Origin of the sequence: Streptomyces boetiae (assembly GCF_031845405.1) — a bacterium.
Lineage (GTDB): Bacteria > Actinomycetota > Actinomycetes > Streptomycetales > Streptomycetaceae > Streptomyces > Streptomyces boetiae.
The window spans coordinates 1-55,861 of the sequence record NZ_JAVREN010000028.1 but is presented as its reverse complement, the minus strand read 5'-3'; the positions used below and the strand labels follow the sequence as shown (position 1 = coordinate 55,861).

The following is a 55,861-nucleotide window of genomic DNA, read 5'->3' as shown; positions in this document are numbered from 1 at the left end:
AAGTACGCCGTGCGCTGCGGCGGCGGCGTCAACCACCGCATGTCCCTCTCGGACGCCGCGCTGATCAAGGACAACCACGTGCTGGCGGCCGGCGGCGTGGCCGAGGCGTTCCGCCGGGTCCGCGAGGAGTTCCCCGGCGTGCCCGTGGAGGTCGAGGTGGACCGGCTCGACCAGCTCGAAGCGGTGCTCGCCGAGGGCGCCGACCTGGTCCTGCTGGACAACTTCACCCCGGAGCTGACCCGGCAGGCCGTCGCCCTGGCCGCCGGCCGCGCCACCCTGGAGTCCTCCGGCGGCCTCACCCTCGACACCGCCCGCGCCTACGCCGAGGCCGGGGTCGACTACGTGGCGGTCGGCGCGCTCACCCACTCCGCCCCGATCCTCGACATCGGGCTCGACCTCCGCCCCGAGAGGCGCGACTGACCATGCTGCTCACTATCGACGTCGGCAACACCCACACCGTCCTCGGCCTCTTCGACGGCGAGGAGATCGTGGAGCACTGGCGGATCTCCACGGAGGCCCGCCGCACCGCCGACGAGCTGGCCGTCCTGCTCCAGGGCCTGATGGGCATGCACCCGCTGCTCGGCGACGAGCTGGGCGACGGCATCGACGGCATCGCCATCTGCTCGACGGTGCCCTCGGTCCTGCACGAGCTGCGCGAGGTCACCCGCCGCTACTACGGGGACATCCCGGCCGTGCTGGTCGAGCCGGGCGTCAAGACGGGCGTTCCGATCCTGACCGACAACCCCAAGGAGGTCGGCGCGGACCGGATCATCAACGCCGTCGCCGCCGTGGAGCTGTACGGCGGGCCGTGCATCGTGGTCGACTTCGGCACCGCGACGACCTACGACGCGGTCTCCGCGCGGGGCGAGTACGCGGGCGGGGCCATCGCCCCCGGCATCGAGATCTCCGTCGAGGCCCTGGGCCTGCGCGGGGCGCAGCTCCGGAAGGTCGAGCTGGCCCGGCCGCGCCACGTCATCGGCAAGAACACGGTGGAGTCGATGCAGTCCGGCATCCTCTACGGCTTCGCCGGGCAGGTGGACGGCATGGTCGAGCGGATGTCGCGCGAGCTGGCCGACGACCCGGACGACGTGACGGTGATCGCGACGGGCGGCCTGGCGCCGATGGTGCTGCGCGAGTCCACGGTGATCGACGAGCACGAGCCGTGGCTGACGCTGGTGGGCCTGCGCCTGGTGTACGAGCGGAACATCTCGCGTTCTTGAGCGGGTCCTGGACACCATTCCTGAACACGCCGCACTCGGGCGAATAGCGGGTCAATTGTCGTCTTAGCACTTAATGTCGGCCCATGGTCACGTCGCACGCGTCCAACGGTTCCCAGGGCTCCCCGACCCCCGCAGGCGACGGGGAGGAGAACGCCGAGCAGCAGCGGCCCCCGCGCCCCGGCTCCGGCCCGCGCCCCGGCTCCGGCCCGCGCCCCGGCTCCGGCCCGCGCCCGGTCCCCACGCCGGCCGAGGTCTTCCCGCCGCACCGCAAGCGCCCGGCGGCGGCCCCGCGCCCGCCCGGGCGCCCCGGCGAGGGTGAGGGCGAGGGCACCGAGGGCGGTCGGTAGGCTGTCGGACGGTGCGGGGTCCGTTCCCCGCCCGCTTCCCCCAGGAGGCCGATCGCCGTGGACTACCTCGCCGCGCTGTTCCCCCCGCTCGTGATGGCCGTCGCCTTCACCTGGCTGATCGTGACGATCGTCCGCTCCCAGGGCGGCGCCAACAAGTACAAGGAAGACGCCGCAGTCGACGCGGCCCTGGCCGCCCGCGACCACGCGCCGACGCCGCGCAACGACTGACGCCTGCGCGGCCCTCCGGCCGCCTCTCGCGGGGCCGGGCCGGCCCCGGGCCCGCCCGGCGCGGCACTGCCCCTGCGGGGGCTGGACGTTCCCGGCGGCGCCGCCGGGCTGCCTCGCCTGCGGCGCGCCTCGGCCGGACCGCGCTCGGGCGACGCGGCAAGCCGGCCGAGGCCCGCAGGCCGCGCCCGCCTTGACGGTTTCCGGCCCCGCGCGGCCGGCCGGGTCGCGCACGGCACCACTCCGAGGGGCCCACCCCGGCCCCCGGCGCTCCCGGGCGCGGCGCCGGACCGACGCTCGCGGCCGGGCCGCGTGAGCCGGGACTGTCGGCCTCCGGCCCCAGGCCGGACGTTCCCCGGCGTGCGGCCGGGCCGCATCCGCTCGGGGTTCGGGCCGCTCCGAGGCCGTCGGCCTCGGCCCTCGGCCGGGCCGTGCGAGGCGTCGCCCCGGCGGAGCCCGCGGTCCGGGGTGCGCCGGGCCGGGCGTTCGCCGGAGGTGCCCGAAGGGGGCGCGGGTCCGGGCAGGGCCCGGGAACGGGGCGGCCGGGGCCGTCGAGGGGGTGCGGGCCCGGGCGGCGCGCGTCACTCGGGTGCGGCGTCCCACGCGTCCGGTTTGTCACTGCGCGGCTATTCTTCCTCGTGTGCCCCGGCCATTGGGAGACCTGGAAGACGCGGTGATGACCCGCGTATGGGAGTGGAACCGGCCCGTCACCGTTCGGGAAGTTCTCGAAGATCTGCGCCAGGAGCGTTCGATCGCCTATACCACGGTCATGACCGTACTTGACAACCTGCATCAGAAGGGCTGGGTCCGCCGCGAGCAGGAGGGCCGGGCCTATCGGTATGCGGCGGTCTCGACGCGGGCCGCGTACTCCGCCGCTTTGATGAATGACGCCTGGGACCGGAGCGACAACCCTGCCGCCGCCCTGGTCGCTTTCTTCGGCATGATGTCGCCCGAGCAGACCGAGGCATTGCGCGGCGCGCTGCGGGTGGTCGATGTCGCCGGCGTACAGGTCACCGCCCCCGAAGGCGAAGGCGAAGCCGCACAGCGATAGCCTCTCGGGTTGTGTCGGAAACCTCTACGGAAGTCACTGTCCGCCGCGCCAGGACTACGGATGTCGCGGCCGTCCGCCGGCTGATCGACGCCTACTCGCGGGACGGCATCCTGCTCGACAAGGCGACCGTGACGCTTTACGAGGACATTCAGGAGTTCTGGGTGGCCGAGCGGGATCACGACGCACGGGTCGTGGCCTGCGGCGCACTGCACGTGATGTGGGAGGACCTGGCCGAGGTGCGCACCCTTGCGGTGGACCCGCTGCTGAGGGGGCAGGGGGTGGGGCACAGGGTGCTGCGGAAGCTGCTCCAGACCGCCCGCTGGCTCGGCGTCCGGCGCATTTTCTGCCTGACCTTCGAAGTGGAGTTCTTCGCCCGGCACGGCTTCACCGAGATCGGTGACGCCCCCGTGGATGGCGATGTCTACAGCGAGCTGCTGCGTTCCTATGACGAGGGTGTGGCCGAGTTCCTGGGCCTGGAACGCGTGAAGCCCAACACTTTGGGTAACAGCCGCATGCTCCTCCATCTGTGATTGACGCGATAGCAGGGCGATATGTCCGAATCGTCCCACCGTGTCTTATCGGATGCCCAATAATCGGCCGCCCGGGGTTTGTGTTTTTCCGGCACTGGCGGTTTCATTGCATCCGCAGTACACAGTCATCGGTACACATCGGTATTCGGCACTATGAATGAGGAGCAGCTCGGTGGCACAGAAGGTTCAGGTCCTTCTCCTCGACGACCTCAGCGGCGGCGAGGCGGACGAGACCGTTACGTTCGCCCTCGACGGCAAGACTTACGAGATCGACCTCAACTCCGAAAACGCGGAGAAGCTCCGTACGGCTCTGGAGCCCTATGTGAAGGCCGGGCGCAGGGCCGGAGGCGCGCGGGCCGCCCGCGGGCGCGCCCGGACCGCCGCCCCGGCCGCCGGTTCCGCCGGCGGCACCCAGGACACCGCCAAAATCCGCGCCTGGGCGAAGGAAAACGGATACGAGGTGAACGACCGGGGCCGCGTTCCCGCGAACATTCGTGAGGCGTACGAGAAGGCAGGCGTCTGACGTCGCGGCCGGGTCCGGGGGCCCGGGACCAGCCGCGCTGCGCCTTCCGGGGGGCCGCCCGCCAGGGACGGCCCCCCGAGGCGTGTCCGGGCGGGCGCGGGGCGTGTCGGCGGCGGGGCGGCCAAGGGGCGGGCGTTCGCCTTCAGCGGATGTCCGCGGCCACACCCGCATGGAGTGACAGCCTGGAGGGGTAGGCACCTTCTAGACGGACTTCCAGACCGATGAACGGGTCACTCAGAGGATTGGGGGGCGGTAGCCGTTCGGTCCGGGTGTGTCGCCCTGGGGCGTTCGCCATCGGCGTAGCCCTCAGGGGCGCCAGTGCTTGGCCTGCGGGAACATCGTCTCGCACCATCGGGTTGGAACTGTTGTCGCCTGTTCGGGGCACGGTGCCGAGGACAGGAGCAGACAGTTGGAATGAGCGGTCCCCCGTTGCGGGACTAAGCTGCGGAAGGACAGGGAGGGGACCGACCCCTTTACTGCCTGACCGCTCTGAGGAGCGATAACGATGTTCGAGAGGTTCACCGACCGCGCGCGGCGGGTTGTCGTCCTGGCTCAGGAAGAAGCCCGGATGCTCAACCACAACTACATCGGCACCGAGCACATCCTCCTGGGCCTGATCCACGAGGGTGAGGGTGTCGCCGCTAAGGCACTGGAGAGCCTCGGGATCTCGCTTGAGGCGGTCCGCCAGCAGGTGGAGGAGATCATCGGCCAGGGCCAGCAGGCCCCCTCCGGCCACATCCCCTTCACTCCCCGGGCCAAGAAGGTGCTTGAGCTCTCGCTGCGCGAGGCTCTCCAGCTCGGCCACAACTACATCGGCACGGAGCACATCCTGCTCGGCCTGATCCGCGAGGGCGAGGGCGTCGCCGCCCAGGTCCTGGTGAAGCTCGGTGCCGACCTCAACCGGGTGCGGCAGCAGGTGATCCAGTTGCTCTCCGGGTACTCCGGCGGCAAGGAGGCGGCCACCGCGGGCGCCCCCGCCGAGGGCACGCCCTCGACCTCCCTGGTGCTCGACCAGTTCGGCCGGAATCTCACCCAGGCCGCCCGCGAGACCAAGCTCGACCCGGTCATCGGGCGCGAGAAGGAGATCGAGCGGGTCATGCAGGTGCTGTCCCGCCGCACCAAGAACAACCCCGTCCTCATCGGCGAGCCCGGCGTCGGCAAGACCGCCGTCGTGGAGGGGCTGGCCCAGGCCATCGTCAAGGGCGAGGTGCCCGAGACCCTCAAGGACAAGCACCTCTACACCCTGGACCTCGGCGCCCTGGTCGCCGGCTCCCGGTACCGCGGTGACTTCGAGGAGCGCCTGAAGAAGGTGCTCAAGGAGATCCGCACCCGCGGCGACATCATCCTGTTCATCGACGAGCTGCACACCCTGGTCGGCGCCGGCGCCGCCGAGGGCGCGATCGACGCCGCCAGCATCCTCAAGCCGATGCTGGCCCGCGGCGAGCTGCAGACCATCGGCGCCACGACGCTGGACGAGTACCGCAAGTACCTGGAGAAGGACGCGGCCCTGGAGCGCCGCTTCCAGCCGATCCAGGTCGCGGAGCCCTCCCTGCCGCACACCATCGAGATCCTCAAGGGCCTGCGGGACCGGTACGAGGCGCACCACCGCGTCTCCATCACCGACTCCGCGCTGGTGGCCGCGGCGCAGCTCGCCGACCGTTACATCTCGGACCGGTTCCTGCCGGACAAGGCGATCGACCTCATCGACGAGGCCGGCTCGCGGATGCGCATCCGCCGGATGACCGCGCCGCCGGACCTGCGCGAGTTCGACGAGAAGATCGCCGGCGTGCGGCGCGAGAAGGAGTCCGCGATCGACTCGCAGGACTTCGAGAAGGCCGCCTCCCTGCGCGACAACGAGAAGCAGCTCCTGGCCGCGAAGGCGCAGCGCGAGAAGGAGTGGAAGTCCGGCGACATGGACGTTGTCGCGGAGGTGGACGAGGAGCTGATCGCGGAGGTCCTGGCCGCGTCCACGGGCATCCCGGTCTTCAAGCTGACCGAGGAGGAGTCCTCGCGCCTGCTGCGCATGGAGGACGAGCTGCACAAGCGCGTCATCGGGCAGGAGGACGCCATCAAGGCGCTCTCGCAGGCCATCCGCCGCACGCGGGCCGGCCTGAAGGACCCGAAGCGCCCGGGCGGGTCGTTCATCTTCGCCGGGCCCTCGGGCGTCGGCAAGACCGAGCTGTCCAAGACCCTCGCCGAGTTCCTGTTCGGCGACGAGGACGCACTGATCTCCCTCGACATGTCGGAGTTCGGCGAGAAGCACACCGTCTCGCGGCTGTTCGGCTCCCCGCCCGGCTACGTCGGGTACGAGGAGGGCGGCCAGCTGACGGAGAAGGTGCGGCGCAAGCCGTTCTCCGTGGTCCTCTTCGACGAGGTCGAGAAGGCCCACCCGGACATCTTCAACTCGCTGCTGCAGATCCTGGAGGACGGCCGCCTGACCGACTCCCAGGGCCGGGTCGTGGACTTCAAGAACACGGTCATCATCATGACGACCAACCTCGGCACCCGGGACATCTCCAAGGGCTTCAACATGGGCTTCGCGGTCGCGGGCGACGTCGCCACCGGCTACGAGCGCATGAAGGCCAAGGTCAACGACGAGCTGAAGCAGCACTTCCGCCCCGAGTTCCTCAACCGCGTGGACGACACGGTCGTCTTCCACCAGCTGACGCAGGAAGACATCATCAAGATCGTCGACCTGATGATCGCGCAGGTGGACGACCGGCTGAAGGACCGGGACATGGGCATCGAGCTGTCGACGGAGGCCAAGCAGCTCCTGGCCAAGCGCGGCTACGACCCGGTGCTGGGCGCCCGCCCGCTGCGGCGGACGATCCAGCGGGACATCGAGGACGTGCTGTCCGAGAAGATCCTCTTCGGCGAGCTGCGGCCGGGCCACATCGTGGTCGTCGACACGGAGGGCGAGGGCACCGACAAGACCTTCACCTTCCGCGGCGAGGAGAAGTCCTCCCTCCCGGACGCCCCCCCGGTCGAACAGGCCGCGGGCGGCGGGCCGAACCTGGCGAAGGAGTAACCCGCGCCGGGCGCCGCCGGTGCCCTTGACGCGGGGAACGCCCTCGCGCCGCCGTCTCACGACGGGCGGTGCGGGGGCGTTCGCGTTGGGGCGGGTCAGTAGACGTGGAGGCGTTCCGGCCGGGGGAGCTGCGAGAGGGGGCCGATTCCTTCGGGGGCGCTGTCGAGGATCACCTCGCGCAGGCTGGGAAGAGCGGACACGAGCAGGCGCAGGATCCGTTCGCTCGGCTCGCCGCGCAGGTCCCTCTGCCCGACGCCGGGGAGCCGCAGCCCGGTGCTCAGCATGTCCCCAAGAGTGTGCGGGCTCGGAGTGATCGAGGTCAGGGCCGGGAGGGCGGCGATGGCCCGCCACTCCGACGGGCTCAGGGGGCGGCTGTCCGGGTTGATTCCCAGGTGGGTCAGCGTGGGCCACACGCCGATGTCCGTCAGCCTCGGAGGCAACGCGGGCAGGGAGAGCGAGGTCAGCGCCGCGCCGGTCGGCAGGTCCTCCAGCGAGTCGAGCTTCACCTCCCGTCCCAGCGACAGCCTCTCCAGGCCCGTCAGATGACGCAGGCCGCGCGGGTGTGGCTGGCCGCTGTCCCGGAAGGCGTGCGGCAGCGCCGCGATGCGTATCGGTTTGTCGACAAGTGCGGGCCCGGGGTCGTCCCGCTGGAAGAGCCGCTTGACGAGGGGGGCGACGAGGCCCGAGGCGATCCGTAATCCCGCACTGCCCGCATCCATGCGCCGAGCGTAGCGGCGCCGCATCCCCTACTGGATCACCTCGACGGCGCAACGTACCCCGGGCGCCCGCCGCAGCCGCGCATCCCCCGTCACGAGCGGAACGCCCAGCGTCTCGGCCAGGGCGACGTAGGACGCGTCGTAGGGCGTGAGGTTGTCGCGCAGCTCCCAGACGCGCGGCAGCAGGTCGAGGTGCTGCACGCGCCTGATGGGCAGCAGCGGAAGTGCGGTCATCGCCTCCCCGGCCGAGTCCTGGCCGATGCGCCCGCCCCGCAGGAGGCGGCGCAGGACGCTCGTGACCTCCAGGTCCAGCAGGGCCGGGGCAGCGAGGTCCTCCCCGGTGAGGCGGGAGGCACACGCCTTCCCCGCGGGCCCCTCGTCCACGAGGGACGCCACCAGGACGGAGGTGGCGACGACGATCACGCGCCGCGCTCTTCCCGCTCGGCCGCGAGGATGTCGGTCATGGTGATGGCGCCGGCGCCGCTCAGCTTCGGGCGGACCTCGCCCAGCACCTCGTCCACGGTCGGCCGCAGGGCTTCCTCCTCCAGACGGAGGCGCAAGTACTCCTGGAGGGAGCGGCCGGAGTCCGCCGCGCGTCGGCGCAATACCGCGTAGGCGCGGTCGTCCAGGTTGCGGATCTGCACGGTAGCCATGCATGCAGAGTAGCGCTGCTCCGGCGTCGATGCGGCGCTCGGCCTTCGGCGCGGTTCCGGTCGCGGGGGTGTGGGGGCGGCCCGAGGATGGGGGCGGGTGTTGTCGGGGGCGGGTGGAAGGAGTGGGTCGGATGGAGCACGAGATGCGGGCCGAGTACGCGGAGGGCGGGGGGACGGGGGAGGAGCGGCCGGTCAAGAACTGGCACATGGTGCGGGGGGAGGGGACCCGGGCGATGTGCGGGCGGGAGTTGGGGGAGGGGGCGCGGACGCGGAGTGAGGCGGACTGGGGGCGGACGGAGGAGCCGTTCTGCCACAGCTGCGGGGCGCTCTACCTGCGGGAAGTGCCCTGACCGTCCCGGGCCGGACGGAATTGTCAGACCCTGCGGGCACACTCGGGGGCATGGACGAGAAGACGGCCGTGGCGGGTGAGGACGGGCTGCTGCGCTGTCCCTGGGGCGCCACCCCCGAGGACTACCGGGCCTATCACGACGGGGAGTGGGGGCGCCCCGTGCGCGGGGACGACGCGCTGTTCGAGCGGCTGTGCCTGGAGGCGTTCCAGTCGGGGCTGTCGTGGCTGACGATCCTGCGCCGCCGCGAGGGGTTCCGGGCGGCGTTCGCGGGGTTCCGCATCCGGGAGGTGGCGGCGTTCACCGAGGAGGACGCCGCCCGCCTGCTGGCCGACCCGGGCATCATCAGGAACCGGCTGAAGATCGACGCGACGCTGGCGAACGCCCGGGTGCTGGCCGGCTGGGCGGACGGGGAGCTGACCGGGCTGATCTGGTCGCACGCCCCGGACCCGTCCTCCCGGCCCGTCCCCCGGGCCTTCGGGGACATACCCGCGACCACGCCCGAGTCGGTCGCCCTGGCCAAGGCGCTCAAGGGCCGCGGCCTGCGCTTCATCGGCCCCACGACGGCCTACGCGCTGATGCAGGCCTGCGGCCTGGTCGACGACCACCTGGCCGACTGCCACGCCCGCGGCGCCGGCGCCTCGCGGGAGGCGCGGTGACGAGGGCGGAGGATCCGGGCTGGCGGCGGCGGGTGGACGGGCTGTGGGCGGCCTTCGACAGCTACGGGGCCGAGGGGGAGGCCGGGGCGGCCCGGTTCCGGGAGGAGATGGAGGCGCTGGCCGGCGAGCTGCCCGCGGAGGATCCCGTGGGGCTTTTCGAACGGGCCTCGGCGCACGACTCGACCGGCTCCGAGGCGGTGGCCGCCGCCCTCTACCGGCGGGCGCTGGCCGGGGGACTGCCCGGGGACCTGCGGCGGCAGGCCGTGATCCAGCTCGCCAGCACGGTGCGCAACCTCGGGGACCCCGGGGAGAGCGTGGCGCTGCTGTCGGCCGAGCGCGGCTCAGGCGCGGGAGACGGGCCGGAAGACGGGCCGGAGCACGGGCTGGGGGACGCGGTGGACGCCTTCCTGGCGCTGGCCCTGACCGACCTGGGCCGGGAGCGCGAGGCCGTGGCCCTGCTGCTGCGCGCCCTGGCCCCGCACCTGCCGCGCTACCGCCGCTCGGTGGTGAACTACTCGCGCGACCTCGGCTGAGACCGCCGGGCCCGGGACCGGCGGGTGCGGGACCGGCGGGCGCGGGCGCGTTCCGTCAGCCAGGAGGCGGCCAGCCACAGCGGGAGGACCAGGGCCAGCAGCCGGGCCGTTCCGGTCAGCGCGTCCGCCAGGAAGTCGCCGCCCAGGCGGGCCACGCCGAAGTAGTAGCCGGTCACCACGGCCGCCAGCACCAGGTAGCCGCCGGCGGCCGTCGCGCCCACCCGCCGCAGAAGCGCGGCCCAGCCGTGCCCCGGCGCGGCCGGCCGCGGGCCGGGGCGGCGCGCCAGGCGCGTTCCCACCGCCAGGCAGCCCATGACGAGGAGGTAGCCGGTCGCCATGACCGCGACGATCGCCGGGACGCTCAGCCGCACCGCCGCCCCGCCCGCTCGCTCAGTGGCCGGGGTCGCGGAGCAGGAAGTGATAGCCCCGGACGAAGGAGTGCCAGCCGAACCACAGCCACAGCGCGAAGAGCGCCCACCGCCCCGCCGGGTAGCGCATCACCGCGTCCAGGGCGTCGCTCAGCGTCGGGAACCCGTCGCCCGCCCTGACCAGTCCGACGCCCTCCCAGACGAAGAGCGCCCCGAAGAGCGCGGCCCACACCAGATACCCGGCCGTCACCGCTCACCACCTCCCGTGCCCGCACGCCGATCGTCCACCACGGACCGGCCGCGGGCCCCGCAACGGCGCGCCGCGCGCCGGGGGCGCGCACGCGCCGTGCGGGTCAGTCCGTGCCGCGGCGGAAGCGGCCCGGGGCGATGCCGTACTCGCGCTTGAACGCCTTGGCGAAGGCGTACTCCGAGCTGTAGCCCACGCGTTGGGCTATGGCGCCCAGCGGGGAGTCCGATTCGCGCAGCAGCCGGCCGGCCAGGGTCATCCGCCACCAGGTCAGGTACGCCAGCGGCGAGGACCCGACCAGCGCGGTGAACCGCTGCGCGAAGACCGAGCGCGAGAGGCCGCCGCGCGCGCCCAGCTCCTCCACGGTCCACGGCCACCCCGGGTCCCCGTGGATGCCTTCGAGGGCCCGGCCGATCGCCGGGTCGCACAGCGCCACCGGCCAGCCCACCGGCTCCGAGCGGTCCTCGATCCAGGCCCGAAGGATGTACAGCAGCATGGCGTCCACCAGGGAGGGGACCACCCCGTCCCGGCCGGGGCGCGGCTCGTCCAGCTCCGCGCCCAGCAGATTCACCACGGCGTGGAGCTGCCCGTGCCGGCCCGGCCTGGCGGGCAGGTGCAGGACCTCCGGCAGCTCGGCCAGCAGCGGATGCGGCCGGGTCCCGCCCAGCCGGTACGCCCCGCACAGCAGCCGGGAGCGCGCGCCCGGACCGTCCAGCCGGAAGTGCCCGATGGGGGAGGTGGCGATCTCGCGGGCGGGCGCGAAGTCCACCGGCTCCGTGGCCGGGTCGTCCACCAGCGCGTGCGCGGCGCCGTTGCGCAGGAACACCACGTCTCCCGAGGCCAGCGGCAGCGGCTCGCGCCTCTCGCCGCCCTCGCCGACCAGCCAGCACGCCCCGTGCAGCACCACGTGGAACGAGGCCCCGACCGCCGCGGGGAACCGCAGCCCCCACGGCGCCCGCACGTCGGTGCGGGCGGAGACGGAACCCCCCACCCGCATCACGGCGAGGGCGTCGGCCAGGACATCCATGCGGCTCATCGTACGCTCGCTGGTCTCCCGAACCCGGAGGAACGGACATGTATTCAGGACTCGAAGACATTCATCGTCCTTCTCGGCCGGGTTAGCGTCGTGTCGTCGGGCGGCGAACTCGCCACGCTCGTGCAGGACTTGAAGGGAGACGATCATGACGGTGCTGGTGCTCGGGGCGACCGGGAAGACCGGGCGGCCCCTGGTGAACGCCCTTGCCGCGCGCGGCGCGACGGTGCGGGCCGCCTCCCGCGCGCCACGGGAGGGAGCGGGCCCGGAGGGTGTGCGGTTCGACTGGGCGGATCGGGACACGTGGGAGCCGGCCCTGGCCGGCGCCACCGCCCTCTACCTGGTGGGGCCGCAGGGCGTGCCGGACCCCGTGTCGCCGGTGCGCGAGCTGCTGGCCGCCGGGAAGGAGCTGCGGCGGGTGGTGCTGCTCTCCGCCGTCGGGGCGGAGCGGCTGCCCGCCGAGATCTTCCCGCTCACCGCGTGGGAGGAGGCGGTGCGGGAGTCCGGCGCGGAGTGGACCGTGCTGCGGCCCAACTGGTTCTTCCAGAACTTCACCGAGGGGGCCTTCGTCGCCGCTCTGGAGCAGGAGGGCAGGATCGCGCTGCCGGCGGCGGGAGCACGGGTCGGGTTCATCGACACGCGGGACATCGCCGAGGTCGCGGCGCTCGCGCTCACCCGGCCGGGGTACGGCGGCCGGGTCCACGAGCTCACCGGGCCCCAGGCCCTGGACCACGCCGAGCTCGCGGAGATCCTTGGCACGGCGGCCGGCCGCGCCGTGGCCTACGAGCCGGTGAGCCCGGAGGAGTACGAGAAGACGCTGCGCGGCGCGGGCCTGCCCGAGGAGTCCGTGACCTGGCTGCTGAACCTCTTCGCGCTGATGCGGACGGGCGGCTACGACGTCACCACCGACACGGTGGCCGCCCTCACCGGCCGTCAGCCCCGCTCCTTCACCTCCTTCGCGACGGAACACGCGGCCCGCTGGCGCACGCCCGCGCAGTAGCCCTTGCCGGGCGGGACGCGGCGGGACGCGGCGGGACGCGGCGGGGCGTGGCGCGGGCTGCGCCCTGCGCGCTCCCGTGCAGGTCCGGGGCCGTGCGGCCCGGCCCTGGCGCTCCGCGCCGTGTGCCCCGCGCCGGGCGGGCCCCCCGTGCCCGCCCGGCCGCGTCGCCCCCCGTGCCCGCCCGGCCGGCCCCCGGTCAGGGGCTAGTCGAACCAGGACGGGTCGCCCGTGCGTATCAGGTCGCGGAGGAGGCCGGGGTCGTGGAAGGCGTCGCGGAGGAGGGAGCCCAGGCGGCGCAGAGCCTCGGGGTCCTCGCCGTAGGCGACGAAGGTGCCCGCCTCCGGGTCGTAGCCGAAGCGGCCCTCCAGGTCCGGCGCCCGGGAGCGGACGGCCGATCTGGCGACGCCCGTCCACCCGTACCCGTGCCCGGACTGCCCGCACTCGGTGAAGATCCCGTCCGCCTCCACCATGTGCGCGTCGCTCAGCAGCAGGCAGTAACTCCCCGGCCGGTGCTCGTACTCGAAGAAGATCAGCGGGGCGAAGTCCTCACGTTCCGTCATGGCACCGACCGTAGCCGCCGCCACTGACAATCCCGCCCCCCGCACCGGGCCCTCACACGTCCCGCCGCAGCAGCACCGCCCCGCCCAAGGCCAGCGCCCCCGCCGCCCAGCAGGCCAGCACCCCCAGCCCCGCCCACGGCCCGACCGCCAGCCGTTCGAGCCCCACCGTCGCCTGCACCGCGAGCCCCGCCGGCATCGGCGCCACCTCCTCAAGCCGCTCCCGCCACGCCGGATCCGACACCACCTGCCCGACCACCGGCGCGCACAGCAGCACCCCCAGCCCCGCCGTCACCCCGCCCGCCGTGTCCCGCAGCGCCGCCCCCGCCCCCAGCCCCAGCAGCGCCACCAGCACCAGGTACAGCACGCTCCCCACCGCCGCCCGCAGCACCGCCCCGTCCGCCAGGGACAGCGCCGGATACCCGTGCTCGGGCGTGAACCCGTTCCCCGGCAGCACCACCCGCCCCACCCAGAGCGAGCCGGCCACCGCCGCCGCCCCCGCCGCCCCGACCGCGCCCGCCAGCACGAGAGCCTTCGCCGCCAGCACCCGCCCCCGGCGCGGCGTCACCACCAGCGTTGCCCCGATCAGGCCCGTGCCGTGCTCGCCGCCGAGCATCAGCACCCCCAGCACCACCGCCGCCACCTGCCCCAGCCGCACCCCGCCCAGCGCCAGCCGTGCGGTGTCCTCGTGGCAGGCGTCCGGCGCCGGGCACTGCCCCACGTCCACGGCCGCCACCGCCGCCGCGCCCGCCGCCAGCGTTCCCGCGACCAGGCCCAGCAGCAGCCACCACGGCCCCGCCACCGTCCGCAGCTTCGTCCACTCCGCCCGCAGCAGGCCCCTCACGCGTCCCGCCTCCGCAGCCGCCACCAGCCGGCCGCCAGCGCCAGCGCCGCGTACCCGCACAGCACCGCCAGCCCCGCCCACGGCGCGATCGCCGTGTCGTAGCGCCGCACCGTCTCCTGGATCGCGAACCCGGCCGCCGGAGTCACCCGTTCGAGCCACAGCGCGGCCGAGAGCGGCAGCCCCGTGGCCACGATCTGCGGCAGCAGCACCAGCACCAGCACCAGGCTGATCGCCGCCGCGCTGCCGCGCACCACCGCCGCCACGCCCAGGCTCAGCAGGGCAACGGCCGCCAGCAGCAGGCCCGTTCCCAGCACCGCCCGCAGCGCGGGCCCCTCCGTCAGCTCCGGCGCCGGCACCCCGCTGCCCGCCAGCCGGGGCGCCGCCAGCAGGAACGTCCCCGCCCCCGTGACCACCCCGGCCAGGCCCGCCGCGCCGCCGAGCACCACGGCCTTGGCCGCCAGCACCCGCCCCCGGCGCGGCGTCACCGCGAAGGTCGTGCGGATCATCCCGCGCCGGAACTCCGAGGTCAGGAACAGCACCCCGAGCGCCACCACCGCCGCCAGCAGCGCCAGCACGCCCGTCAGCGCGGCCTGCGTCAGGTCGTCCCCGTAGGGGTAACGCCCGATGTCGCCGTAGCCGGTCGCGGTGAAGGACCCGCCCGGGCCCGGCGTTCCCTCGCCCTCGCCGCGCGTGCGCCCGTCCGCGATCGGGTCCTGGCCGCCGTTCGCGGAGTCCGCCGCGCCGCCCGTCAGCGCCACGTGGTCGAAGGTCGCCGTCGCCGAGCCCGTCTGCCCGGACACCGACTCGCTGCCGAACTGCCGCTCCACCTCGGTCAGATCGGGCGAGGCCACCAGCACCCCGGCGTGCGCCGCCCCCGTCAGCCCCTCGACGCGCACCTCGCCGACCCGGCGCCAGTTCTCCCCGTCCGCCGACTGGTACCCCGTCACCGTCTCGCCCGTCCGGACCAGCCGCAGCCAGCGCGGCAGCGGCCCGTCTCCGCCCGCCAGGTCCGTGCCGCCGAACTCCGCCTGGAGCCGGACGTTCCCGCCGGGCGTCACTACCAGCGCCGCGTACGGCGACCCCGGGCGTTCGTCCGCCCGGATCATCAGGCCCGCCTTGGCCTCCTCGTGCTCCGCGCGCTGCGCGGTCACCCGCGCCCTCACCTCCCCGTCCCCCGGCAGCGGCGCGTACCGGAAGAAGCCCCCGTCCTGGTACTCCTGCCCCAGACCCGGCCGCACCGCCTCCGGCGCCTCGCCCCCGCCGCCCCCGGCCTGCTCCGCGCTGCGCCCGCTCCCGACCAGCAGCGCCAGCGCCAGCGACAGCACCACCGCCCCGGCCGCCGCCACCGCCCAGCGCGGCACGGACCGCAGCTTCGTCCACTCCGCCAGCAGCAGCCGCCCGAACCCGGCCCGGCCCTCGGCCAGTTGGCTGCGGTACGCCTCCTGCCCGCTCACAGTGCCCCCACGCTCTCCCCCAGGCTCCGCCTGGGGGCGCCCCCGACTCCGCCCGCGCGGCACGGCGCGGCTGTCGTCGTCGGCTGCGGCCCGGCAGCCGCACGTGCGGCGCTCACGGCTGCCCCTCCTCGGTCCGGAGGGCGCCGAACTCGGCCGCCCCGCCCGTCAGTTCCATGTACGCCTCCTCCAGCGAGGCCCGGTGCTCGGCCACCCCCGAGAACGCCACCCCCGCCCCCGTCAGCAACTCCACGATCCGTTCCGCCTCAAGCCCCGAGACGGTCACCGCGTCCTGCCGGCTGACCGCCACCGTCGCCCCGGCCTCCGCCAGCACCGTCATCGCTTCCTGCCGCTGCGCCGTGCGCACCTCCACCCGGCCGCCCGAGGAGGCCGCCAGCAGCTCGCGCACCCCCGTGTCCGCCAGCAGCCGCCCGCGCCCCATCACCAGCAGGTGGTCGGCCGTTCCCTCCAGCTCGCTCATCAGGTGGCTGGAGACCAGCACCGCCCGGCCCTCGGCCGCCAACGACCGCAGCAGGCCCCGGATCCAGCGCACCCCCTCCGGGTCCAGCCCGTTGACCGGCTCGTCGAAGATCAGCACCGGCGGATCGCCCAGCAGCGCCGCCGCGATCCCCAGCCGCTGCCGCATCCCCAGCGAGAACCCGCCCGCCGCCCGCCGCGCCGCCGAGGCCAGCCCGACCAGCTCCAGCACCTCCGCCACCCGCCGCCCCGGCAGCCCCGCCGCGCGCGCCATCCACCGCAGGTGATCCCGCGCCGAACGCCCCGGATGCGCCGCCGAGGCCTCCAGCGTCGTGCCCACCGCGCACACCGGCCGCCGCAGCTCCCGGTAGGGCACCCCGCCGATCAGCGCGCTCCCGCCGTCCGGCCGGTCCAGGCCCACGATCACCCGCATCGTCGTGGACTTGCCCGCGCCGTTCGGCCCGACCAGGCCCGTCACGCGCCCCGGCCGGACGGTGAACGACAGCCCGTCCACCGCCACCGTGCGGCCGTACCGCTTGCTCAGCCCGCGCACCTCGACCGTTCCCCCGGCGGCCCCGCCGCCCGCCGCTTCCGTCACATCCGTCGTGGAGGTCATGGAACGGGAGGCTAGGCCGGGCCCCGCCCCCCGGTCGTCCCGCCGCCGGGCCACTTCCCGCGGCCCGGCCCGGGGGAGGCGGCGCGCCCCGGGTCCCCCGCGCGAGGGATGCGGTGCGCTGGGCGCGCGGCCAGAATGACGCCATGGACGGCGCCCACGACGACCCCGGCGCGCGGCGCGAGGGCGCCGCCCGGCGCGGGAGCGGCGCGCCGCTCCTCCCCTTCCTGCTGCTCGCCGCCGCCGTGGCCGAGGCCGTGCTGCGCGCCGAACGGGCCGACGCCGCCGTCCTGTCCGCCGCCCTGGCCACGGCCCTGGGCGCCGCCGCGCCCCTGGCGTTCGCCCGCGCCCGCCCCCGCACGGCCGCCGCCGTCGCCACGCTGGCCGCCGCGCTGTCCGTCCCGTTCCTGCGCGGACCGGGCCCGCTCGCCACCGGCCTGCTCGCCGCCCTCGCCGCCTGGCTGCTCCTGGCCCGGGGCGAGGTGCGCCGCGCCCGCGCCGCGCGGGCCGCGCGCGACGCCTCGCGGCTGGCGTTCGAGACCACTCTCACGGAGCTGACCGCGCGGGGTGAACGCGCTCGCATCGCCCGGGAGTTGCACGACGTGGTGGCCCACCACATCTCGATGATCTCCGTGCAGGCCGAGACCGCCCGGCTGACCACCCCCGGCATGCCCGAGGAGGGTGCCCGCCGCCTGCTCGCCATCGGCGACACCGCCCGCACCGCGCTCACCGAGATGCGGCGGCTGCTCGGCGTTCTCCGCGAGGACGCGGGCGAGGAGCCGGCCCGGCGCGGACCGCAGCCCGGCCTCGCCCAGCTCCTCGAACTCCTCGACGAGACACGGGAGTCCGCCGCCGGAGGCCACGTCCGCCTCATCCTCAGCGGCCGGGCCGTCCCGCTCGGGCCCGGCGTGGAGCTGACGGCGTACCGGATCGTGCAGGAGGCGCTGACCAACGCCCGCCGTCACGCGCCCGGCGCGGCCGTGGACGTGGCCCTGGCCTGGGCCGGGGACGGCCTGCGTGTCCGCGTGCGGGACAACGGCCCCGGCCCGCCGCCCGGCCCCGCCGCCCCCGGGCACGGCCTGCTCGGCATGCGCGAGCGGGTCGCCGCGCTCGGCGGGGACCTGCGCGCCGGGCGCGACCCGGCCGGCGGCTTCGCGGTCGAGGCGCTCCTCCCGGCCCGGACGGAGGCGGCGGCGTGAGCCCCGCGACTCCCGAGGGCTCCGCGGAAAGCCCGGCCGAGGCCGTTGCCCCACGCCCCACGGAACGCCCCGCTGAACGCCCCACGGAACGCCCGGCCGTCCGGGTCGTCGTCGCGGACGACCAGGAGGTGGTGCGCGCCGGGTTCGCCGCGCTGCTGGCCGGGCAGCCTGACTTCACGGTCGTGGGAACGGCCGCCGACGGCGCCGAGGCGGTCCGGGTCTGCGCGCGCGAGCGGCCCGACGTGGTGCTGATGGACGTGCGGATGCCCACCATGGACGGCATCGAGGCCACCCGCCGCGTCACCGCCGCCACCGTCACGCGCGTCCTCATCCTCACCACCTTCGACCTGGACGAGTACGTCTACGACGCGCTCGTTGCGGGCGCCAGCGGCTTCCTGGTCAAGGACGTCACGGCCGAGCGCCTCTTCGACGCCGTACGCGTCATCGCCGCCGGCGAGGCCCTGCTCGCCCCGGCGGTGACCCGGCGCCTGATCACCGAGTTCGCCCGGCTGCGCCCGCGCGCCTCCGCCCCGTCGCCGCGCCTGTCCGGCCTCACCCCGCGCGAGACCGACGTGCTGCGCCACCTCGCGGAGGGCCTGTCCAACGCGGAGATCGCCGCCCGCCTCGTCGTCGGGGAGGAGACGGTGAAGACCCACGTCAGCCGCGTCCTGCGCAAGCTCGGGCTGCGCGACCGCGCCCAGGCCGTCGTCACCGCCTACGAGACGGGCCTGGTCACCCCCCGCCCGCCCGCCTGAGGCCCCTCCGGCCCATCCCCCCGGCGGCGCACGGCACTGCTACGCCCGCGCAGGTCACGCCTCCGGGGGCCGGCTGCGCATCGTGGGCTTCCGTGAGGGCCACAACGACGCCCCCTCGCCCGTCTGGACGGCCGTGCTCCGAGCCGGGCCGCCCGCGTCACTCGGCCCGCCGGTAGACGCTGAGCTGCGCCCCGGCCGGGCTGGTCGCGGTGGACTCCAGCCTGAGCGTGCGCAGCCCGCCGTCCGTCGGGAAGATCGACTTGCCGCCGCCCAGCAGCACCGGCATCACGGTCAGCCGCAGCTCGTCCACCAGGTCCGCGCTCAGCAACGCCCGCACCAGCGCCGAACTGCCCATCACCAGCAGCCTCCCGCCGTCCCCCGCGCTCAGCTCACGCACGCGCTCCACGGCCTTGTCTGCGGGGATCAACGCGCTGTTCCCCCAGGTCAGTTCGGCCTCGGCCAGGGTGCCCGAGACCACGTACTTGCGGATCGAGTTCATCCGGTCCGCGAACGGGTCCCCCGCCCGCCCCGGCCAGGCCCCCGCCATGACCTGCCAGGTCCGCCGCCCGAACAGCAGCGCGTCCGCGTCCGCCAGCGCCGCGTCGAACGCGCCCCCGACCAGCTCCGGGTCGAAGAACGCCTGCGACCACCCGCCGTGCGCAAACCCCCCGTCCGTGTCCTCCTCGGCCCCGCCGGGGGCCTGCGTGACGCCGTCGAGGCTGATGAACGAGATGACGGTGACGCTCATGGCCGGTGCTCCTGCTCTCCGCTGCGCTGTGGCTTACGTCTGTGAAGACCACGGCTCCGCCGAAAACTCATCGGTGCCCCTGCGCGGACAGGCCAGAGGCCCTGCCGCGCGGCGTGGAGGGGGTGGCGGCAGGGCCTCGGAGGGGGGAGGGAGCACTGACCATACGCCTCGGCACGGTCGGGAGCGCCTGCCGTGCACGGAGATTTTTTCGGCCGTGTGGGGGTCGGTAGCGGGGGCGCGGGGTGATGGTCAGGTCAACGTCCGGCAGCGTGTCGGCGTTGAGGACTGCGCCGAGCCCGGCGGCCTGTCGTAGCGCACTCGCGAGCAGGCCGATCTTCCGCAGGCCGCGCGCACGCTCGAACTCCCGCCAGGCCCCGGGCAGGAGAGCCGTCCCCAGGTACGAGAAGACCACGCGGGTCAGGCGAGGGAGGTCGCCCAGTCCGGTCAGGTCTTCGGTGAGGGCATCCAGTTCGAGTGCGGTGACGGGGGCGGCAGACCCGAGGCCGCGGAGCGGGGCCGCACGCCGGAGCGCAGACCCAGAGTCAGGCGCTCCGGCGAGAAGGCATCGAGGGCTCGCAGGCCCATTGCGGGGCCGGGTCGCACGGTGAGGCCGCGCAGCGGAGCATCGGCCAGCGGCGTCAGGTCCGTGACGTTCGGGCACCTCAGGTACACCTCCCGCATCGTGCGGACCGGCCGAACGCCGCGCCCGCTCGGTGAGTTCGGCGGCCGGCTTCCCGAGGTCGGCGGCCGTCAGGGTGGCCCTCGCGCCCCGGAAGGACACCAACGAGCCGATCCGCACCCGCTGTTGCCCGGCAAGGCCCGCGCCGGGGGCCTCGGTGCGGAAGAGGCGCTTGATCAGCGGGGCCACCGCGCCCGATGCGACGCGGAGCCCGATGGCCGACAGGTCCACGGCGGAAACCCCCTCCCCACGGCGTAGCGTACCGAACGCGGCGCGTCACCGGGGGCGTTGGCGAACTCAGCCCGTCGCGGCGGCCGTTGCCGCCTCGGTCGCCGCCGCCCGGTGCTCGCTGGGGGTGACGCCGCGCACCCGCTTGAACGCCGCGCTGAAGCCGAAGGGGTCGGCGTAGCCGACGCGCCGGGCGACGGAGGCGAGGGTGCGGTGCGGCTCGGCGCGCAGCAGGTCGGCGGCCAGGTCCATCCGCCAGGAGGTGAGGTAGGCCAGGGGGGACTCGCCGACGACGGCGGGGAAGCGGCGGGCGAGGGTGGTGCGGGAGACGCCGGCCTCGGCGGCGAGGGTGGCCAGCGTCCACGGACGTTCGGGCGCGGCGTGGAGGGCGCGCAGCGCCGGGCCCGCGACGTCGTCGCTCAACGCCCGGTACCAGGCGGGCGGTTCGGCCTCCGGCCGGTCGAACCAGTCGCGCAGCGTGCACACCAGCAGCCAGTCCAGCAGGCGGTCCAGCACGATCTGGCGGCCGGGCCGCCCGGCCTGTAGCTGCGCCTCCAGGTAGTCGCGCATGGCGGCGCAGTTGTGGTCGTCCGGGACGACCAGGACGCGCGGCAGTACCCGCAGCAGGCGGCGCGGCACCTCCTCGCGCACGCGGTAGGCCCCCGCCAGCAGCAGCCCGTCCCCTCCGGCCTTGAACGGCTCGGGCCCGCGCACCACCGCCGCCTCCCCCACGGTCAGCGCCCGCCCGGCCACCCGCGCCGGCCCGCGCAGCGGAACGCACAGCGTCAGCGAGGCCCCCCGCGCCAGCCCCCCCAGCGCGTCGGGCCGGGCCAGGTCGAGCAGCGCGCCGTCGGCGCGCACGCCGCGCAGGAGGTCGTCGAACGGGTCCATGGGGCCACGGTACGGCCACGCATGCGGCGCGGACGCTCGGCCATGGGCGGGGGAGGGGGCGCGGGCGGAGGCTGGGGCCATGACGAGCAACGCGAACAACGACACGGCAGCGCGGCAGGCAGGCGCCCGGGCGGGGATTCTCGTGCTGGGCGGGACGGGCAAGACGGGGCGGCGCGTGGTGGCGCGGCTGCGGCAGGGCGGTCACGAGGCGCGGGCGGCGTCCCGCTCCGGGGAGACCCGTTTCGACTGGGCGGACAAGGGGAGTTGGGAGCCCGCGCTGAAGGGCGCGCGGGCGGTGTACGTGGTGGCGCCGGACGACCCGGCGCCGGTGGGGGAGTTCGTGGACCTGGCGGTGGCCTCCGGGGCGGAGCGCCTGCTGGTGCTGTCGGGCCGCGGCATCGATCACGCGACGCCGTACGGGTTCGGCGACGGGATGGCCGAGGCGGAACGGGCGGCGCGCGCCTCGGGCGTTGCCTGGACGGTCATCCAGGCGAACAACTTCAACCAGAACTTCAGCGAGGACCTGTGGCTGGCCCCGCTGCGGGCGGGCCGCCTGGCCCTGCCGATCGGGGACGAGGTGCCCGAGCCGTTCGTGGACGTGGACGACCTCGCGGAGGCGGCGGCCCGCATCCTGGCCGCGCCCGGGGACGCACACGCGGGCGAGGTCTACGAGGTGACCGGCCCGCGCGACCTGACCTGGCGGGAGGCGACGGAGGTGATGGCGCGGGCGGCCGGGCGGGAGATCGCGTTCGAGGAGCTGTCGCCGGAGGCGTACCGGGCGCAACTGCTGGCCGAGGGCTGGCCGGAGGAGGCCGTGCGCACGCTGAACGCGCTCTTCGCCGTCCACCGCGCGGGCCACACGGCCGGCCCCGCCGACGGCGTGGAACGCGTGCTGGGCCGCCCGCCGGTGGCGTTCGAGTCCTGGGCGGAGCGTAACGCCGCGGTCTGGCGTTGACGGATTCGGCCGGTGCCGTCCGTTGGGGGACCCGCCCCCTGGAGGAACGCCCGGGGCGCACGCCCGCCCCGGGGCGTTCACCATCGGCGCCCGCCCCGGGCGTTCACCCCGCACACACCGGCCGCTCCGGCTCGTCCGGCGCGTACGCCGCCCGCTCCGCCTCCGTGAGGTCGCGGCGCAGCACCCGGCAGATCAGGGAGCGGGAGGCGTCCGCGTCCGGGTAGGCGACGTTCCACAGGCGCGTCGGCGCCAAGGCCAAGCCCCCGGCGGACGTCGCCAGCCCCGTCGCCAGGTGGGTCCCGCCGACCCCGAACGCCACGGCCGGCACTCCGACTTCGGCGTTCAGGACGGTCCTGGTGCCGCCGGTGCCCACGTCCCACAGCCGCACGGTCCCGTCGAGGCTGCCGCTGGCCAGCGTCGTGCCGTCCGGGCTGAACGCCACGGACTCCACCCAGTCCGTGTGCCCCGTCAGGGCGTCGCGCAGCCGCGCCGCCTCCGCGTCCCACAGCCGGACCGTGTCGTCGCCCGAAGCGCTGGCCAGGGCGGCGCTGTCGGGGCTGAACGCCAGGGCGTTGACGGCCCCGTCGTGCCCGGCCAGTGTCGCCGCGAAGACGGGGACGCCGGTGGTCATCTCCCACAGGGAGATCAGGCCGCCGCCGCCGTCCCCGACCGCGAGGTAGCGGCCGTCGGGGCTGTAGGCGATCGCGGTCGCGCCGCCGGTCACGCCCGTGATGGTGAAGTACGTCCGGCCCGAGGCCAGGTCCCACAGCCGCACGGTCTCGTCCTGGGAGGCCGTGGCCAGACTCCGGCCGTCCGGGGCGAACGCCACCGCGTGCACGTCGCCCGTGTGCGCGTCCAGAACCTGCCGGGAGCGGCCGGAGTCCGCCTCCCAGACGCGGGCGACCTCGTCCGTGCCCCCGGTGGCGACCAGCGCGCCGTCCGGGCTGAAGGCGACGGTGGAGAGGTCCTCCTGGCCGCGGTCCTCCAGCTCGCGCCGCCGGGCGCCTGTGGCCGGGTCCCACAGCGCCGCCCGCCCGTCCCAGCCGGCCGTGGCCAGGGTCCGGCCGTCCGGGGCGTAGGCCAGCGCCGTCACGCCCTCGAAGTGGCCGGTCAGGTCGCGCACGGGCCGCTGCGCGGTGAGGTCCCACAGGCGCGCCGCGCTGTCCCAGCCGCCCGTGACCAGGCTCCGGCCGTCCGGCGCGAAGGCCACGGCCGCGGCCACGTCCGTGTGCCCGGTCAGGGTCAGCGTGGGGGTGTCGCGCTGCACGTCCCACAGCCGCACCGAGTCGTCGGAGCCCCCGGTGGCGATCAGGCGGCCGTCCGGGCTGAAGGCCACCGCGTCGATGCTGTCGGTGTGGCCGGGCGAGAGGGACAGCAGCGTCTCGCCGCTCCCGGTGCGCCACAGCGGGACGAACAGGGCGTCGATGGCGGCGGCGAGAGTGGCGCCGTCCGGGCTGAACGCCAGGCCGTTGACGTCCGCGGCCACGCCCGAGGACAGGACGAGGCGGGCCTCGCCCGCGGCCGGGTCCCACAGCACCACGGAGTCGTCGGTGCTCCCGCTGGCCAGGGTGGCCCCGTCCGGGCTCCACGCGACGGCCTGCACGCTCTCGGTGTGGCCGTCCGGGAGGACGGTGGGCGCCTCCTCGCCCGCCCGGCCGCCGTCGACGGCCCAGATCCGGACGGTGGCGTCCGTGCTGCCGCTGGCCAGCGCGGTGCCGTCCGGGCTGAACGCCAGCGCGCGCACCCAGCCGGTGTGGCCGCGCAGGGTGGCGGTGTGCTCGCCGGTGGCCGTGTTCCACAGGAAGACGGTTTCGTCGTTCGAGGCCGTGGCCAGGGTGGTGCCGTCCGGGCTGAACGCCACCGCGTTGACGCCGTCGCCGTGGCCGGTGAGGGTGCGCAGCTCGCGGCCGGTGGCCGCGTCCCAGAGGCGGGCGGCGCTGTCGTTGGAGGCGGTGGCGACCACCTCGCCGTCCGGGCTGTACGCCACGGCGTTGACGTTGTCCGGGTGGGAGAGCAGGGAGCGCAGCGGGGTGGTGGCGGCGCGCAGCAGGGCCAGCGTGGCCTCGTCGGTGGGGGAGGTGCGGTGGGCGCGGGCCGCGAGGAGGGCCGCGAGGTCGGGGTTGGTGTCCATCAACGCCGTCGCCAGGGCAGCGAGTTGGCGGGAGTCGGCCTCCTCCTCGGCGGCGGTGGCGGAGCGCCGTTCGAGGAAGGCGAGCCCGCCGGCGACGAGGGCGAGGGCCAGCAGAGCCGCCAGGACGGCGGTGAGGGCGCGGGCGCGGCGGGCGGCGGAGCGTTGCCTGGCGCGGCTGCGGGCCACGAACTCGGCTATCTCCTCGGGCAGTCCGCGCTCCCGCGCCCAGGTCACGCCGTCCGCGAGGACGGTGCCCTGGAGGAGGTCGCCGGGGCTGTCGCCGCTGCGCCGCCAGCGCGCGTGCCGCTCCTGGGCGACGTCCAGCCAGTCCTTGAACGCCCGGTCGTCGGCCACCCAGGCGCGCAGCTCCGGCCAGTCGCGGATCAGCGTCTCGTGAATCAGCTCGGCGGTGGGGCGCTCGGGGGCGCCGCCGGGGCCCTCGTTGGAGCGCGTGACGACGAGGCGGCGGCGGACGAGGGCGTCCAGGACCGTGTCGAAGGCGGCGTCGTCCCCGGCGGCGGCATCGGCCGAACGGCCGTCCTCGGCGCGGTCGTTGGGCGAACGGCCCTTCTGGGTGCGGTCGTTGGGCGAACGGCCGTCGCGGGCGTCACTCTCGGGTGAACGGCCCCGCTGGGCGCGGAGGTCGAGGGCGCGACGGAGACCGGTGCGGCCCTGCGGGGCGCCTTCGTCCGTCGCGGGCGCGGCGCGCGCCGCGAGGGCGCGCAGGTCGTCCAGCGGGACCTGCTGGCGGGTGGCGGGCACGGCACGGTCCGGGTCGCCCGGCCGGACCAGGGCGGTCAACAGCCGCCGGGCGATGAGGCGTTGATCCTCGTCCAGCGGGGTCAGGGCCCCGTCGCACCACGTCCTGAGCGCGCCGGTGATCCCGCCGATGCGCTCGTAGGCCGCGTGCGTCAGCTCGTCCGCGCGGCGGGCCTCCCAGAGCTGGACGAGGGTGAGCGCGAGCACGGGCAGCACCGTCACCGGGGCCTGCCGGTCGTCGCGCCCGCCGGGCGCGGAGGTCAGCAGGTCGCCGACGATCCGTTCGAGCAGGTCGTCCTCCAGGCGGCCCCCGGCGGCCTCGGCCGGGGCGCGGATCATGGCGCGCAGCTCGGGGACGCTCAGGGCGTCGCGGACGTGGACCGTGCCGGGCTGCACGGCCTCCAGCAGCGGGCGGCCGAGCGCGGCCAGCCGGGGGTAGAAGTCGTCGCGCAGGACGAGGACCAGGCCCACGCCCGGGGCCGCGGCGGCCTCGGCCAGATCCGCCGGCGCCCCCGCCGCGCTCCCCTCGTCACCGAACAGCTCCTCGGCCTGGTCGACGACCAGCAGGAGGCGGGTGGCGGTGGGCTCGGCGGCCAGACGGCGGGCGGCGGCCTCCGCGATGCCCGCCTCGGCCGCGCCGGCCAGCCCCGCGCGTTCCAGCTCGGCGGCCAGGTCCCGGCGGGGGCGGGCCAGGACGGTGATCCAGCGGTCCGAGCCGGGCGGCCCGGCGGCCCCCGCCAGCGCGGGGAGCAGACCGGCCTGCACCAGCGAGGACTTGCCGGAGCCCGAGGGCCCGAGCAGCAGCACCCGGCGGTGGCGGCCCAGGGCCCGCAGCACGTCCTCCACCACCGCCTCGCGGCCGTGGAACCACTGGGCATCCCGCCGGGTGAACGGCCCCAGGCCCCGATAGGGAGCGGGCGGTCCCGTCAGGCCGGGCCAGGCGGCGCGCAGCGTCTCGGCGGCGGTGGCGAACGCGACGCCCAAGCCCCGGAGTTGGCGGTCGGGGCGGGTGATGGCCGTGACCATGCCGATCACCAGGCCGGTGGACCGGTCCACCAGGGGGCCGCCGCTGAAGCCGCTGGCCAGCTCGTTGGCCCGGGTCACCTGGAGCAGCCCGCGGTCGTTCCCGCGCTCCTCGTCCCGCTCCCCTCCCCGCTCCTCCTCCGGGCCGGCGGGCAGCAGGTCGCCGGCCACGCCGTAGCCGAACCGGCCGCCCGGCGGCGCCTGTTCGGGGAATCCGAAGGAGGCCACCCGGTGCCCCGCGCTCCCCGCCGCCGAGCCCAGGGTCAACGGCCGTGCCTCGGGCGGAACGCCGGCCAGCCGCAGCACGGCGACGTCCTCCGCCTCCGGGTCCCGCCACGCGCCCTCCAGCACCTCGGCGCGTCGCCGCGGCGCCCCGGGGAGCTGCGAGAAGCGCACCTCCGCCTCGTCCCCGGGCCCCAGCCCGGCCAGAAGCGCCACGTGCGCACAGGTGACCACCAGGCCCGGCCCCGCGAGGAACCCGGCGCCCACGGGCTGCTCGCCGTCCTCGGCGAGCACCTGGACCACGGCCGCCCGGACGGCGGCGGCGAGCGGCGAGGAGGCGGCCGGGCGCCCGGGAATCTCGTCCTCGGTGCCGTGCGCGTCGTCCACCTCGGCACCCCCCGGCGTCCACGTGTGCGGGAAGTGTAGCGCCGGGCCGGGCGTCCGGCGGCCGTTGGCGAACAGCCCGTCCGCGGACGGGCGTTGACCCCGCGGCGAGGGGCCGCCGCCCGGCGCGGGGAAAGAATCCCGCCCCGGGCGGCGGGGCCAGGGGGACGGACCCTAGAGCGCCCCGGCGACCATGCGGGCCACGGCGGCCTGGCCGGCGGCCGTGGGGTGGACGGGGGAGCCGCCGGCCACGGGGAAGGGGCCCTCGACCCACTTCTTCCAGGGCAGCGCGCACGCGTCGTGGCCGCGGACCTCGCCGGGGTTGACGAACGTCGCGCCCGCCGCCTGCGCCCGCGCGCCGAGCATGTCGTTCAAGTGCCGCTGCACGCCGTTGAGATAGGGCACGTCGCCCACGGAGATCGGCACGAACGGCCAGCAGCCCAGCGCCGGGGGCAGGATGCGCAGGTAGCCGACGACGACCACCTCGGCGCCGGGGGCGCGCTCCTCGATGGCGGCCAGTACGGCGTCGATCTCGTCGGCGGTGGCGTCGATGGTCTCCGCGAGCCGGTCGGTCCCGCCCTCGGTGTAGCGGCTCTCGCAGGGCGAGCCCAGGGGGTTGAGCAGGCTGTCGGTGCCGCAGGCCGCGACGATGGAGCCGAAGCCGATGTCGTTGCCGCCGATGGTCAGCGTCACCAGGTCGGTGTCGGGCGTCAGGCTTCCCACCTGGGAGGCGAGCACGCCGCCGGTGACCGCCCCGGCGCAGGTCGCGTCCGTGAACTCGGTCGGCCGCAGGCGTTCGGCAAGCAGGGAGGGGTAGTTGTCCGTGGAACGGACGCAACCGGTCACGGGGTCGGTGTAGTTGTCGGCCGTGGAGCCCAGCGAGGCGTAGGAGTCGCCGAGCGCGACGTAACGTCCGAGGCGCGCGTCGGCGGGCTCCTCCGCGCCGGCGGGGGCGGCCACGAGACCGCCGGCCAGGCCGGCGAGCCCGAGCACCAGGGCGGCAAGGCGAGATCTTCGCAGGGGCAAGCGCATGGGGGCCTCCTCTTACCGGTCGGTAGCAAGGAGTTATGCCCCCAGCGGCAATGCCGCGTCAACGGTGCGGACCCGCCGGCCCGCGACGCGCTCACCGCCCTGCGCGCGCCCGGCTGCCCCCGCGCACCGCAGGCACCGTGCGCCCCGGGGGCACCGTGCGCCCCGCGTTCGCGCAGTGCGTGCCGCGCCGGGGGCGCCGACCCGCGCGCGGCGGCGCCCCGCCGGCAGGGCGCGTGGCGGCGGGGGAGGCGCCCGCCCGGCGTCAGGGACGGGGCCCGGGCGGGGTCAGGTCGTGCCGGGGAGGCGGTAGCGGCCGTCGGGGAGGCGTTCGGCGAGGCCGTCGCTGATCAGGCCGCCGAGGGCGCGGGCCCGTTGTTCCGGCTCGTGCCACACCCGGTCCAGGACGGCGCGGTCCACCGGGGCGGCGGCCTCGCGCAGCACGGCCAGGAGCTTGCCGCGCACCTGACGGTCCGTCCCGGCGTAGGTCTGGCCGCGGCGCGGCGGGCCCTGGTGGGCCGGGGAGCCGGCCTGCCGCCAGGCGCACAGGTCCGTCAGCGGGCAACGGCCGCACTCCGGCGTGCGCGCCGTGCACAGCAGGGCGCCCAGCTCCATCGTGGCCGCGGCCCAGCGCGCGGCGGTGGCCGGCTCCTCGGGCAGCAGCATCCGGGCCAGCTTGCGCTCGGCCGCGGTGGTGGCGTTCGGCGGGAACTCCGTCCCCGAGACCGCGCGGGCGAAGACCCGGCGGACGTTGGTGTCCAGCACCGCGTGCCGCTGCCCGTAAGCGAAGGAGGCCACGGCCGCGGCCGTGTACTCCCCGATCCCGGGCAGGGCCAGTAGCTGGTGGTGGTCGGTGGGGACCTCGCCGCCGTGCCGTTCCGCTATGGCCGCCGCGGCGCTGTGCAGGCGCAGGGCGCGGCGCGGGTAGCCGAGCCGGCCCCAGGCGCGGACCGCCTCGCCGGGCGGTTCGGCGGCCAGGTCGGCCGGGCGCGGCCAGCGGCGCAGCCACTCCTCGTAGACCGGCAGCACGCGGCTGACCGGGGTCTGCTGGAGCATGAACTCGCTGACCATCACGCCCCAGGCGCCCGCCTCGGGGCGGCGCCAGGGCAGGTCACGGGCGTTCCGTCCGAACCACTCGATGACGGGGGCGTGCAGGGCGGTGGCCGCGGGCGCCGTGGCGCTCGGCGGCGGGCCCGGGGCGGTGCCGGGGGCGTTCGTCGCAGTCGTCGCTGTCGTCGCAGTCATGGCAAGGGCGATCCTGGCACGGCGGGCGCACGGCACAAAGCGGCCCGCGTTTCGCGCGTGTTGACGCGTGTTGACGCGCCCTTGGGCGGGGGCGGGTTGCGGGGTTGGGGGCCACGGCGTGACGGAAGTCTCGTAAGGTTTCCGGCGTGGGATCGCTGCGCACTCCGGTCGGGCCGTTGCCGTCGTCCATCTACTGGCGACGCAGGGCCGTCGTGCTGCTGCTGATCGCGGTCGTCGTGCTGCTGGTCGTCTGGGCGCTGCGCTCCACCGGGGGCGGCGGCGGGAACGAGGACCCGGCGGGCCGCGACGACTCCGCGGGCGGGCCCGCGGAGTCCATCACGCCGGGGCCGACGCCCTCCGAGTCCCTGATCGACGAGCGGCCCGGCGGCCGGGAGGATCCCTCGGACGAGGAGGAGCCAGGGTCCGGCGGCTCGGACGGCGAGGACGGGTCGGACGGGTCCGGCGGCGGCCCGGGCGGGGCGGGCGGCGAGGACGCCCCGGGCGCGGGGAGCGGCGAGGCGGGGGGCGACGCGGGCGGCGGCGGCCTCGACCCGGCGGGGGTCCCGGCCTGCGGGGAGGGCGCGCTGACGCTCTCGCTGCGCAGCGACGCCAACGTCTACGCCCCGGGCGAGGAGCCCGAGCTGCGGCTGACGGTCCAGAACGAGGAGGACGCGGCCTGCCGTGTGGACTTCGGGCACCGGGCGCTGCGGATCACCCTGGCGGACGCCGAGGACGAGCCCGTCTGGTCCTCCGATGACTGCCCGAGCGGCGCGGCCGGCGCCCCCCGCGTGATCCCGGCCGGCGAGTCCGCCACGCACACCGTCACCTGGGACCGCGCGCCCTCGGCCGACGGCTGCGGCGGCCCCGAGGCCGGACCCGGCACGTACCTGGCCGAGGCCCGCCTGTCCGGCCACCAGGAGGTCCGCACCTCCTTCCGCCTCGACGAGGACTGAGCCCGCCCCCGCGCGGCGGGCACGTGGCCCGACGCGGCGGGCAGCCGTGACCGCGTCCCGCCCGCCCGCCCGCGACACGCCCGTTCCCGGGTGGCCTGCCGGTGCCCCGGCCGTTCCGCGCGGCACCCTGGACCCGCGCCCGGAGCCGACGCCGGGCGCGGACGGGCGTCAGGGCTGCGAAGGGACGTGCGGAGTGGTCCAGGGACGGGACGGTCGGCCGCGACCTCCGCGGCGAGACCCCGGGAGCCGCGGGCGTTCGCGGGTCGGAGGGGACGCGTAGTGCCCGGACGTGACCTGCCGCCCGGGGGGCTCGACCGCTCGGAGGGCTTCGGCGAACGGCTGCTCGGACTGCTGCTGGACCGGGCGCACGAGATGCCGCCGCAGATGATCGGTCCCCTGATCGCCGAGGAGGTCGCCACCATCGGCGGCCGGGACGTGTCCATCCTGCTCCAGGACTACAGCCAGCTCTTTCTGGTACCGCTGTCCGGGCGCCGGCTGACCGTCGGCGAACCGCAGCCGATCACCGGCACGGATGTCGGCGCGGCCTTCCTGCTCGGGAAGACCGTCGAGACGGCGGAGGCGGACGGCGTCCGGATGCACCTGCCGCTGCTGGACGGCAGCGACCAGGTGGGCGTCATGTCCCTCACCCTGGAAACCGTCGAGGACGACGACCGGCGCCTGCTGCGCCGCCTCGCGGGCCTGGTCGCCGACATGCTGGTGACCAAGCACAGTTACACCGACGAGTTCTTCCTGGTGCGCCGCCGCCGGCCGATGAGCGTGCCGGCCGAGATCCAGTGGTCCCTGCTGCCGCCGCTCGCCATGACCGTTCCGCAGGCCGCCGTGGCCGGAATCCTGGAGCCCGCCTACCGGGTCGCCGGCGACAGCTTCGACTACGCGCTCAACGGCGACATCCTGCACTTCGCCATGATCGACGCCATGGGCCACGGGCTGGACGCCGCCACCATGGCGACCGTGGCCATCGGGGCCTACCGCCACGCCAGGCGCGCGGGCATCGGCCTGTCCGAAATCTACGCGTTCATGGACCGGGCCATCGCCGGCCAGTTCGGGCCCGACCACTTCGTCACCGCGCAGATGATGCGGCTGGACATCACCACCGGTCACCTGGAGTGGGTCAACGCCGGCCACCCCGCGCCGCTCCTCATCCGCGACGGCCGGGTCGTCCGGCAGTTGGAGGGCCCGACGACCCTGCCGGTCGGCTTCGGCGGCGAGGAACCGGAGATCAGCGAGCTGGTCCTGGAACGCGGCGACCGGCTGATGTGCTTCACCGACGGGGTGATCGAGGAGCATGAGGAGGGAGGAGAGGAGTTCGGCATCGCGCAGCTCATCCACTGGGTCAACCACGCCGGCTGTCCGGAAGGGGGCGTGCGGGCGCTGGTGCGTCTCATCTCCCACACGCTCATGGGGAAGCGGGGCGGCAGGACCAGCGATGACGCCACCCTCTTCCTGGTCGAGTGGCGCGGCGGCACCGCCGACCACCTGGCCAGCCTGCGCTGAGCCGCTGAGCCGCTGAGCCGCTGAGCCGTCGCGGCTCGGACCGGCCGGGCCGGGCCGCGTGCTGGGGCGTTCAGACGTAGCGTTCGAGGATCGAGGACTCGGCCAGGCGGGAGAGGCCCTCGCGGACGGAGCGCGCGCGGGTCTCGCCCACGCCGTCCACGGCCTGGAGGTCGTCCACGCTCGCGGCCAGCAGCTTCTGCAGGCCGCCGAAGTGGTCCACCAGCCGGTCGATGACCAGGCCGGGCAGGCGCGGCACCTTCGCCAGCAGGCGGAAGCCGCGCGGCGAGACGGCCGCGTCCAGCGCCTCGGGCGTGCCGCTGTGGCCCAGGGAACGCGCGACCAGGGGCAGTTCGAGCAGCTCGGCGTGGCCGAGGGCGTCCAGGTCGGCCAGGGCGGTGCCCACCCGGCGGGAGCGCTTGGCGGCGGCCGAGTCCGGCAGGTAGTCGCGGACGATCAAATGCCGCTCCGGCTCCACGCCCGCGATCAGCTCGTCCAGCTGGAGCGAGAGCAGCCGCCCGTCCGTGCCCAGCTCCACCACGTACTCGGCGATCTCGGCGGCGATCCGGCGCACCATCTCCAGGCGCTGCGCGACCGCCGCCACGTCCCGCACGGTGACCAGGTCCTCGATCTCCAGCGCGGAGAGGGTGCCGGTCACCTCGTCCAGACGGAGCTTGTACCGCTCCAGGGTGGCCAGCGCCTGGTTCGCCCGGGAGAGGATCGCGCCCGAGTCCTCCAGCACCCGCCGCTGGCCGTCCACGTACAGCGCGACCAGCCGCATCGACTGGCTGACCGAGACCACCGGGAAGCCGGTCTGGATGGAGACCCGCTGGGCCGTGCGGTGCCGCGTGCCGGTCTCCTCGGTGGCGATGCTCGGGTCGGGCACCAGCTGCACCCCGGCGCGGACGATGCGGGAGATGTCCCGGTCCACGATCACCGCGCCGTCCAGCTTGCACAGCTCCCGCAGGCGCGTCGCCGTGAACTCCACGTCCAGGACGAAGCCGCCCGTGCACAGCGACTCCACCGTGCGGTCCACGCCGAGCACGATCAGGCCGCCGGTGTTCCCCCGGAGGATGCGCTCCAGGCCGTCCCGCAGCTGGGTCCCGGGCGCCACCGCGCTCAGCGCGGCCCGCAGCAGGCTGCCGGCCTCGCCGCCCGCGGAGCCCGCGCCCGCACCCCCGGCCCTGCCCGGACTCGCCGGCCGGTCGCTGGCTGCCATGCGTCCTCCGCGGGATGAGTCTGCGCTCGGGTACACCGGAGTCTACCGGCGCACCTCCTCGGGGGGCCGTGCGTCGCCGCGCGCGGGCAGCACCCGCAGGGCCTCGCCGATGTCGGCTACCTCCCGCACCCGCATCCCCGCGGGCGCCCCGCCCGAGTCCGCCGGGACCAGGGCGTGCGTGAAGCCCAGCCGCGCCGCCTCCGACAGCCGCCGCTGCACGCCCGTCACCCGGCGCACCTCCCCGGCCAGGCCCACCTCCCCGATGGCCACCAGGTTCTTCGGCAGGGGCGTGTCCGCGGCGGCGCTGGCCAGGGCCAGGGCGACGGCCAGGTCGGCGGCCGGCTCCGACAGGCGCACGCCGCCGACGGTCGCCGTGTAGATGTCGTGCTTGCCCAGGGCCGTTATCCGGCCGCGCTGCTCCAGCACGGCCAGCATCATCGACACCCGGGAGGTCTCGAGCCCGGAGGTGGTCCGCCGGGGCGAGGGGATCTGGCTGTCCACCGTCAGCGACTGCACCTCGGCCACCAGCGGCCTGCGGCCCTCAAGGGTCACGGTCAGGCAGGTGCCGGGCACGGGCTCGTCGCGGCGGGTCAGGAACAGGCCCGAGGGGTCGGCCAGCGAGGTGATCCCGGAGTCGTGGAGCTCGAAGCAGCCGACCTCGTCGGTCGCGCCGTACCGGTTCTTCACGCCGCGGACCAGGCGCAGGCGGGCGTGCCGGTCGCCCTCGAAGTGCAGCACCACGTCGACCAGGTGCTCCAGCAGCCGGGGGCCCGCGATGGCCCCGTCCTTGGTGACGTGGCCGACCAGCAGGGCGGACATGCCCCGCTCCTTGGCCGCCCGGATCACCGCCCCCGCCACCTCCCGCACCTGCGCGACCCCGCCGGGCGCGCCGTCCACCTCGCCCGAGGCCACCGTCTGCACCGAGTCCAGCACCAGCAGGGAGGGCTTGACCGCGTCCAACTGGCCCAGGATCGAGCCCAGATCGGTCTCCGCCGCCAGATACAGGTGGTCGCGCACCGCGCCGATCCGGTCCGCCCGCAGCCGGACCTGGGCGGCCGACTCCTCGCCCGTGACGTACAGCGTGCGGTGGGACTCGGAGGCGGCCTTGGCCGCCACGTCCAGCAGCAGCGTCGACTTCCCCACGCCCGGCTCGCCCGCGAACAGCACCACCGCGCCCGGCACCAGGCCGCCGCCCAGCACCCGGTCCAGCTCCGGAACGCCCGTGCCCCGCGCGGCCATCCGCGCCCCGTCCACCTGCCCGATGGGCAGGGCCGGGGAGGCCACCCGCGCGGCCGGGACCGTCCGCACCGCCGGGGCGCCGCCGACCTCCTCGACCGTGCCCCAGGCGTGGCACTCGGGGCAGCGGCCCAGCCACTTCCCCGTGGTCCAGCCGCACTCGGAGCACCGGTACGCCGGTCGGTCTGCTGCTTTGCGCGCCATGCCGGGAACGCTACCGGCACCCACTGACAGCTCCTGACGGCGCCGGGTTCCGGGCCGGGCCGCCCCTTCACCCGATAGGAGGAACATCGCCGGTGTGGCTCGGGCCCGCGCCCTCCGGGCGCCTACCGTCGCCAAAGTGAGCACCCGCAGCCGCGACCGGTCCTCGACCACCGCGCCCACCCCCGCGCGTCCCCGCTCCGCCAGGTCATCCTCCCGGCGGTCCGCCCGCACCGGCCAGGCCCGCCGCCCCTACGAGGACGCCCACCTGGACGGGCTGTTCACCTACTGCCTGTCCGTCATGTGCGAGCACGACGCGGCCACCGCCGCGCTCGGGGAGGCCCTCGCGCTCGCGGAGCGGCAGGACGAGCGCGGGCGCCGCCCCGCCGACCCGGCCGCCCAGCGCGCCTGGCTCTACGCCCTCGCCCGCTGGGCCTGCCTGCGGCGCCTGGCGGCCCGCGGCGGGCGCGACGAGCCCCCGGCCGCCCCGCTCGCCGCCGACGAGGAGGACGCCAGGCGGCGCCGCCGCGAGTTGGCCGCGCTCTCCTGGGCCGAGGCGGCCGGCACCACCCCCGAGCAGCGGGAGGCCCTGGAGCTGGCGGTGCGTCACCAGCTCACCGCCGCCGAGGTCGCCCAGGTGCTGCGGCTCTCCGGCCAGGCCGCGCAGGAGCTGCTGACCGGTGCCGCCCGCGAGGTGGACCGCACGCGCGCCGCGCTGGCCGCCGTGGACGCCGCCGGCTGTCCGGCCGCCGCGGCGCTCGCCGGGGACGACCGGCGCCTGCTGCTGGGTCCCTCGCTGCGCGGCGAGCTGCTGCTGCACGTCGAGCAGTGCCCCACCTGCCGCCTGATCGCCCGCCGCGCCCAGGCGGGCGGCGGCGCGCCCGGCACGCCGTTCGCCGGCTCCTCGCGGCTGACAGTGCTCGCGGCGCCCCGCCCGGCCGTTCACGCCGCCCGGCTGGCCATCCGCCGCGCCCGCGCCCAGCACACCCCGCGCTACGACCGCGCCGGCTTCCCCGTCGCGGACCGCGACCGCGCCGCCTCCCGGGCCCGGCTGCGCAGCCGCGCGGTCACCACGACCGTGGTCGCCACGGTCATCGCCGCCCCCGTGCTCGCCCTGTGGGCGGCCTGGCGGGAGGCCCCGGCGGTCGGCGAGGGCACCGGCGCGGACGGCGCCGCCGCCGCGGCCCAGGACGACGCCGGGTACGACCCGGACGGCGGCACCGGCGAGTACCCCTACGAGCCCGCCGGGCGCGCCGGCTCGGGCGGGGAGGGCGCCGGGGGCGAGGCGCGCGACGAGCGGGAGGGCGCCGGCGCGCGGGAGCGCGAGCCGGAGGGCGCCGCCTCGGCCGCGCCGGGGCAGGCCGCGCAGGGCGGCTCCCAGGGCGGCTCCGGTGGCGGGTCCGCGCCCTCCAGCGCCCCCGGGCGGCTGACGGCGGACGCGGTCCCCACGGACACCGGCACCCGCATCACCCTGGTCGCCTCCGGCGGCGCGCCCGTGGACTGGACGGCCTCGGCGGATGTCGCCTGGCTCAGCCTCAGCCGCTCCTCGGGCACGCTGCGGCCGGGCGAGATGGCCGTCATCGAGGCCCGCGTGGACCCCGAGGGCGAGCCGGCCGGCCCCTGGCAGGCCCGCATCACCATCGAGCCGGCCGCCGCCGTCATCACCGTCGAGGGCAACGGCCCCGAGGACCCCGCGCCCACCCCCGAACCCGAGCCGACCCGCCCCCCGGAGGAGCCCACCGACCCACCGCCGGGCGGCGACCCGGCGCCCGAGGGGTCCTGAGCACCGCTGCGCGCGTCGGCGCCGGTGGCCCGCGGGCGTGCGTGGGGACCCCCAGGAAGCGCAGGGGGAACGGCGGGCGGCGCAGCGGGCGTTCCGGGCGTTCGGGCCGGGCCGGAGCCGCCCGGCCGGGAGGCGCGGCGTCCGGCGCCTGCGGCGAGCGGTCCGCGCCGTGCCGGGAGCCCGGTGGGCCGGGGCGTGGGAACGCACGCGGCTCCGGGCGTTCCGGTGGGGCCGGACGGGCCGGTCAGTCCGTGCCCGTCAGGTGGTGCTGAACGACCGGGGCGAGGCGTCGGACCAACTCCTCGGCCGGGATGGCGGCCAGGGGCTCGACCCGCAGCACGTACCGCAGCAGCGCCACGCCGACGAGTTGCGCGGCGGCCAGCTCGGCGCGCAGCTCCGCGTCCGGAGCGTCCAGGCCGCCGGCCACCCGGGAGAGCAGCTCCCCGGCGACGAAGCGCCGCAGGATGGCCGCGGCCGTGTCGTTGTTCATGGCCGAGCGGAGGATGGCGACCAGGGGGGCGCGGCCCTCGGGATTCTCCCAGATGCCGAAGAACAGCCGCGTGAAGGACTCCCCGAACTCCTGCGCGGCGAATCTCGCCTCCGCGTCGAGCCCCTGCGTGGCGGGCGCCGCCGCGGAGGCCACGGCCGCGGCGAAGACCTGCTCCTTGGTCCCGAAGTAGTGATGCACGAGGGCGGGGTTGACGTCGGCGCCCCGCGCGATGGCCCGGATCGAGGCCCGGTCATAGCCGCTCCCGGCGAACTCGGCCCGCGCGGACGCCAAGATGCGCTCCCGCGCCCCCGGCCCCCCGGCGGCCTCGGCCCGCGAGGGCCGCCCCCGCCGCCGTGTCGCTGGCGCGACGGCCCTGGCCGCGGACGTGGGACTGGCCCCGGACGCTGCCCCGGTGCCGGTGCCGGTGCCGGCCGCGGTCCCGGGCCTGGCCCTTGCCCCGGAGGCGGTCTGGGGCCCGTTCGCGGTCTCGGTCCCGGTCCCGGAGGCGGTCTGGGGGCCGTTCGCGGTCTCGGTCCCGGTCCCGGAGGCGGCCTGGGGGCCGTCCACGGAGTCGGCTTCTGCCCTTGCCCCGGAGGCGGTCTGGGGCCCGTCCGCGGGCCCGGTCTCGGCTCCGGCCCTGGTCCCGGCCCGAGCACGGGGTTCCGGCGGGGTCCGCGTATCGGCCTTGGCCTGCGGCCCGGGCGCGCTCTCGGCGGCGGCGCCGGACTCGTCCGCGGTTCCCGCCGGCCCGGCGTCCGTGCCGGTCATCGGCTCTCGCGGGGGCCGGGGGCCGCGGCCCCCGTGCCCTCGCGCCCGGCGCCCTCCGCGTCGGCGCCGGAGGCGCCCGCGCCCGCGCCGGAGGCGCCCGCGCGGCCCGGCGGTTCCGCCGTCGCCATGTGGAGGCGGGTGAACGCCAGGGCCTCCGCGAGGTCGGCGCGGCGAGCCTCGGGGGTCGCGCAGCGGCGGGTGTTGACCTCCACGACCACGTGACCGGCGTAGCCCGTGGCCGCCAGCCGCTCCAGCAGCGCCGCGCAGGGCTGGCTGCCGCGCCCCGGCACCAGGTGCTCGTCCTTGCCCGAGCCGCGCCCGTCCGCCAGGTGCACGTGGCCCAGCCGCGCGCCCATCCGGTCCGCCATGGCCAGCGCGTCCGAGCGGGCCGTGGCCGAGTGCGAGAGGTCCAGCGTGTAGTGCGGGAAGTCGTTGTCCGTCGGGTCCCAGCCGGGGGCGTACGCCTGCACCTCGCGGTCGCGGTAACGCCAGGGGTACATGTTCTCGACCGCGAAGTTCACCGGCCCGCCCTCGTCCAGCCGCCGGACGCCGGACACGAAGTCCCGGGCGTAGGCGCGTTGCCACCGGAAGGGCGGGTGCACCACCACGGTGGAGGCGCCCAGGCGTTCGGCCGCCCCGCGGGCGCGCAGCAGCTTGCGCCACGGGTCGGTGCCCCACACCCGCTGCGTGATCAGCAGGCAGGGCGCGTGCACGGCGAGCACGGGCACGCCGTGCCGCTCGGACAGGCGCTCCAGCGCGTCCACGTCCTGGCTGACCGGGTCGGTCCAGACCATGACCTCGACCCCGTCGTAGCCGAGCCGTCCGGCTATCTCGAAGGCCGCCGCGGTGTTCTCGGGGTACACGGAGGCGGTCGACAGGCCGACCTTCGCGTCCGGAACACGTACCTGATGCGCCACGCCCCTCAGCCTACGTGCCGGGCCGCCGCTGCCCCGCTTGACCGGGAGCGGCCCGGCCGACATTATTAAACGCATGATGAATAAAACTGGGGACCGGCCGCACGCCCCCGGCGCACCCCCTGGCGCACCGGCCATCGCCGCCCGCGGCCTGACCGTGGTCCGCGGCGGCGCCCGCGTGCTCGACGGCCTCGACTTCGCCGTCGAGCGCGGCACGGTCACCGGGCTGCTCGGCCCCTCCGGCTGCGGCAAGACCACGCTGATGCGGGCCGTGGTCGGCGCCCAGGCCCGCGTCACGGGCACGCTGGACGTCCTCGGCCGCCCGGCCGGGAGCCCCGCCCTGCGCGACCGGATCGGGTACGTCACCCAGTCCCCGTCCGTCTACGCCGACCTCACCGTCCGGCAGAACCTCGCCTACTACGCCGCCGTCCTGGGCGTCCCTCGCGCCGCCCGCGCCGAGCGGGTGGAGGCCACGCTCGCCGACGTGGACCTCGCGCCCCGCGCCGACGCCCTCGTGGCCGCCCTCTCCGGCGGCCAGCGCTCCCGCGTCTCCCTGGCCGTCGCCCTCCTGGGAACGCCCGAGCTGCTGGTGCTCGACGAGCCGACCGTGGGCCTGGACCCGGTCCTGCGGCGCAGCCTGTGGGACCTCTTCCACCGGCTCGCGGCCGACCGCGGGACCACGCTGCTCATCTCCTCGCACGTCATGGACGAGGCCGACCGCTGCGGCCGGCTGCTGCTGATGCGGGCCGGGCGGCTGCTCGCCGAGGGAACGCCGGCCGAGCTGCGCGAACGCACGGGGGGCGGCTCCATCGAGGAGGCCTTCCTGCGCCTGGTGGACGAGGGCGTGGACGGGGGCGTGCGCCGATGAACGTCCGCCGTGTCCTCGCCACCGCGCACCGCGTGCTGAGCCAGTTGCGTCACGATCCGCGCACGATCGCGCTGCTTCTGCTGGTGCCGCTGCTGCTGCTCGTCCTGCTCTTCTACGTCTTCGACGGGGAGCCGGGGACGTTCGACCGGGTCGGGGCCTCGCTGCTGGGCATCTTCCCGATGATCACGATGTTCCTGGTGACCTCGATCGCCACGCTGCGGGAACGCACATCCGGCACACTGGAGCGCCTGCTCACCATGCCGCTGGGCCGCGGAGACCTGCTGGCCGGCTACGCGCTGGCGTTCGGCGTCTTCGCCACGGTCCAGGCCGGGCTGGCGACCGGGGTCGCCCTGTGGTTCCTGGACCTGGACATCGCGGGCCCGGCCTGGCTGCTGCTGCTCGGCGCCGTGCTCAACGCGCTGCTGGGCATCGCGCTCGGCCTGCTGGTCTCGGCCTTCGCGGCCTCGGAGTTCCAGGCCGTGCAGTTCCTCCCGGCGATGGTCTTCCCGCAACTGCTCCTGTGCGGCCTCTTCGCCCCGCGCGACTCCATGCAGCCGGCGCTGGAGTACGCCTCCAACGTCCTGCCCATGTCGTACTCGGTGGACGGCATGACCGAGATCCTGACCAACGCGCAGGCCACGTCCGACTACTGGCGCGACGTCACCATCGTCGCCACGACGGCCCTGGCGATCCTGGCCCTCGCCTCGATCACCCTCCGCCGCAGGACGGCCTGACGGCCTGCCGTCCCCACGACGCGAGCCACCCGGCTCGCTGGACAGCCCTGGCGGGCGGCCACCCTTGCGACGCCGCGTGCCCCGGGCGGTCCCGGCGGGGCGGCCTTCGGCCGCCGCGTGCCCCGACGACAGGCCCGGGCCTCCGGCCGCCCAGCCCGTGCGGGCGGTCCCGGCGGCGGGCTTCGTGCCTGGCGGCACGGCCGCCGGCGGCGAGCTCGTGCCGGTGGGCGGGCGGTGCCGCGTTCGGCGCGAAGCCGTGCGGGCGGTCCCGGCGGCGGGCTTCGTGCCTGGCGGCACGGCCGGCGGCGGCGAGCTCGTGCCGGTGGGCGGGCGGTGCCGCGTTCGGCGCGAAGCCGTGCGGGCGGTCCCGGCGGCGGGCTTCGTGCCTGACGGCGCGGCCCCGCGGTGGGCCGGCGAGGCGGGCGGCCACACGGCAGCGTCCGGCGCGAAGCGCGGGCGTCCGCGCGGAGCCCGTGCCGGCCCCGTGCCGGTCGCGGCCGGTGGGCGGCGCGGCAGCGTTCGCGCGCAGCGCGGAGTCGGCGGCCGTGGGGGTGGGCGCCGGCGCGTCAGTCGGCAACGGCCGGCAAGGACGTGCGCATCTGGTCGAGGCGGCGGAGGATGACGCCCTCCCGGAGGGCCCAGGGGCAGATTTCGAGGGTGGGGATGTTGAAGATGTCCATCGCGGCCTCGGCCACGATCGCGCCGGCCAGGAGCTGGGCGGCGCGGCCCTCGGAGACGCCGGGGAGGAGGCGGCGTTCCGCGATGGGGAGTTCGGCCAGCTTCTGGGACCAGCTACGCACGTCGTCCCGGTCCAGGTCGCGGCGGACGTACAGGCCCTCCGCCGAGCGGGCCGCGCCCGCGATGCGGGCGAGCTGCTTGAAGGTCTTGGAGGTGGCCACCACCCGGTCCGGCTCCCCGAATCGCTTGAAGTCCCTTGCCACCTGCGCCAGTTCGGAACGCACGTCCCGGCGCAGCGCCCGCACGTCCGCCGGTTCGGGGGGGTCGCCCGGCAGCCGGGCGTTCGTCAGCCGGCCCGCGCCCAGCGGCAGCGAGGCCGCCGCGTCCGGCTCCTCGTCCACGCCCAGGGCGATCTCCAGCGAGCCGCCGCCGATGTCGAACAGCAGCAGCTTCCCCGCCGACCAGCCCAGCCACCGCCGCGCCGCCAGGAAGGTCAGCCGCGCCTCCTCGTCCCCCGAGAGCACGGTCAGCGTCACCCCCGTCTCGCCGGCCACCCGCGCCAGCACCTCATCCGCGTTGGTCGCCTCCCGCACCGCCGAGGTCGCCAGCGTCAGCGTCTCCGCCACCCCCTGGTCCTCGGCCACCTCCTGCGCGGCGCGCACCGTGGCCACCAGGCGCTCGACGCCCTCCGGCCCGATCGCCCCCGCCGGGTCGAGCAGCTCGGCAAGGCGCAGCTCCGCCTTGTGCGAGTACGCGGGCAGCGGACGCGCGCCGGGATGCGCGTCGACGACCAGCAGATGGACCGTATTCGAACCCACGTCGAGAACACCGAGCCTCATGGCGTTCAACGCTACCCCGCGCTCTACCCTGGGCGTGTGGCAAAGACGAAGAGGGCGAAGCAGGGCAGAACTCCCGTGACCCCTGCGCTTCCGGAGCCGGTCCCGGGGTCGGTCCCCGAGCTGATCCCCGGGCAGCAGCAGGGGGAAGAGCTGGCGGAAGAGGAGCAGCTCGACGGCGCGCGCAGGCGCGCGGCCGGCGAGGAGGTGGCGCTGAACCACCCCCGTGCCTGGGTGGAGTTCGCCGACCCGGCCGACCCCGAGCAGGTCTTCCGCTGCGACCTCACCTGGCTGACCTCCCGCTGGGAGTGCGTCTTCGGCCGCGGCTGCCAGGGCATCCAGGCCGGCCGTTCCTCCGACGGCTGCTGCTCGCTGGGCGCCCACTTCTCCGACGAGGACGACGAACGCCGGGTGGCCGGCCACGCCGCGCGGCTGACCCCCGAGCAGTGGCAGTTCCACGCCGAGGGGCACTCGAAGAAGGGCTGGGTCGAGCTGGACGAGGAGGGCGAGCGCCGCACCCGCCGCGTTCAGGGCGCCTGCGTCTTTCTCAACCGCCCCGGCTTCCCCGGCGGCGCGGGCTGCGCCCTGCACACGCTGGCGCTGCGCGAGGGGCGCGAGCCGCTGGAGACCAAGCCCGACGTGTGCTGGCAGCTCCCGGTGCGCCGGACCTACGAGTGGGTGGAGCAGCCGGACGGCGAGCAGCTGCTGTACGTCTCGATCGGGGAGTACGACCGGCGCGGCTGGGGCCCGGGCGGGCACGACCTGCACTGGTGGTGCACCGGCGCCCCGGCCGCGCACTCCGCCGGGCGCCCGCTCTACCGCAGCTACCGGGCCGAGCTGACCGAGCTGATGGGGAAGGCGGGCTACGACCAGCTCGCGGAGCTGTGCGACACGCGCCTGGCGGCGCTGCCGCCCCCCGAGGGCCCCGGCGGCCGTCCGCTGCTCCCGCTCCTGGCCCCGCACCCGGCCGACCCGGCCCCGGACCCGGCGCCCTGACGCACGCGGCGCCGTAACGCCCCCGGCCCGCGCCGGACGTTCCCGGGCGGTCCTCGCGCCGGGCGTTCCCCCGTGGGCAGCTCCCGGCCAGGGGGCGTCCGGATCGCGGTATTCCCGTCCCGGTCGGTGGGCGGGGGGCGTAGCCTCGGGGGCGTAGCCGCACGGCCGCCGAGCAGAGCGAGCAGAGAAGGGCTTGAGACCATGGCGACACTGAGGTCCCGCACCGTCACCCACGGCCGGAACATGGCGGGCGCCCGCGCCCTCCTCCGGGCCGCCGGCGTAGCGCGCGAGGACTTCGGCAAGCCGATCGTCGCGGTGGCCAACAGCTTCACCGAGTTCGTCCCCGGCCACACCCACCTCCAGCCGGTGGGCCGGATCGTCTCCGAGGCCATCTCGGCCGCCGGGGGCGTTCCCCGGGAGTTCAACACCATCGCCGTGGACGACGGCATCGCGATGGGCCACGGCGGGATGCTCTACTCCCTGCCCTCCCGGGACCTGATCGCGGACTCCGTGGAGTACATGGTCGAGGCGCACTGCGCCGACGCCCTGGTCTGCATCTCCAACTGCGACAAGATCACCCCCGGCATGCTGATGGCGGCCCTCCGCCTGAACATCCCCACCGTCTTCGTCTCCGGCGGCCCGATGGAGGCCGGCAAGACGACGCTGGTGGACGGCACGGTCCGCTCCAACCTCGACCTGGTGCACGCCATGTCCGAGGCGGTCAGCGAGACCGTCTCCGAGGAGGACCTGCTGCGCATCGAGGAGGCCGCCTGCCCGACCTGCGGTTCCTGTTCCGGGATGTTCACCGCCAACTCCATGAACTGCCTGGTCGAGGCCCTGGGCCTGGCCCTGCCGGGCAACGGCTCGGTGCTGGCCACGCACACCGCCCGCCGCGCGCTCTACGAGGCCGCGGGCCGCAGCGTGGTGGAGATCACCAAGCGCCACTACGACCAGGACGACGCCACGGTCCTGCCGCGGGCCATCGCCTCCCGGGCAGCGTTCGAGAACGCCATGGCCCTGGACATCGGCATGGGCGGCTCGACGAACACCGTGCTGCACCTGCTGGCCGCCGCCGCGGAGGCCGGCCTCGACTTCGGGATGGCGGACATCGACGCCGTCTCCCGCCGCGTGCCCTGCGTCTCCAAGGTCGCCCCGAACAGCGCCTACCACATGGAGGACGTGCACCGGGCCGGCGGCATCCCCGCCATCCTCGGCGAGCTGCACCGCGGCGGCCTGCTGAACGAGGACGTGCACGCCATCCACGCCGACTCGCTCGCCGAGTGGCTCAAGCGCTGGGACATCCGCGGCGGCTCGCCCTCGCCCGAGGCGGTGGAGCTGTTCCACGCGGCGCCCGGCTGCAAGCGTTCGGCCACCGCCTTCTCCCAGTCCGAGCGCTGGGAGACGCTGGACACGGACGCGGAGGGCGGCTGCGTGCGGGACGTGGCGCACGCCTACTCCAAGGACGGCGGCCTGGCCGTGCTGCGCGGCAACCTCGCCGAGGACGGCTGCGTGGTGAAGACCGCGGGCGTGGACGAGTCGATCTGGACCTTCGAGGGCCCGGCCGTGGTCGTGGAGTCCCAGGAGGCGGCCGTGGACGCGATCCTGAACAAGCGCGTCAAGGAGGGCGACGTGGTCGTCGTCCGCTACGAGGGCCCGCGCGGCGGCCCGGGCATGCAGGAGATGCTGTACCCCACGGCGTTCCTCAAGGGCCGGGGCCTGGGCGCCAAGTGCGCGCTGATCACGGACGGCCGGTTCTCCGGCGGGACCTCGGGCCTGTCGATCGGGCACGTCTCCCCGGAGGCGGCGGCCGGCGGCACGATCGCGCTGGTCCGCGACGGGGACCTGATCCGCATCGACATCCCCGGGCGCGTGATCGAGCTGAAGGTGTCCGAGGAGGAGCTGAACGCCCGCCGCGAGGCGCTCGGCGGACGGTACGCGCCGGTGGGGCGCGACCGGAAGGTCTCACTGGCGCTGCGCGCCTACGCGGCCATGGCCACCAGCGCGGACAAGGGCGCGGTCCGGGACGTCAGCAAGCTGGAGGGCTAGGCGCGCCCGCCTACTCGGCGGGCCGCAGCGCGGAGAGCGGCGTGGCGTACAGCGTGTTCCCCACGGTCACGACGTACGCCGTGCCGTCCGCGATGACGGGGGCCGGGGACCAGGCGTCGCTGCCCATGCCGGGGGTGCCGGGGTGCGGCTCGCCCGTGCGGCGGAGGGTGCCGTCGCGGGTGGCGATCTCGTAGAGCCGGCCCTCGGCGTCCGAGAGGTAGAGCAGGCCGTCCGCCACCGCCGGGTCGGAGGGGACGTCGGCGCCCGTGGGCTCGCTCCACAGGACCGTCCCGGCCGCGGCGTCCACCGCCGTGAGCTGCCCGGCGCCGTCCGCCGTGTAGACCACGCCGCCGGCGACGGTGGCCCGCGGCTCGGTGGGCCGGGGCAGGGCCGTGCGGGTCCACTCCCCGGTGGCAAGATCCAGGCGCTGGATCGCCGTCACGACCGGCAGGTCGGGGTCGAACTCGTGGTAGTACGCGGCGTTCCGGTCCATCCCGATCGCCTCCAGGGTGCCCAGCGCCGAGTCCGGCGCTGTCACCGGCTCGCCCCAGATCTCGCGCCCGTCCGCGTCCAGCAGGATCGCCTGCCAGTCCGTGGTGAACTCCTCCGAGCGGCTCTCGGCCAGCACGTACGCGCCCGAGGTGACGGTGTCCGTGATGTACCGGCCGGGCGCGGACCACTCGCCGACCCGGTCGGGGCCGTCCATGGCGTAGAAGCGCAGGGTGCTGTCGCCGTTCTGGAGCATCAGCGTGCCGCGCACCCGCTGGAGCTCACCCATCAGCTCGGGGGCGTCGATCTCCCACAGGGGCTCGCCGCCCTCGCCCTCCGGGTCCAGCGCGGCCAGGCCGCGCTCGGAGCGGGCGAACAGGGCCCGCTCGCCCGGCAGCGCCGCGGGGCCGCCCAGGGCGTCGCGCGGGCCGTCGTGCCGCAGCAGCTCCGAGCCGTCCGGGCCGAGCAGCACCGCGGACGTTCCGCCCACGCTGCACAGCAGGCCGCCCTCGGCCGCCGCGCAGACGAAGCCCTCGGTGACCGCGTCCCGCACGCCGAAGTCGCGCAGCGAACGCTCCCACGGGCCGGGGGAGTCGGAGGAGGGGTCCGCGGGGCCGTTGGCGTCCGCCGGGGCCCGCGGGCCCTCCTCGCCGTCGCCCGGGAGGCCGGTCAGCCACAGACCCGCCGCGGCGGCGCAGGCCACGGCCACCGCCGCGAGCGCGGCCAGGCGCCGGCGCCGCCCGCGGGGCGCCGGGGCCTCCGGCGCGGTCCGCGCCTCCCGGTCTTCCGCGGCCCCCGGCGCCCGCCACACCGGCGAGTCGCGGATCACCGCGGCCTGCGCGCGGGTGTCCGCCCAGGCCGCCATCTCCAGCAGCGCCGAGACCTCCGGCCGCCGCTCCGGCTCCTTGGCCAGGCACAGCGAGACCAGGTCCCGCAGCGGCTCCGGCACGTCGCCCAGCTCCGGGTCCTCGTGCACCACCCGGTAGGCCACGGCCAGCGGGTCCCCGCCCGGCGGGCCGCCCGCCTCGAAGGGGCTGTGCCCGGTCGCCGCGAACGCCACCACCGCGCCCAGCGCGAACACGTCCGAGGCCGTGCCGACATCGCCCTTGCCTGTGAGCTGCTCCGGCGCCATGAACGGCGGCGAGCCCAGCACCGCCCCGGCCTCCGTCAGCCGGTGGCTGGCGGTGATCGCCCGCGAGATGCCGAAGTCGATCACCCGCACCCCGTCCTCGGCCAGCAGGACGTTGCCCGGCTTCAGGTCCCGGTGCACCAGGCCGCAGCGGTGGATGTCCTGAAGCGCCTCGGCGAGCTGCGCGCCGATCCTGGCCGCCTCGCGCGCGCCGAGCGGACCCTGCCCGTCCACCCGGTCGGTCAGCGAGCCGCCGGGGACGTAGAGGGTGGCCAGCCACGGCGGGTCGCCGTCCGGGTCGGCGTCCACGACGGGCGCGGTGAACGCCCCGCTGACCCGCCGCGCCGCCTCCACCTCGCGGCGGAACCGCTTGCGGAAGCCGGGGTCCTGGGCGTACTCGCGCCGGATCACCTTCACGGCGAGGCGCCGTCCGGCGACCGTGCTGGCGAGGTAGACCACGCCCATCCCGCCCGCGCCGAGGCGCCGTTCGAGGACGTAGCCGCCCAGCCGCTCGGGCTCCCGGTCCCCGGGGCCGGCCGCCGGGCCGCCCTCGCCGCGGTCCCCGCGGTTGTCGGTCGTCATGGCAGCTCCCCCGCCGTGCCCGGCGTGCCGTCTCGTGGCGTTTGCCGTTTGCCGTGTGCCGTATGCCGGGAACAGCGTACGACGCGGTCCGGCGGCGGGGGGCGGGCGCCGGTGCCGCGCACCGGCGCCCGGGGCGCCGGGGGCCCCGGTCATAATCGACCGCATGTCCACCTCGCACCCGGACGCCGCGCGGAGCGGCGCACCCGTCCCGCCCCCCGAGCCCGACCTGCCCTCGCCCGGGCCGCTGCGGTTCTACGGCACCACCTGGGTGGAGCGGACCGGCGGCTACGGGCTGCGCCGCGCGGGCCTGGCGGCGGGCAGCGCGCTGCTGGCGGCGGCGGGCGGCCTGGTGCTGTGGCTGGGGTACGCGGGGCTCGTCGGCTCCGAGACGGCCGGGTGGCTGCGTTTCCTGGTGATGGCCGCCTTCGTGATCTGCTCGGTGATGGCCTTCCTGCGCACCTGGGGCGGGTACGCCGTGCCGCGCGAGGGCGCGCGCGCGGACGAGTCGGCGTTCCGCAGCATCAAGGCGGTGGGCTTCGTCGGCGTGCTCCTGGCGTACGCGCTGCGCACGCTGGTGGAGGCGCCGGGCGAACGCCTGGCGCGCGCCGAGCACGAGGCCGCGCTGGAGCGCCACCGGCGCACCATCGCCAAGCGCTCGGGCAACCCCGCGCGCCGGCGCTCCCCGGGGCGCACGGGCAGCCGTTCCGCGCGGCGGCGCGGCTGAGGACGTTTCCGCCCCCTTTCCGGCCCGGCCCCTAGGGGAAGCCCTTAGCGGCCCCGGACATGTGTCAGCTTCCATTGACACCCCCGGGCGGGCGTTGGGACGCTGACGGTGCACCACCTGGGACGGAGAGGTTCGCGATGAGCGGGAGCGGCGGCGAGGAGCTGCTCAAGGTCCTTGCCGCGCTGGCCAATCCGCACCGGATGCGGATCATCGCGGCGCTGGCCGCCGAGCGGGACTACGTCAGCCGGCTGGCCCGCACGATCGGCATGAGCCGCCCGCTGCTGCACATGCACCTCCAGCGCCTTGAGGCGGCCGGGCTGGTCACCGGCACGCTGGAGCTCTCGGAGGACGGCAAGGCGATGAAGTTCTACGAGCTGGTGCCCTTCCTGTACGAGCTGACCCCCCGCGCCATCGCGGAGGCCGCCGCGACGCTCCCGGCGGCCCCGGAGACGCGGAACACGCGGAACACGCGGAACACGCGGAACACGCAGAAACAGAAAGAGGACGCGCAGTGAACGACGACGCGCTCGTGACGATGGCCGACGACGCCGCCGGCGTCTGGGCGGCCGGCCTGGGCACCGCCGGCTTCTTCGCGTTCCTCATCGTGGTCGTCTGGCAGATCGCGGCCACGTGGCGGGCGCGGATGCTGGCGTCCCGCGAGCAGGAGTACCGGCGGCTGACCGCCAAGTACGCCGACCTGCTGGAGGACAACACCGAGATTTTGCGCCGCTGCACGGACGAGCTGACCGAGACCCGGCGCTCGGTGGCCGCGGTGGAGCGGATGATGCGGGAGGTCGATTGAACCCTCCCCCAGCTGAAGCAGGGGGATTCCTGACTCACGTCGGCTGCGGCCCGGCGGACCCCAGCTCTTACACGATCAACACCAGCCGGGTTGGAACCAGCCCGGTTCGGTACAGCAAGGCGAAGGTGGTGCTTGTGCCGTCTTGGTTCTCGACCGGCACGGTGTACGCGCTTGGTTCTCGCAACGCACAGCGTGCAGCTCACCCGCTCCTGTGGGCGCTCTTCCGCCCCGGCGGCGAAACCCCGTTCCTTGCCCTGCTCCGCAGGGGTCCGATTCCTCCCCGGCCTGAAGGCCGGGGAGGAATCGGAGGTAACCGGTGAACGCCCGCACGCCCCGCCGCGCCACGGCCCGGACCTCCCGCCGCGCGACCGGTCGCGGGATCGCCGGGGGCACGCCGGTGCACCGCCTGATCCGCCGCCTGCTGCCCGCCCCCCGCGGCGAGTACGCCAACGACGGCTTCCCCCTGCGCCACCCGCCCACGCGGCCCGCCCCGCCCGCGGCCCCGCGGCCGGGTGACGTCCCCGCGCCCGGGCCCGGGCCCGGGTGGGAGGATGAGGGGCCCAAGCCTTCGTCCACGTGAGAGCCGTCTGATGACCACCCACACCCCGAAGATCGCCGTCCTGGGCGCAGGCAGGATCGGCGAGGCCCTGCTCGGCGGCCTGCTGCGGGCCGGCCGCGCCCCCGCCGACCTGCTGGCCACCGAGCGCCGCCCCGAGCGCATCGAGGAGCTGCGCGCCCGCTACGGCATCGAGATCACCGGCACCCCCGAGGCCGCCAAGGCCGCCGACATCCTCATCCTCGCCGTCAAGCCGCAGGACATGGCCGTCCTGCTGGAGGAGCTGGCCCCGCACGCCGCCCCCGGCCGCCTGGTGATCTCGGCCGCGGCCGGCATCACCACCGCGTTCGTGGAGTCCCGGCTCGCCGAGGGCACCCCGGTGGTCCGCGTCATGCCCAACACCCCCGTGCTGGTGGACGAGGGCATGTCCGTCATCTCCCCGGGACGGCACGCCGGGGAGGAGCACCTGGCGCACGCCGAGGCCATCTTCGGCAGCGTCGGCAAGACCGTGCGCCTGCCGGAGTCGCAGCAGGACGCGGCCACCGCGCTCTCCGGCTCGGGCCCGGCGTACTTCTACTTTCTGGTCGAGGCCATGACCGACGCGGGCATCCTGCTGGGCCTGCCCCGCGACCAGGCCCACGACCTCATCGTGCAGGCCGCCATCGGCGCGGCGGTGATGCTGCGGGACAGCGGCGAGCACCCGGTGAAGCTGCGGGAGGCCGTGACCTCCCCGGCCGGCACGACGATCAGCGCGATCCGCGAGCTGGAGAACCACGGCGTGCGCGCCGCCCTGATCGCGGCCCTGGAGGCCGCCCGCGACCGCAGCCGGGCCCTGGCCGCCGGGCAGTAACCCCCCTGCCCGGACCCCCTTACCGCCAGGCGGAACGCGGCGGCGGGCGCCCCCCGGACGCCCGCCGCCGCTCCTCCCGCCCCGCCGCCGGGGCCGCCGCCCGCGACCGCGCCGCCCCGGCCGTTCACCCCCGCCGGCGAGGGTGCCCCCGCTTGCGGGGGAGGGCCCTAGTCCGTGGCGATCGCGCGCAGGACGTTCATCCGCCCCGCCCGGAACGCCGGGACCAGCGCCGCCACCAGGCCCACCAGGGCCGACCCGGCGAAGACCACCCCGATGGTGTTCCACGGGATCTCCAGCACCGAGAAGCCCTCGGTCGCCAGCAGCCGCTGCGCCGTGACCCCCCAGGCCATGCCGAGCCCCAGGCCCAGCAGCGCCCCGAACAGCGCGATCACCACCGACTCCAGGCGCACCATCCGCCGAAGCTGCCGCCGCGACAGGCCGATCGCCCGCATCAGCCCGATCTCCCGGGTCCGCTCGATCACCGACAGGGCCAGGGTGTTCACCACGCCCAGCACCGCCACCACGATCGCGAGGGCCAGCAGGCCGTAGACGATGTTCAGCAGCCCGCCGATCTCGTCCTCCAACTGCTGTTTGTAGTCGGCCTGGTCTGCCACCTCGAACTGCGGGAAGGGCTCAAGCGCCGCCCGCAGCGCCTCGTAGGCCGCCGCCCGCTGCCCCTCCTCGGCCACCGCGAACATCGCCACGTTCAGCGGCACCAGGTCCTCCGGCAGGTGCGCCCGCGCCGTGTCCAGCGCCAGGTACATCGCCCCCGGGTCCAGCAGCGTGTCCTCCGAGGTGATCGCGCCGACCGTCAGCGCCACCGCCTCGTCCCCGCCGACGAACCGCGCGGTCACCGTGTCGCCCACCGACAGGCCGTGGTCCTCCGCGAAGGACTCGCCCACCGACAGGTGGTCCGGCCGGTACGCGTCCGCCAGCTCCCCGGCCACCGTCACGGCCCGCAGGTCCTGGGCGTACGTCGGGCTCGCCGCGACGACCCCCTCCTCCGAGGTCTCCCCGTCCGGAGTGGTCAGCTCCAGCTGAACCTCGGTGTAGTCCGTCACGTGCGCCAGGCCCGGCGTGGAACGCACGGCCTCGGCCGCCTCGGGCGTGATCAGCTGCTCCCCGGAGGTGTCCACGATGAAGTCCGCGCCCACCGTCCGGTCGAGCTGGTCCGAGGCGGAGGCCACCACCGAGGAGCCCACCACCGACAACGACCCCACCAGCGCGAGCCCGATCATCAGCGCGCCGGCCGTGGCACCCGTACGACGCGGGTTGCGCCGGGCGTTGCGCCCCGCCATCCGCCCCACCGGGCCGAAGGCGCGCAGCACCACCGCGCTGAGCCCCCGCACCACCAGCGAGGCCAGCAGCGGGCCGATCACGATCGCGCCCACCAGCGTCAGCAGCAGCCCGCCCGCCAGGTACAGCGAGCCGTCCGCCGCCTCCTCGGCCGAGGCCGCGGCCACCAGCGCCGCCGCGCCCGCGCCGCTCAGCAGCAGCCCCAGCACCGAGCGCACCGCGCCCGAACGCCGCGAGCCGGAACCCTGCACGCCCCCGTCCCGCAGCGCCGCCATCGGCGAGACCCGGCCCGCGCGCCGCGCCGGCAGCCAGGCCGCCAGCAGCGTGGCGATCAGCCCGACCGCCATCCCCGCCACCGGCGTGCTGGTGGAGACCGTCAGCTCCGAGGTCTCCACCGAGATCCCGATCGCGCCCATCAGCTCCATCAGCCCGATGGCCAGCCCCACCCCGGCGCCGATCCCCAGCGCCGAGCCGACGACGCCCAGCAGCAGCGCCTCGCCCAGCACCGAGCGGTTCACCTGCCGCCGGCTCGCGCCCACCGCCCGCATCAGCCCGATCTCGCGGGTGCGCTGGGCCACCAGCATCGAGAACGTGTTGACGATCAGGAAGACGCCCACCAGCACCGCGATCCCCGCGAAGCCGAGCATCGCGTACCGGATCACGTCCAGGAAGCCGCCGACCTCGTCGTTCATCGCCTCCCGGTTCTCCGCCCGGGTGTCCACCTCGAACCCGTCCCCGAGACCGGCCGCCACCCGCCGCGCCAGCTCCTCCTCGCCCACGCCCTCCGCGGCCTGGACGTTCACCGCGCTGATCAGGTCGGGCCCGCCCAGCAGCGCCGTGCGCGCCGCCGTCGGCTCCATCAGCAGGTAGGCAACGCCCGGGTTCGGGCCGTCGAACTCGGCCAGCCCCGTCACCGTGGCGGTGAAACGCCCCGGCACCGCGACGACCTCCACCCGGTCCCCGACGCCGACCTCGCCCCGCTCCGCGGTGTTCCGGTCGAGCATCACCTCGCCGGGCCCGGACGGCTCGCGGCCCTCGGCCACCTCCATGCTGCGCCGGGTCTCCGGGCCCCAGTCGGTGCCGATGGTCGGCGGGCCCTCCGCGCCGAGCGCGTCCCCGGCCTCGTTCACCACCGTCAGGCGGGTGTTGAGGACCACGCCCTCGGCCGAGGCCACGCCCTCCACCTCGCGGACCCGGTCCACCACCGAGGCCGGCAGGGTCTGCTCGCGGCCCGTCTCCTGGGCGTTGTCCTCCTCCTCCGGACCCACCGTCACGTCCGAGGAGGTGGCGGTGAAGTACCGGTCGAAGGTGGCGTTGAGCGTGTCGCTGAAGACCAGCGTTCCGCTGACGAACGCCACCGACAGCACGATCGCGATCCCCGAGAGGATCATCCGGCCCTTGTGGGAGAAGAAGCTCCGCAGGGAGGTGCGCCAGACGGTCACGACACCCTCCCGCGGGCGTCGAAGCGGCGCATCCGGTCCAGGACCAGCTCGGCGGTCGGGTTGGCCATGTCGTCCACGACCCGCCCGTCCGCCAGGTACAGCACGCGGTCGGCGTGGGCGGCGGCGACGGGGTCGTGGGTGACCATGACGATGGTCTGGCCCAGGTCGTCGACGGAGCGGCGCAGGAAGCCCAGGACCTCGGCGCCGGCGCGGGAGTCGAGGTTGCCCGTCGGCTCGTCCCCGAAGATGATCGCCGGCCGGGCGGCCAGGGCCCTGGCCACGGCGACGCGCTGCTGCTGGCCGCCGGAGAGCTGGGCGGGGCGGTGCTTGAGGCGGTCGGCCAGGCCGACGGTGGCGATGACCCGCTCCAGCCACTCCTTCTCGGGCTTGCGGCCGGCGATGTCCATGGGGAGGGTGATGTTCTCCAGGGCGTTCAGGGTCGGGAGGAGGTTGAACGCCTGGAAGATGAAGCCGATCCGGTCGCGGCGCAGCCGCGTCAGCTTCTTGTCCTTCAGGCCGGTGATCTCGGTCTCCCCGACCCAGATCCGCCCGGAGGTGACGGTGTCCAGCCCCGCCAGGCAGTGCATCAGCGTGGACTTGCCCGAGCCCGAGGGGCCCATGATCGCGGTGAACGCCCCGCTCCCGATCTCGATGCTCACCCGGTCCAGCGCCACCACGCGCGTTTCCCCGGCACCGTACGCCTTCACGATCCCCTCGGCCCGCGCGGCGACCGCCGCGCGAACCCCGGTTGCAGCGGCCATGGCCACGATGGGTCCTCATTTCCTGGCTCGGAACGGTCCGTCGCGTCGTTGATCCGGGCGACGCAGCAACAGTGCCGTCCGGCCGGGGCCCGTCACGATGGTGCGCGGCGCCGTATCGGCCCGGGGGTTTACCCCACCCCACCGCCCCGGTCCGCCCCACCGGGGGCGGGCTCACCTGGGGGCGCGTCGCCTTGGCCCGCGGTGCCCCGGGCCGCGGAGCCCCGGCGGGCGGTGCCCGGGCCCGCCGCCGCGGCCGTTGCCTCCCGGCCCGCCGCGTACATCCGCGCGATCACGTCCTCGATGTCCGGCTCCCGCAGCGACAGGTCCGCCAGGGGGTAGTCCTCCGCGATCCGCGCCACCAGCGGCGCCGCGCTCGCCGAGGCCGGGAACGCCAGCCACTGCCGCGGCCCCGCCACCCGCACCGTCCGCGCGCCCTCCACCGCGATCGGCGGCAGCTCCCGCTCCAGGTCCACCACCAGCGTCCGCTCGCTCTCCCCGGCGGCGTGAAGTCCCGCCAGCCCGCCGTCGTACATCAGCCGCCCGTGGTCGATCACCATCACCCGGCGGCACAGCTGCTCGATGTCCGTCAGGTCGTGCGTGGTCAGCAGCACCGTCGTGCCCCGCTCGGCGTTCAGGTCCCGCAGGAAGCCGCGGACCCTCGCCTTGCTGACCACGTCCAGGCCGATCGTCGGCTCGTCCAGGTACAGCACGTCCGGGTCGTGCAGCAGCGCCGCCGCGATGTCCCCGCGCATCCGCTGCCCCAGAGAGAGCTGCCGCACCGGCACCGGCAGCAGCGGACCCAGGTCCAGCAGTTCCACGCACCGCTCCAGGTTCCGCCGGAACCGCGCCGGCTCCACCCGGTACATCCGCCGCACCAGGGCGTAGGAGTCCCGCAGCGGGAGGTCCCACCACAGCGTCGTCCGCTGCCCGAAGACCACCCCGATCCGCCGCGCCAGCCGCGTCCGCTCCCGCGAGGGGTCCAGACCCGCGACCCGCAGCCGCCCCCCGCTCGGGGTCAGAATGCCCGTCAGCATCTTGACCGTCGTCGACTTGCCCGCGCCGTTCGGCCCGATGTAGCCGACCATCTCCCCGCGCGCCACCTCGAACGAGAGTCCGTCCACCGCCCGGACCTCCTCGCGCACGCGCCGCCGCAGCGGCCCGCGCCCCCGCGCGCGCCTGCGCACGGAGAACACCTTCTCCACGCCCTCCAGCACGATCAACGGCCCGCCACCCGCGCCGCCCGCCCCGGCCGTTCCGCCCTCCGCCACCGCCATCGTTCGCCGCTCCCTCGCGCCTCGCGCTCCACAGGTCCCTCGCGTTCCCCGCCCCCGGCCCCGACGGGCCCTAGCTCCCCGTGCTCCGGTAACTCCGCACGCCCGACCGCCACACCAGCGCCGCCACCCCCCACATCGCCGCCGCCACCGCCGGCGAGAGGAAGTCCACCCACCCCGGCAGCCCCAGCGGGTCCTCCCGCCCCAGCAGCCGCAGCGCCGGAAGCCAGTTGACGAACGCCAGCGGCACGGCGAACGTCACCCCGCGCACCAGCTCCCGCGCGAAGACGCTCGGCGGGTACTGGAGCAGCGCGTCCCCGCCGTACGTGAAGGCGTTCTGCACCTCCGCCGCGTCCTGGGCGAAGAACTGGAACGCGCCACCCATCGCGAAGATCGCGCCAAAGATCACCGCCCCCGACGTGACCATCGCCACGACCAGCACCACCCGCCCCACCGACCAGTCCACCTCCACGCGCGTCAGGGCCCACCCGAGCACCCCCAGCCCCTCCAGCACCCGCCCCAGCCGCCGGAACGCGAACCGGTCCGCCGCCACCTGCGCGAACACCGGCGCCGGACGCACCAGCAGCACGTCCAGCGTTCCGTCCCTGATCCGGCTCCCGACCCGGTCCAGATTCCCCAGCGCCAGGTCCGCCAGCCCCAGGGACGCCCCGCTCGCCCCGTACAGCAGCGCCACCTCCGCCACCGTGAAGCCGCCCAGCGTCTCCACGTGCGAAAACATGATCAGGATCGCCAGGAAGTCCAGCGAGGACGTCACCGCCGCCGCCACCGTCATCAGGACGAACGACGTCCGGTACGCCCATCCCGAGCGCACCCACATCCACACGATCAGCCCGTAGGCCCGCAGCCCCTCAGCCACCCTGCACCACCACCCTCCGGGTCGCGCACGCCTGCACCGCCCGCCCCGCCAGCAGCAGCGCCACCGCCCACCCGGCCTGGAACGCCAGCGCCCCCGCCGCGCCCCAGCCCGCGTGCCGCCCCAGCAGCACGTCCGCCGGCACCTGGAGCAGCGCCGCCCAGGGCAGCCACTGGACCGCCTCGCCGAACGCGCCGGGGAAGACCGTCAGCGGCAGCAGCATCCCGGAGAAGAAGATCGAGGAGACGGTGCTCAGCATGTTCAGCCCGGCCCCGTCCAGCAGCCAGAACGCCCCCAGCGCCACCAGGTAGCGCAGCCCGAAGCTGACGGCCAGCGCCAGCCCCACCGTCACGAGGAACAGCGCCCACCGCCCCGGCCCGGTGGGCAGCGCCAGGTCGAACAGCGCAGAGCCCACCACCAGCGGCACCACCCCGCGCCCGAGCAACTGGAAGGCCCCGCGCCCGAGATCGGAGGCCAGCCACCACATCTGGAGGTCCGCCGGCCGGTAGAGGTCGATGGCCACGTCCCCGCTGCGGATGCGCTCCTGCAGCTCCTCGTGAAAGCCGCCCCCCAGCAGCGAGACGCAGGCGATCAGGCACTGCCCGACCCAGACGAACGCCAGTGCCTCGGCCTGGTCGTAGCCGCCGAGACCCGGGCGCTCGGCCCACAGGGCCATGAAGATGTAGGCGAGGACGCAGCCGAAGACGGTGTTGGTGAAGACCCCGGCCGCCGTCGCCACCCGGTAGGTCGCGTACCGCCGGAACGCGCTCGCCGCGACCGCCGCGTACAGCCCCGACACCTCCCGCTCCTCCCGTCGGCGAAGCGCAGGAGCCTAGCCAGCCAAACCCCGCTCCGGCCAGCGGTTTTCCTCGCCCCCCGGGCTCAACTTGACACCGATCGGGCCGATCCGTAAGGTCCATCGGGCTCGCAAACGGAAGGCCTTACCGGCACCGGCGAGCAACTCCTCCCGGCGACGCGGAAGTTCGAGAAATCGAGCGTGGTAGAGTCGGGAACACCGAAGGGAAGCCGCCCGGGAATTGCCCTGGGAGAGCGACCGTTCCTTGAGAACTCAACAGCGTGCTTTTGGATAGTCAACGCCAAGTTTTTTGTTTTGCTTATGGATCATTCACGGAGAGTTTGATCCTGGCTCAGGACGAACGCTGGCGGCGTGCTTAACACAT

General features: G+C 75.6%; 54 protein-coding genes (1 of these 54 cut by a window edge). 27 read left to right on the top strand and 27 right to left on the bottom strand.

What is annotated here, in order from left to right:
* The 8 genes from nadC to RM780_RS18505 all read left to right on the top strand — a co-directional run.
* Nucleotides 1–420, top strand: partial view of a carboxylating nicotinate-nucleotide diphosphorylase gene (nadC, locus tag RM780_RS18540; protein ID WP_394813011.1) — the 3' portion only. 579 nt of this gene lie to the left of the window's left edge; 420 of the gene's 999 nt are visible here — the last part of the coding sequence; the start codon falls outside the window, past its left edge; its stop codon occupies nt 418–420.
* Nucleotides 421–422: 2 nt separating this feature from the next.
* Nucleotides 423–1,220, top strand: a complete 798-nt coding sequence (locus RM780_RS18535; protein WP_311631892.1) for a type III pantothenate kinase — start codon at nt 423–425, stop codon at nt 1,218–1,220.
* Between the two features lie 83 nt (nt 1,221–1,303).
* Entirely contained in the window at nt 1,304–1,567 is a 264-nt protein-coding gene (locus RM780_RS18530) for a hypothetical protein (RefSeq protein ID WP_311631891.1), read from the top strand.
* Nucleotides 1,568–1,624: 57 nt separating this feature from the next.
* Complete coding sequence (locus tag RM780_RS18525) at nt 1,625–1,795, top strand: hypothetical protein (RefSeq protein WP_311631890.1); 171 nt, start codon at nt 1,625–1,627, stop codon at nt 1,793–1,795.
* A gap of 637 nt (nt 1,796–2,432) precedes the next feature.
* Complete coding sequence (locus RM780_RS18520; RefSeq protein WP_311631889.1) at nt 2,433–2,843, top strand: BlaI/MecI/CopY family transcriptional regulator; 411 nt, start codon at nt 2,433–2,435, stop codon at nt 2,841–2,843.
* A gap of 11 nt (nt 2,844–2,854) precedes the next feature.
* Entirely contained in the window at nt 2,855–3,373 is a 519-nt protein-coding gene (locus RM780_RS18515; RefSeq protein WP_311631888.1) for an amino-acid N-acetyltransferase, read from the top strand.
* 172 nt (nt 3,374–3,545) lie between these two features.
* Complete coding sequence (locus tag RM780_RS18510) at nt 3,546–3,896, top strand: histone-like nucleoid-structuring protein Lsr2 (protein ID WP_311631887.1); 351 nt, start codon at nt 3,546–3,548, stop codon at nt 3,894–3,896.
* A 505-nt stretch (nt 3,897–4,401) separates the two neighbouring features.
* Entirely contained in the window at nt 4,402–6,924 is a 2,523-nt protein-coding gene (locus RM780_RS18505; protein ID WP_311631886.1) for an ATP-dependent Clp protease ATP-binding subunit, read from the top strand.
* Between the two features lie 95 nt (nt 6,925–7,019).
* Here RM780_RS18505 and RM780_RS18500 read toward each other — a convergent pair whose 3' ends face one another.
* Genes RM780_RS18500 through RM780_RS18490 form a run of 3 tightly spaced genes read right to left on the bottom strand, consistent with a single transcriptional unit; the run spans nt 7,020 to nt 8,293 of the window.
* The gene (locus RM780_RS18500; RefSeq protein ID WP_311631885.1) at nt 7,020–7,643 is read right to left on the bottom strand and encodes a hypothetical protein; all 624 of its coding nucleotides are present in this window, start codon (nt 7,641–7,643) and stop codon (nt 7,020–7,022) included.
* A 27-nt stretch (nt 7,644–7,670) separates the two neighbouring features.
* On the bottom strand, nt 7,671–8,063 hold the full coding sequence (locus RM780_RS18495; protein ID WP_311631884.1) for a type II toxin-antitoxin system VapC family toxin: 393 nt from the start codon (nt 8,061–8,063) through the stop codon (nt 7,671–7,673).
* Nucleotides 8,060–8,293, bottom strand: coding sequence for a FitA-like ribbon-helix-helix domain-containing protein (locus RM780_RS18490; RefSeq protein WP_311631883.1), 234 nt, complete (start codon nt 8,291–8,293; stop codon nt 8,060–8,062). The genes RM780_RS18495 and RM780_RS18490 overlap by 4 nt, the downstream gene beginning before the upstream one ends.
* A 131-nt stretch (nt 8,294–8,424) precedes the next feature.
* Here RM780_RS18490 and RM780_RS18485 point away from each other — a divergent pair, with 131 nt between their 5' ends.
* The 3 genes from RM780_RS18485 to RM780_RS18475 are packed head-to-tail and all read left to right on the top strand — an operon-like array spanning nt 8,425 to nt 9,832.
* Nucleotides 8,425–8,643 (top strand): hypothetical protein, encoded by a 219-nt coding sequence (locus tag RM780_RS18485; protein WP_311631882.1) that lies wholly within the window; start codon nt 8,425–8,427, stop codon nt 8,641–8,643.
* A 50-nt stretch (nt 8,644–8,693) separates the two neighbouring features.
* Nucleotides 8,694–9,299 carry a DNA-3-methyladenine glycosylase I gene (locus RM780_RS18480; RefSeq protein ID WP_311631881.1) on the top strand — a complete coding sequence of 202 codons (606 nt, stop codon included), beginning with the start codon at nt 8,694–8,696 and terminating at the stop codon, nt 9,297–9,299.
* Entirely contained in the window at nt 9,296–9,832 is a 537-nt protein-coding gene (locus RM780_RS18475) for a tetratricopeptide repeat protein (protein WP_311631880.1), read from the top strand. The genes RM780_RS18480 and RM780_RS18475 overlap by 4 nt, the downstream gene beginning before the upstream one ends.
* Here the strand turns inward: RM780_RS18475 and RM780_RS18470 are convergent.
* The 3 genes from RM780_RS18470 to RM780_RS18460 all read right to left on the bottom strand — a co-directional run bounded on the left by RM780_RS18470 (nt 9,811) and on the right by RM780_RS18460 (nt 11,474).
* Nucleotides 9,811–10,170 carry a DUF6256 family protein gene (locus RM780_RS18470; protein WP_311631879.1) on the bottom strand — a complete coding sequence of 120 codons (360 nt, stop codon included), beginning with the start codon at nt 10,168–10,170 and terminating at the stop codon, nt 9,811–9,813. The two genes, RM780_RS18475 and RM780_RS18470, sit on opposite strands and share 22 nt — an antisense overlap.
* Before the next feature lie 52 nt (nt 10,171–10,222).
* Nucleotides 10,223–10,450, bottom strand: coding sequence for a DUF6186 family protein (locus tag RM780_RS18465; RefSeq protein WP_311631878.1), 228 nt, complete (start codon nt 10,448–10,450; stop codon nt 10,223–10,225).
* Nucleotides 10,451–10,553: 103 nt separating this feature from the next.
* Nucleotides 10,554–11,474, bottom strand: a complete 921-nt coding sequence (locus tag RM780_RS18460) for an AraC family transcriptional regulator (protein WP_311631877.1) — start codon at nt 11,472–11,474, stop codon at nt 10,554–10,556.
* A 154-nt stretch (nt 11,475–11,628) separates the two neighbouring features.
* Between RM780_RS18460 and RM780_RS18455 the strand changes: the two genes are divergently transcribed.
* Entirely contained in the window at nt 11,629–12,480 is an 852-nt protein-coding gene (locus RM780_RS18455) for an SDR family oxidoreductase (protein ID WP_311631876.1), read from the top strand.
* Between the two features lie 203 nt (nt 12,481–12,683).
* On the opposite strand, the gene RM780_RS18450 is transcribed toward RM780_RS18455, so the two are convergent.
* The 4 genes from RM780_RS18450 to RM780_RS18435 form a co-directional block, all read right to left on the bottom strand.
* The gene (locus RM780_RS18450; protein WP_311631875.1) at nt 12,684–13,040 is read right to left on the bottom strand and encodes an immunity 51 family protein; all 357 of its coding nucleotides are present in this window, start codon (nt 13,038–13,040) and stop codon (nt 12,684–12,686) included.
* 52 nt (nt 13,041–13,092) lie between these two features.
* Nucleotides 13,093–13,881: an ABC transporter permease gene (locus RM780_RS18445; protein WP_311631874.1), complete on the bottom strand. Its 789-nt coding sequence runs from the start codon at nt 13,879–13,881 to the stop codon at nt 13,093–13,095.
* Complete coding sequence (locus RM780_RS18440) at nt 13,878–15,335, bottom strand: ABC transporter permease subunit (protein WP_311631873.1); 1,458 nt, start codon at nt 15,333–15,335, stop codon at nt 13,878–13,880. Before RM780_RS18440 ends, RM780_RS18445 begins: the two co-directional genes overlap by 4 nt.
* A 112-nt stretch (nt 15,336–15,447) precedes the next feature.
* Complete coding sequence (locus RM780_RS18435) at nt 15,448–16,425, bottom strand: ABC transporter ATP-binding protein (protein WP_311631872.1); 978 nt, start codon at nt 16,423–16,425, stop codon at nt 15,448–15,450.
* 143 nt (nt 16,426–16,568) lie between these two features.
* Between RM780_RS18435 and RM780_RS18430 the strand changes: the two genes are divergently transcribed.
* Both RM780_RS18430 and RM780_RS18425 read left to right on the top strand, forming a co-directional pair.
* On the top strand, nt 16,569–17,621 hold the full coding sequence (locus RM780_RS18430) for a sensor histidine kinase (protein ID WP_311631871.1): 1,053 nt from the start codon (nt 16,569–16,571) through the stop codon (nt 17,619–17,621).
* A complete protein-coding gene (locus tag RM780_RS18425; protein ID WP_311631870.1) occupies nt 17,618–18,376 on the top strand; it encodes a response regulator transcription factor in 759 nt (252 codons plus the stop codon). Before RM780_RS18430 ends, RM780_RS18425 begins: the two co-directional genes overlap by 4 nt.
* A gap of 157 nt (nt 18,377–18,533) precedes the next feature.
* On the opposite strand, the gene RM780_RS18420 is transcribed toward RM780_RS18425, so the two are convergent.
* The 3 genes from RM780_RS18420 to RM780_RS18415 form a co-directional block, all read right to left on the bottom strand.
* The gene (locus tag RM780_RS18420; RefSeq protein ID WP_311631869.1) at nt 18,534–19,124 is read right to left on the bottom strand and encodes a dihydrofolate reductase family protein; all 591 of its coding nucleotides are present in this window, start codon (nt 19,122–19,124) and stop codon (nt 18,534–18,536) included.
* Between the two features lie 67 nt (nt 19,125–19,191).
* Nucleotides 19,192–20,034: an NACHT N-terminal Helical domain 1-containing protein gene (locus RM780_RS27855; RefSeq protein WP_394813008.1), complete on the bottom strand. Its 843-nt coding sequence runs from the start codon at nt 20,032–20,034 to the stop codon at nt 19,192–19,194.
* Nucleotides 20,035–20,100: 66 nt separating this feature from the next.
* Nucleotides 20,101–20,922: a helix-turn-helix transcriptional regulator gene (locus RM780_RS18415; RefSeq protein WP_311631868.1), complete on the bottom strand. Its 822-nt coding sequence runs from the start codon at nt 20,920–20,922 to the stop codon at nt 20,101–20,103.
* A gap of 79 nt (nt 20,923–21,001) precedes the next feature.
* On the opposite strand from RM780_RS18415, the gene RM780_RS18410 reads away from it, so the two are divergent.
* Nucleotides 21,002–21,877: an NmrA family NAD(P)-binding protein gene (locus tag RM780_RS18410; RefSeq protein WP_311631867.1), complete on the top strand. Its 876-nt coding sequence runs from the start codon at nt 21,002–21,004 to the stop codon at nt 21,875–21,877.
* A 103-nt stretch (nt 21,878–21,980) separates the two neighbouring features.
* Here RM780_RS18410 and RM780_RS18405 read toward each other — a convergent pair whose 3' ends face one another.
* The 3 genes from RM780_RS18405 to RM780_RS18395 all read right to left on the bottom strand — a co-directional run bounded on the left by RM780_RS18405 (nt 21,981) and on the right by RM780_RS18395 (nt 28,670).
* Nucleotides 21,981–26,399, bottom strand: a complete 4,419-nt coding sequence (locus RM780_RS18405) for an nSTAND1 domain-containing NTPase (RefSeq protein WP_311631866.1) — start codon at nt 26,397–26,399, stop codon at nt 21,981–21,983.
* Nucleotides 26,400–26,570: 171 nt separating this feature from the next.
* Nucleotides 26,571–27,428 (bottom strand): SGNH/GDSL hydrolase family protein, encoded by an 858-nt coding sequence (locus RM780_RS18400; RefSeq protein WP_311631865.1) that lies wholly within the window; start codon nt 27,426–27,428, stop codon nt 26,571–26,573.
* 285 nt (nt 27,429–27,713) lie between these two features.
* Nucleotides 27,714–28,670, bottom strand: a complete 957-nt coding sequence (locus tag RM780_RS18395; protein WP_311631864.1) for an HhH-GPD family protein — start codon at nt 28,668–28,670, stop codon at nt 27,714–27,716.
* 146 nt (nt 28,671–28,816) lie between these two features.
* Between RM780_RS18395 and RM780_RS18390 the strand changes: the two genes are divergently transcribed.
* Both RM780_RS18390 and RM780_RS18385 read left to right on the top strand, forming a co-directional pair.
* The gene (locus RM780_RS18390; protein ID WP_311631863.1) at nt 28,817–29,623 is read left to right on the top strand and encodes a hypothetical protein; all 807 of its coding nucleotides are present in this window, start codon (nt 28,817–28,819) and stop codon (nt 29,621–29,623) included.
* Between the two features lie 279 nt (nt 29,624–29,902).
* On the top strand, nt 29,903–31,138 hold the full coding sequence (locus RM780_RS18385) for a PP2C family protein-serine/threonine phosphatase (RefSeq protein WP_311631862.1): 1,236 nt from the start codon (nt 29,903–29,905) through the stop codon (nt 31,136–31,138).
* 70 nt (nt 31,139–31,208) lie between these two features.
* On the opposite strand, the gene disA is transcribed toward RM780_RS18385, so the two are convergent.
* The gene (disA, locus tag RM780_RS18380) at nt 31,209–32,354 is read right to left on the bottom strand and encodes a DNA integrity scanning diadenylate cyclase DisA (RefSeq protein ID WP_311631861.1); all 1,146 of its coding nucleotides are present in this window, start codon (nt 32,352–32,354) and stop codon (nt 31,209–31,211) included.
* A 42-nt stretch (nt 32,355–32,396) separates the two neighbouring features.
* On the bottom strand, nt 32,397–33,794 hold the full coding sequence (radA, locus tag RM780_RS18375; RefSeq protein WP_311631860.1) for a DNA repair protein RadA: 1,398 nt from the start codon (nt 33,792–33,794) through the stop codon (nt 32,397–32,399).
* A 136-nt stretch (nt 33,795–33,930) separates the two neighbouring features.
* Here radA and RM780_RS18370 point away from each other — a divergent pair, with 136 nt between their 5' ends.
* Nucleotides 33,931–35,574 (top strand): BACON domain-containing protein, encoded by a 1,644-nt coding sequence (locus tag RM780_RS18370; protein ID WP_311631859.1) that lies wholly within the window; start codon nt 33,931–33,933, stop codon nt 35,572–35,574.
* Nucleotides 35,575–35,818: 244 nt separating this feature from the next.
* Here RM780_RS18370 and RM780_RS18365 read toward each other — a convergent pair whose 3' ends face one another.
* Both RM780_RS18365 and RM780_RS18360 read right to left on the bottom strand, forming a co-directional pair.
* The gene (locus RM780_RS18365; RefSeq protein WP_394813007.1) at nt 35,819–36,355 is read right to left on the bottom strand and encodes a TetR/AcrR family transcriptional regulator; all 537 of its coding nucleotides are present in this window, start codon (nt 36,353–36,355) and stop codon (nt 35,819–35,821) included.
* A gap of 473 nt (nt 36,356–36,828) precedes the next feature.
* A complete protein-coding gene (locus tag RM780_RS18360) occupies nt 36,829–37,749 on the bottom strand; it encodes a sugar phosphate isomerase/epimerase family protein (RefSeq protein ID WP_311631857.1) in 921 nt (306 codons plus the stop codon).
* 73 nt (nt 37,750–37,822) lie between these two features.
* Between RM780_RS18360 and RM780_RS18355 the strand changes: the two genes are divergently transcribed.
* Both RM780_RS18355 and RM780_RS18350 read left to right on the top strand, forming a co-directional pair.
* A complete protein-coding gene (locus RM780_RS18355) occupies nt 37,823–38,614 on the top strand; it encodes an ABC transporter ATP-binding protein (protein WP_311631856.1) in 792 nt (263 codons plus the stop codon).
* Complete coding sequence (locus RM780_RS18350) at nt 38,611–39,348, top strand: ABC transporter permease (protein ID WP_311631854.1); 738 nt, start codon at nt 38,611–38,613, stop codon at nt 39,346–39,348. Before RM780_RS18355 ends, RM780_RS18350 begins: the two co-directional genes overlap by 4 nt.
* A 566-nt stretch (nt 39,349–39,914) precedes the next feature.
* Here the strand turns inward: RM780_RS18350 and RM780_RS18345 are convergent.
* Nucleotides 39,915–40,865, bottom strand: coding sequence for a Ppx/GppA phosphatase family protein (locus RM780_RS18345; protein ID WP_311631852.1), 951 nt, complete (start codon nt 40,863–40,865; stop codon nt 39,915–39,917).
* A 150-nt stretch (nt 40,866–41,015) separates the two neighbouring features.
* On the opposite strand from RM780_RS18345, the gene RM780_RS18340 reads away from it, so the two are divergent.
* Together RM780_RS18340 and ilvD are read left to right on the top strand one after the other, a co-directional pair.
* Nucleotides 41,016–41,858 carry a hypothetical protein gene (locus RM780_RS18340; RefSeq protein ID WP_394813010.1) on the top strand — a complete coding sequence of 281 codons (843 nt, stop codon included), beginning with the start codon at nt 41,016–41,018 and terminating at the stop codon, nt 41,856–41,858.
* A 201-nt stretch (nt 41,859–42,059) separates the two neighbouring features.
* Nucleotides 42,060–43,904, top strand: a complete 1,845-nt coding sequence (ilvD, locus tag RM780_RS18335; RefSeq protein ID WP_311631850.1) for a dihydroxy-acid dehydratase — start codon at nt 42,060–42,062, stop codon at nt 43,902–43,904.
* A gap of 10 nt (nt 43,905–43,914) precedes the next feature.
* On the opposite strand, the gene RM780_RS18330 is transcribed toward ilvD, so the two are convergent.
* Nucleotides 43,915–46,104, bottom strand: a complete 2,190-nt coding sequence (locus RM780_RS18330) for a protein kinase domain-containing protein (RefSeq protein WP_311631849.1) — start codon at nt 46,102–46,104, stop codon at nt 43,915–43,917.
* Nucleotides 46,105–46,267: 163 nt separating this feature from the next.
* Here RM780_RS18330 and RM780_RS18325 point away from each other — a divergent pair, with 163 nt between their 5' ends.
* The 5 genes from RM780_RS18325 (at nt 46,268) to proC (ending at nt 49,036) form a co-directional block, all read left to right on the top strand.
* Nucleotides 46,268–46,828 carry a hypothetical protein gene (locus RM780_RS18325; protein ID WP_311631848.1) on the top strand — a complete coding sequence of 187 codons (561 nt, stop codon included), beginning with the start codon at nt 46,268–46,270 and terminating at the stop codon, nt 46,826–46,828.
* Between the two features lie 137 nt (nt 46,829–46,965).
* Nucleotides 46,966–47,343: an ArsR/SmtB family transcription factor gene (locus tag RM780_RS18320; RefSeq protein ID WP_311631847.1), complete on the top strand. Its 378-nt coding sequence runs from the start codon at nt 46,966–46,968 to the stop codon at nt 47,341–47,343.
* 20 nt (nt 47,344–47,363) lie between these two features.
* Nucleotides 47,364–47,630, top strand: a complete 267-nt coding sequence (locus tag RM780_RS18315; RefSeq protein WP_311631920.1) for a hypothetical protein — start codon at nt 47,364–47,366, stop codon at nt 47,628–47,630.
* Between the two features lie 316 nt (nt 47,631–47,946).
* Entirely contained in the window at nt 47,947–48,210 is a 264-nt protein-coding gene (locus tag RM780_RS18310; protein ID WP_311631845.1) for a hypothetical protein, read from the top strand.
* Nucleotides 48,211–48,220: 10 nt separating this feature from the next.
* Nucleotides 48,221–49,036 (top strand): pyrroline-5-carboxylate reductase, encoded by an 816-nt coding sequence (gene proC / locus RM780_RS18305; RefSeq protein WP_311631844.1) that lies wholly within the window; start codon nt 48,221–48,223, stop codon nt 49,034–49,036.
* A 167-nt stretch (nt 49,037–49,203) separates the two neighbouring features.
* On the opposite strand, the gene RM780_RS18300 is transcribed toward proC, so the two are convergent.
* From RM780_RS18300 to RM780_RS18280, 5 genes are all read right to left on the bottom strand, one after another.
* Entirely contained in the window at nt 49,204–51,774 is a 2,571-nt protein-coding gene (locus RM780_RS18300) for an ABC transporter permease (protein WP_311631843.1), read from the bottom strand.
* Nucleotides 51,771–52,535: an ABC transporter ATP-binding protein gene (locus tag RM780_RS18295; RefSeq protein WP_311631841.1), complete on the bottom strand. Its 765-nt coding sequence runs from the start codon at nt 52,533–52,535 to the stop codon at nt 51,771–51,773. Before RM780_RS18295 ends, RM780_RS18300 begins: the two co-directional genes overlap by 4 nt.
* A gap of 128 nt (nt 52,536–52,663) precedes the next feature.
* Complete coding sequence (locus RM780_RS18290) at nt 52,664–53,809, bottom strand: ABC transporter ATP-binding protein (protein WP_311631840.1); 1,146 nt, start codon at nt 53,807–53,809, stop codon at nt 52,664–52,666.
* Between the two features lie 70 nt (nt 53,810–53,879).
* On the bottom strand, nt 53,880–54,683 hold the full coding sequence (locus tag RM780_RS18285) for an ABC transporter permease (RefSeq protein ID WP_311631839.1): 804 nt from the start codon (nt 54,681–54,683) through the stop codon (nt 53,880–53,882).
* A complete protein-coding gene (locus tag RM780_RS18280) occupies nt 54,676–55,479 on the bottom strand; it encodes an ABC transporter permease (RefSeq protein WP_311631838.1) in 804 nt (267 codons plus the stop codon). The genes RM780_RS18285 and RM780_RS18280 overlap by 8 nt, the downstream gene beginning before the upstream one ends.
* Between the last annotated feature and the right edge of the window lie 382 nt (nt 55,480–55,861).

Coding starts and splice junctions, on each gene's coding strand:
- RM780_RS18485 (WP_311631882.1), top strand. CDS start 8,425: ATGGAGCACGAGATGCGGGCCGAGTACGCGGAGGGCGGGGGGACGGGG.
- RM780_RS18410 (WP_311631867.1), top strand. CDS start 21,002: ATGACGAGCAACGCGAACAACGACACGGCAGCGCGGCAGGCAGGCGCC.
- RM780_RS18500 (WP_311631885.1), bottom strand. CDS start 7,643: ATGGATGCGGGCAGTGCGGGATTACGGATCGCCTCGGGCCTCGTCGCC.
- RM780_RS18345 (WP_311631852.1), bottom strand. CDS start 40,865: ATGAGGCTCGGTGTTCTCGACGTGGGTTCGAATACGGTCCATCTGCTG.
- RM780_RS18320 (WP_311631847.1), top strand. CDS start 46,966: ATGAGCGGGAGCGGCGGCGAGGAGCTGCTCAAGGTCCTTGCCGCGCTG.
- RM780_RS18325 (WP_311631848.1), top strand. CDS start 46,268: ATGTCCACCTCGCACCCGGACGCCGCGCGGAGCGGCGCACCCGTCCCG.
- RM780_RS18415 (WP_311631868.1), bottom strand. CDS start 20,922: ATGGACCCGTTCGACGACCTCCTGCGCGGCGTGCGCGCCGACGGCGCG.
- RM780_RS18315 (WP_311631920.1), top strand. CDS start 47,364: ATGGCCGACGACGCCGCCGGCGTCTGGGCGGCCGGCCTGGGCACCGCC.
- RM780_RS18480 (WP_311631881.1), top strand. CDS start 8,694: ATGGACGAGAAGACGGCCGTGGCGGGTGAGGACGGGCTGCTGCGCTGT.
- RM780_RS18505 (WP_311631886.1), top strand. CDS start 4,402: ATGTTCGAGAGGTTCACCGACCGCGCGCGGCGGGTTGTCGTCCTGGCT.
- RM780_RS18295 (WP_311631841.1), bottom strand. CDS start 52,535: ATGGCCGCTGCAACCGGGGTTCGCGCGGCGGTCGCCGCGCGGGCCGAG.
- RM780_RS18490 (WP_311631883.1), bottom strand. CDS start 8,293: ATGGCTACCGTGCAGATCCGCAACCTGGACGACCGCGCCTACGCGGTA.
- proC (WP_311631844.1), top strand. CDS start 48,221: ATGACCACCCACACCCCGAAGATCGCCGTCCTGGGCGCAGGCAGGATC.
- ilvD (WP_311631850.1), top strand. CDS start 42,060: ATGGCGACACTGAGGTCCCGCACCGTCACCCACGGCCGGAACATGGCG.
- RM780_RS18395 (WP_311631864.1), bottom strand. CDS start 28,670: ATGACTGCGACGACAGCGACGACTGCGACGAACGCCCCCGGCACCGCC.
- RM780_RS18400 (WP_311631865.1), bottom strand. CDS start 27,428: ATGCGCTTGCCCCTGCGAAGATCTCGCCTTGCCGCCCTGGTGCTCGGG.
- RM780_RS18350 (WP_311631854.1), top strand. CDS start 38,611: ATGAACGTCCGCCGTGTCCTCGCCACCGCGCACCGCGTGCTGAGCCAG.
- RM780_RS18290 (WP_311631840.1), bottom strand. CDS start 53,809: ATGGCGGTGGCGGAGGGCGGAACGGCCGGGGCGGGCGGCGCGGGTGGC.
- RM780_RS18430 (WP_311631871.1), top strand. CDS start 16,569: ATGGACGGCGCCCACGACGACCCCGGCGCGCGGCGCGAGGGCGCCGCC.
- RM780_RS18460 (WP_311631877.1), bottom strand. CDS start 11,474: ATGGATGTCCTGGCCGACGCCCTCGCCGTGATGCGGGTGGGGGGTTCC.
- RM780_RS18455 (WP_311631876.1), top strand. CDS start 11,629: ATGACGGTGCTGGTGCTCGGGGCGACCGGGAAGACCGGGCGGCCCCTG.
- RM780_RS18435 (WP_311631872.1), bottom strand. CDS start 16,425: ATGACCTCCACGACGGATGTGACGGAAGCGGCGGGCGGCGGGGCCGCC.
- RM780_RS18470 (WP_311631879.1), bottom strand. CDS start 10,170: ATGGCGACCGGCTACCTCCTCGTCATGGGCTGCCTGGCGGTGGGAACG.
- RM780_RS18535 (WP_311631892.1), top strand. CDS start 423: ATGCTGCTCACTATCGACGTCGGCAACACCCACACCGTCCTCGGCCTC.
- RM780_RS18530 (WP_311631891.1), top strand. CDS start 1,304: ATGGTCACGTCGCACGCGTCCAACGGTTCCCAGGGCTCCCCGACCCCC.
- disA (WP_311631861.1), bottom strand. CDS start 32,354: ATGGCAGCCAGCGACCGGCCGGCGAGTCCGGGCAGGGCCGGGGGTGCG.
- RM780_RS18420 (WP_311631869.1), bottom strand. CDS start 19,124: ATGAGCGTCACCGTCATCTCGTTCATCAGCCTCGACGGCGTCACGCAG.
- RM780_RS18330 (WP_311631849.1), bottom strand. CDS start 46,104: ATGACGACCGACAACCGCGGGGACCGCGGCGAGGGCGGCCCGGCGGCC.
- radA (WP_311631860.1), bottom strand. CDS start 33,794: ATGGCGCGCAAAGCAGCAGACCGACCGGCGTACCGGTGCTCCGAGTGC.
- RM780_RS18450 (WP_311631875.1), bottom strand. CDS start 13,040: ATGACGGAACGTGAGGACTTCGCCCCGCTGATCTTCTTCGAGTACGAG.
- RM780_RS18355 (WP_311631856.1), top strand. CDS start 37,823: ATGATGAATAAAACTGGGGACCGGCCGCACGCCCCCGGCGCACCCCCT.